The 55698-nt window shown below is 73.7% G+C and carries 54 protein-coding genes (1 of these 54 only partly in view); 28 read left to right on the plus strand and 26 right to left on the minus strand.

Annotation, left to right across the window (positions count from 1 at the left end; genetic code table 11):
• On the minus strand, positions 1-457 hold a 457-nt coding region (locus AC2TEW_RS28820), incomplete at its 3' end, for an IS5 family transposase (protein ID WP_484626290.1).
• Positions 458-711: 254 nt separating this feature from the next.
• Here AC2TEW_RS28820 and AC2TEW_RS28825 point away from each other — a divergent pair.
• From AC2TEW_RS28825 to AC2TEW_RS28850, 6 genes are all read left to right on the plus strand, one after another.
• Positions 712-915 (plus strand): hypothetical protein, encoded by a 204-nt coding sequence (locus tag AC2TEW_RS28825; protein WP_484626291.1) that lies wholly within the window; start codon positions 712-714, stop codon positions 913-915.
• Positions 912-1385 (plus strand): ATP-binding protein, encoded by a 474-nt coding sequence (locus tag AC2TEW_RS28830; protein ID WP_484626292.1) that lies wholly within the window; start codon positions 912-914, stop codon positions 1383-1385. The genes AC2TEW_RS28825 and AC2TEW_RS28830 overlap by 4 nt, the downstream gene beginning before the upstream one ends.
• A gap of 141 nt (positions 1386-1526) precedes the next feature.
• Positions 1527-2645: a radical SAM protein gene (locus AC2TEW_RS28835; protein WP_484626293.1), complete on the plus strand. Its 1119-nt coding sequence runs from the start codon at positions 1527-1529 to the stop codon at positions 2643-2645.
• Between the two features lie 5 nt (positions 2646-2650).
• The gene (locus AC2TEW_RS28840) at positions 2651-2848 is read left to right on the plus strand and encodes a hypothetical protein (protein WP_484626294.1); all 198 of its coding nucleotides are present in this window, start codon (positions 2651-2653) and stop codon (positions 2846-2848) included.
• Between the two features lie 84 nt (positions 2849-2932).
• Positions 2933-3778, plus strand: a complete 846-nt coding sequence (locus AC2TEW_RS28845) for a GNAT family N-acetyltransferase (protein WP_484626295.1) — start codon at positions 2933-2935, stop codon at positions 3776-3778.
• Positions 3775-4074, plus strand: coding sequence for a DUF6087 family protein (locus AC2TEW_RS28850; protein WP_484626296.1), 300 nt, complete (start codon positions 3775-3777; stop codon positions 4072-4074). Before AC2TEW_RS28845 ends, AC2TEW_RS28850 begins: the two co-directional genes overlap by 4 nt.
• A gap of 297 nt (positions 4075-4371) precedes the next feature.
• Here the strand turns inward: AC2TEW_RS28850 and AC2TEW_RS28855 are convergent, their stop codons facing one another.
• A complete protein-coding gene (locus AC2TEW_RS28855; RefSeq protein ID WP_484626297.1) occupies positions 4372-5610 on the minus strand; it encodes a helix-turn-helix domain-containing protein in 1239 nt (412 codons plus the stop codon).
• A gap of 365 nt (positions 5611-5975) precedes the next feature.
• Between AC2TEW_RS28855 and AC2TEW_RS28860 the strand changes: the two genes are divergently transcribed.
• From AC2TEW_RS28860 to AC2TEW_RS28875, 4 genes are all read left to right on the plus strand, one after another.
• A complete protein-coding gene (locus AC2TEW_RS28860; protein ID WP_484626298.1) occupies positions 5976-6410 on the plus strand; it encodes a helix-turn-helix domain-containing protein in 435 nt (144 codons plus the stop codon).
• A 122-nt stretch (positions 6411-6532) separates the two neighbouring features.
• Positions 6533-7009: a hypothetical protein gene (locus tag AC2TEW_RS28865; RefSeq protein WP_484626299.1), complete on the plus strand. Its 477-nt coding sequence runs from the start codon at positions 6533-6535 to the stop codon at positions 7007-7009.
• Positions 7002-8246, plus strand: coding sequence for an MAB_1171c family putative transporter (locus tag AC2TEW_RS28870; protein WP_484626300.1), 1245 nt, complete (start codon positions 7002-7004; stop codon positions 8244-8246). The genes AC2TEW_RS28865 and AC2TEW_RS28870 overlap by 8 nt, the downstream gene beginning before the upstream one ends.
• 14 nt (positions 8247-8260) lie before the next feature.
• Complete coding sequence (locus AC2TEW_RS28875) at positions 8261-8968, plus strand: oxygenase MpaB family protein (RefSeq protein WP_484626301.1); 708 nt, start codon at positions 8261-8263, stop codon at positions 8966-8968.
• A gap of 81 nt (positions 8969-9049) precedes the next feature.
• On the opposite strand, the gene AC2TEW_RS28880 is transcribed toward AC2TEW_RS28875, so the two are convergent.
• Together AC2TEW_RS28880 and AC2TEW_RS28885 are read right to left on the minus strand one after the other, a co-directional pair.
• Positions 9050-9679 carry a response regulator gene (locus AC2TEW_RS28880; protein WP_484626302.1) on the minus strand — a complete coding sequence of 210 codons (630 nt, stop codon included), beginning with the start codon at positions 9677-9679 and terminating at the stop codon, positions 9050-9052.
• Positions 9676-10881: a sensor histidine kinase gene (locus tag AC2TEW_RS28885; RefSeq protein WP_484626387.1), complete on the minus strand. Its 1206-nt coding sequence runs from the start codon at positions 10879-10881 to the stop codon at positions 9676-9678. Before AC2TEW_RS28885 ends, AC2TEW_RS28880 begins: the two co-directional genes overlap by 4 nt.
• Positions 10882-11168: 287 nt before the next feature.
• Here AC2TEW_RS28885 and AC2TEW_RS28890 point away from each other — a divergent pair, with 287 nt between their 5' ends.
• Positions 11169-11735, plus strand: coding sequence for a GlcG/HbpS family heme-binding protein (locus AC2TEW_RS28890; protein WP_484626303.1), 567 nt, complete (start codon positions 11169-11171; stop codon positions 11733-11735).
• A gap of 45 nt (positions 11736-11780) precedes the next feature.
• Here AC2TEW_RS28890 and AC2TEW_RS28895 read toward each other — a convergent pair whose 3' ends face one another.
• From AC2TEW_RS28895 to AC2TEW_RS28910, 4 genes are all read right to left on the minus strand, one after another.
• The gene (locus AC2TEW_RS28895; protein ID WP_484626304.1) at positions 11781-12797 is read right to left on the minus strand and encodes an ATP-grasp domain-containing protein; all 1017 of its coding nucleotides are present in this window, start codon (positions 12795-12797) and stop codon (positions 11781-11783) included.
• Entirely contained in the window at positions 12767-13222 is a 456-nt protein-coding gene (locus AC2TEW_RS28900) for a DUF7144 family membrane protein (protein WP_484626305.1), read from the minus strand. The genes AC2TEW_RS28895 and AC2TEW_RS28900 overlap by 31 nt, the downstream gene beginning before the upstream one ends.
• Positions 13223-13372: 150 nt before the next feature.
• On the minus strand, positions 13373-13771 hold the full coding sequence (locus AC2TEW_RS28905) for an ACT domain-containing protein (RefSeq protein WP_484626306.1): 399 nt from the start codon (positions 13769-13771) through the stop codon (positions 13373-13375).
• A gap of 92 nt (positions 13772-13863) precedes the next feature.
• Positions 13864-14484 (minus strand): TetR/AcrR family transcriptional regulator, encoded by a 621-nt coding sequence (locus AC2TEW_RS28910; protein ID WP_484626307.1) that lies wholly within the window; start codon positions 14482-14484, stop codon positions 13864-13866.
• A gap of 217 nt (positions 14485-14701) precedes the next feature.
• Here AC2TEW_RS28910 and AC2TEW_RS28915 point away from each other — a divergent pair, with 217 nt between their 5' ends.
• Positions 14702-16159 carry an amidase gene (locus AC2TEW_RS28915; RefSeq protein ID WP_484626308.1) on the plus strand — a complete coding sequence of 486 codons (1458 nt, stop codon included), beginning with the start codon at positions 14702-14704 and terminating at the stop codon, positions 16157-16159.
• Between the two features lie 123 nt (positions 16160-16282).
• Here the strand turns inward: AC2TEW_RS28915 and AC2TEW_RS28920 are convergent, their stop codons facing one another.
• Both AC2TEW_RS28920 and AC2TEW_RS28925 read right to left on the minus strand, forming a co-directional pair.
• The gene (locus tag AC2TEW_RS28920) at positions 16283-17206 is read right to left on the minus strand and encodes an NADP-dependent oxidoreductase (protein ID WP_484626309.1); all 924 of its coding nucleotides are present in this window, start codon (positions 17204-17206) and stop codon (positions 16283-16285) included.
• 106 nt (positions 17207-17312) lie between these two features.
• The gene (locus tag AC2TEW_RS28925) at positions 17313-17720 is read right to left on the minus strand and encodes a MerR family transcriptional regulator (protein ID WP_484626310.1); all 408 of its coding nucleotides are present in this window, start codon (positions 17718-17720) and stop codon (positions 17313-17315) included.
• Between the two features lie 223 nt (positions 17721-17943).
• On the opposite strand from AC2TEW_RS28925, the gene AC2TEW_RS28930 reads away from it, so the two are divergent.
• Positions 17944-18591, plus strand: a complete 648-nt coding sequence (locus AC2TEW_RS28930) for a PadR family transcriptional regulator (protein ID WP_484626311.1) — start codon at positions 17944-17946, stop codon at positions 18589-18591.
• A gap of 59 nt (positions 18592-18650) precedes the next feature.
• Here the strand turns inward: AC2TEW_RS28930 and AC2TEW_RS28935 are convergent, their stop codons facing one another.
• Positions 18651-18983 (minus strand): DUF8847 domain-containing protein, encoded by a 333-nt coding sequence (locus AC2TEW_RS28935; RefSeq protein WP_484626312.1) that lies wholly within the window; start codon positions 18981-18983, stop codon positions 18651-18653.
• Positions 18984-19378: 395 nt separating this feature from the next.
• On the opposite strand from AC2TEW_RS28935, the gene AC2TEW_RS28940 reads away from it, so the two are divergent.
• Positions 19379-20077 carry a bifunctional DNA primase/polymerase gene (locus AC2TEW_RS28940; RefSeq protein ID WP_484626313.1) on the plus strand — a complete coding sequence of 233 codons (699 nt, stop codon included), beginning with the start codon at positions 19379-19381 and terminating at the stop codon, positions 20075-20077.
• A 69-nt stretch (positions 20078-20146) separates the two neighbouring features.
• On the opposite strand, the gene map is transcribed toward AC2TEW_RS28940, so the two are convergent.
• A complete protein-coding gene (gene map, locus AC2TEW_RS28945) occupies positions 20147-20992 on the minus strand; it encodes a type I methionyl aminopeptidase (protein ID WP_484626314.1) in 846 nt (281 codons plus the stop codon).
• Positions 20993-21106: 114 nt separating this feature from the next.
• Between map and AC2TEW_RS28950 the strand changes: the two genes are divergently transcribed.
• Positions 21107-21337 carry a hypothetical protein gene (locus AC2TEW_RS28950; protein WP_484626315.1) on the plus strand — a complete coding sequence of 77 codons (231 nt, stop codon included), beginning with the start codon at positions 21107-21109 and terminating at the stop codon, positions 21335-21337.
• Positions 21338-21361: 24 nt separating this feature from the next.
• Here AC2TEW_RS28950 and AC2TEW_RS28955 read toward each other — a convergent pair whose 3' ends face one another.
• Both AC2TEW_RS28955 and AC2TEW_RS28960 read right to left on the minus strand, forming a co-directional pair.
• A complete protein-coding gene (locus AC2TEW_RS28955) occupies positions 21362-22708 on the minus strand; it encodes an MFS transporter (protein ID WP_484626316.1) in 1347 nt (448 codons plus the stop codon).
• A 59-nt stretch (positions 22709-22767) separates the two neighbouring features.
• Positions 22768-23349 (minus strand): hypothetical protein, encoded by a 582-nt coding sequence (locus tag AC2TEW_RS28960; RefSeq protein ID WP_484626317.1) that lies wholly within the window; start codon positions 23347-23349, stop codon positions 22768-22770.
• Between the two features lie 47 nt (positions 23350-23396).
• Between AC2TEW_RS28960 and npdG the strand changes: the two genes are divergently transcribed.
• Positions 23397-24104, plus strand: coding sequence for an NADPH-dependent F420 reductase (npdG, locus tag AC2TEW_RS28965; protein WP_484626318.1), 708 nt, complete (start codon positions 23397-23399; stop codon positions 24102-24104).
• Between the two features lie 119 nt (positions 24105-24223).
• Complete coding sequence (locus AC2TEW_RS28970; RefSeq protein WP_484626319.1) at positions 24224-24418, plus strand: hypothetical protein; 195 nt, start codon at positions 24224-24226, stop codon at positions 24416-24418.
• A gap of 28 nt (positions 24419-24446) precedes the next feature.
• Here the strand turns inward: AC2TEW_RS28970 and AC2TEW_RS28975 are convergent, their stop codons facing one another.
• The gene (locus AC2TEW_RS28975; protein ID WP_484626388.1) at positions 24447-25256 is read right to left on the minus strand and encodes a site-2 protease family protein; all 810 of its coding nucleotides are present in this window, start codon (positions 25254-25256) and stop codon (positions 24447-24449) included.
• Between the two features lie 198 nt (positions 25257-25454).
• Here AC2TEW_RS28975 and AC2TEW_RS28980 point away from each other — a divergent pair, with 198 nt between their 5' ends.
• Complete coding sequence (locus AC2TEW_RS28980; RefSeq protein ID WP_484626320.1) at positions 25455-28805, plus strand: ATP-binding protein; 3351 nt, start codon at positions 25455-25457, stop codon at positions 28803-28805.
• Between the two features lie 6 nt (positions 28806-28811).
• Here the strand turns inward: AC2TEW_RS28980 and AC2TEW_RS28985 are convergent, their stop codons facing one another.
• The 3 genes from AC2TEW_RS28985 to panB form a co-directional block, all read right to left on the minus strand.
• Positions 28812-29621: an ABC transporter permease gene (locus tag AC2TEW_RS28985; protein ID WP_484626321.1), complete on the minus strand. Its 810-nt coding sequence runs from the start codon at positions 29619-29621 to the stop codon at positions 28812-28814.
• Entirely contained in the window at positions 29618-30637 is a 1020-nt protein-coding gene (locus tag AC2TEW_RS28990; RefSeq protein ID WP_484626322.1) for an ATP-binding cassette domain-containing protein, read from the minus strand. Before AC2TEW_RS28990 ends, AC2TEW_RS28985 begins: the two co-directional genes overlap by 4 nt.
• 152 nt (positions 30638-30789) lie before the next feature.
• Positions 30790-31686 carry a 3-methyl-2-oxobutanoate hydroxymethyltransferase gene (gene panB, locus AC2TEW_RS28995; RefSeq protein WP_484626323.1) on the minus strand — a complete coding sequence of 299 codons (897 nt, stop codon included), beginning with the start codon at positions 31684-31686 and terminating at the stop codon, positions 30790-30792.
• 250 nt (positions 31687-31936) lie between these two features.
• On the opposite strand from panB, the gene AC2TEW_RS29000 reads away from it, so the two are divergent.
• From AC2TEW_RS29000 to AC2TEW_RS29010, 3 genes are all read left to right on the plus strand, one after another.
• Complete coding sequence (locus tag AC2TEW_RS29000) at positions 31937-33553, plus strand: MFS transporter (RefSeq protein ID WP_484626324.1); 1617 nt, start codon at positions 31937-31939, stop codon at positions 33551-33553.
• Between the two features lie 24 nt (positions 33554-33577).
• Positions 33578-34246 carry a TetR-like C-terminal domain-containing protein gene (locus AC2TEW_RS29005; RefSeq protein WP_484626325.1) on the plus strand — a complete coding sequence of 223 codons (669 nt, stop codon included), beginning with the start codon at positions 33578-33580 and terminating at the stop codon, positions 34244-34246.
• 119 nt (positions 34247-34365) lie between these two features.
• Entirely contained in the window at positions 34366-35391 is a 1026-nt protein-coding gene (locus tag AC2TEW_RS29010) for an endonuclease/exonuclease/phosphatase family protein (RefSeq protein WP_484626326.1), read from the plus strand.
• 296 nt (positions 35392-35687) lie between these two features.
• Here the strand turns inward: AC2TEW_RS29010 and AC2TEW_RS29015 are convergent, their stop codons facing one another.
• The 5 genes from AC2TEW_RS29015 to AC2TEW_RS29035 form a co-directional block, all read right to left on the minus strand.
• Positions 35688-36317: an SMI1/KNR4 family protein gene (locus AC2TEW_RS29015; protein WP_484626327.1), complete on the minus strand. Its 630-nt coding sequence runs from the start codon at positions 36315-36317 to the stop codon at positions 35688-35690.
• Positions 36314-37135, minus strand: a complete 822-nt coding sequence (locus AC2TEW_RS29020) for a hypothetical protein (RefSeq protein ID WP_484626328.1) — start codon at positions 37133-37135, stop codon at positions 36314-36316. The genes AC2TEW_RS29015 and AC2TEW_RS29020 overlap by 4 nt, the downstream gene beginning before the upstream one ends.
• 18 nt (positions 37136-37153) lie before the next feature.
• Positions 37154-37807, minus strand: coding sequence for a NucA/NucB deoxyribonuclease domain-containing protein (locus AC2TEW_RS29025; RefSeq protein WP_484626329.1), 654 nt, complete (start codon positions 37805-37807; stop codon positions 37154-37156).
• The gene (locus tag AC2TEW_RS29030) at positions 37804-38532 is read right to left on the minus strand and encodes a WXG100-like domain-containing protein (RefSeq protein ID WP_484626330.1); all 729 of its coding nucleotides are present in this window, start codon (positions 38530-38532) and stop codon (positions 37804-37806) included. Before AC2TEW_RS29030 ends, AC2TEW_RS29025 begins: the two co-directional genes overlap by 4 nt.
• Positions 38533-38678: 146 nt before the next feature.
• A complete protein-coding gene (locus AC2TEW_RS29035; protein WP_484626331.1) occupies positions 38679-40433 on the minus strand; it encodes an NAD+ synthase in 1755 nt (584 codons plus the stop codon).
• A 145-nt stretch (positions 40434-40578) separates the two neighbouring features.
• On the opposite strand from AC2TEW_RS29035, the gene glnA2 reads away from it, so the two are divergent.
• The 3 genes from glnA2 to AC2TEW_RS29050 all read left to right on the plus strand — a co-directional run bounded on the left by glnA2 (position 40579) and on the right by AC2TEW_RS29050 (position 44284).
• The gene (glnA2, locus tag AC2TEW_RS29040; RefSeq protein WP_033820272.1) at positions 40579-41940 is read left to right on the plus strand and encodes a gamma-glutamylpolyamine synthetase GlnA2; all 1362 of its coding nucleotides are present in this window, start codon (positions 40579-40581) and stop codon (positions 41938-41940) included.
• Between the two features lie 565 nt (positions 41941-42505).
• Entirely contained in the window at positions 42506-43396 is an 891-nt protein-coding gene (locus AC2TEW_RS29045) for a peptidoglycan-binding domain-containing protein (protein ID WP_484626332.1), read from the plus strand.
• 69 nt (positions 43397-43465) lie between these two features.
• Positions 43466-44284 carry a CHAP domain-containing protein gene (locus AC2TEW_RS29050; RefSeq protein ID WP_484626333.1) on the plus strand — a complete coding sequence of 273 codons (819 nt, stop codon included), beginning with the start codon at positions 43466-43468 and terminating at the stop codon, positions 44282-44284.
• Positions 44285-44393: 109 nt separating this feature from the next.
• Here AC2TEW_RS29050 and AC2TEW_RS29055 read toward each other — a convergent pair whose 3' ends face one another.
• A complete protein-coding gene (locus AC2TEW_RS29055; RefSeq protein WP_484626334.1) occupies positions 44394-45377 on the minus strand; it encodes a DUF4190 domain-containing protein in 984 nt (327 codons plus the stop codon).
• 290 nt (positions 45378-45667) lie between these two features.
• Between AC2TEW_RS29055 and AC2TEW_RS29060 the strand changes: the two genes are divergently transcribed.
• The gene (locus AC2TEW_RS29060; RefSeq protein WP_484626335.1) at positions 45668-46378 is read left to right on the plus strand and encodes a class E sortase; all 711 of its coding nucleotides are present in this window, start codon (positions 45668-45670) and stop codon (positions 46376-46378) included.
• Between the two features lie 48 nt (positions 46379-46426).
• On the opposite strand, the gene AC2TEW_RS29065 is transcribed toward AC2TEW_RS29060, so the two are convergent.
• On the minus strand, positions 46427-47236 hold the full coding sequence (locus tag AC2TEW_RS29065) for a LamG domain-containing protein (protein ID WP_484626336.1): 810 nt from the start codon (positions 47234-47236) through the stop codon (positions 46427-46429).
• Positions 47237-47585: 349 nt separating this feature from the next.
• Between AC2TEW_RS29065 and AC2TEW_RS29070 the strand changes: the two genes are divergently transcribed.
• Positions 47586-48875, plus strand: coding sequence for a glycosyltransferase family 2 protein (locus AC2TEW_RS29070; protein WP_484626337.1), 1290 nt, complete (start codon positions 47586-47588; stop codon positions 48873-48875).
• A gap of 66 nt (positions 48876-48941) precedes the next feature.
• Positions 48942-51995, plus strand: a complete 3054-nt coding sequence (locus AC2TEW_RS29075; protein ID WP_484626338.1) for a bifunctional [glutamine synthetase] adenylyltransferase/[glutamine synthetase]-adenylyl-L-tyrosine phosphorylase — start codon at positions 48942-48944, stop codon at positions 51993-51995.
• 99 nt (positions 51996-52094) lie between these two features.
• Here AC2TEW_RS29075 and AC2TEW_RS29080 read toward each other — a convergent pair whose 3' ends face one another.
• Positions 52095-53054 carry a phosphatase PAP2 family protein gene (locus AC2TEW_RS29080; RefSeq protein ID WP_484626339.1) on the minus strand — a complete coding sequence of 320 codons (960 nt, stop codon included), beginning with the start codon at positions 53052-53054 and terminating at the stop codon, positions 52095-52097.
• A gap of 375 nt (positions 53055-53429) precedes the next feature.
• Between AC2TEW_RS29080 and pulA the strand changes: the two genes are divergently transcribed.
• Positions 53430-55698, plus strand: partial view of a pullulanase-type alpha-1,6-glucosidase gene (gene pulA, locus AC2TEW_RS29085; protein WP_484626340.1) — the start only. Its footprint extends 3269 nt past the window's final position; 2269 of the gene's 5538 nt are visible here — the first part of the coding sequence; the start codon lies at positions 53430-53432; its stop codon lies beyond the right edge, outside the window.

Genomic DNA, 55698 nt, shown 5'->3' on the forward strand with positions numbered 1-55698 from the left:
AGGCCCTCGCCTCCCGCACCACCTCCACCAGCCGGCCGACGAGGCTCTGCCACGGAGTCTCGTCCTGGTGTTCCAGCGCCTCGTCCCCCTTTGAGTCGGTGAGGGCCGGCGGTGGGTCGGTGCGGGCGCCGGCCGCGTGCTGGTGGGCGCGCACGATGGTGGAGTCCACCGAGATGTCCCAGTCGATCTCGCCGGCCGCGTCGGCCGCGGCCTGGACCTGTTGCAGGAGCCGTTCCCAGGTGCCGTTGGCGGACCAGAGCCGATGGCGCTCGTAGACGGTCTTCCACGGCCCGAACCGCTCGGGCAGATCGCGCCAGTGCACCCCGGTCCGCACCCGGTGAAGGATCCCGTCGATCACCTGCCGGTGGTCCCGCCACCGGCCACAACGCCTGTTGCTGACAGGCAGGAACGGCCGCAGCCGTTCCCACTCGGCATCTGTCAGATCACCCCGCCCCATGCCCGAACCAACGACCAGGGCAAGCAAAAGTCACATGATCGGCCGGACAGCTCCTAGGTATCGCTGCAACTTCACTCTGGGAGACGGTAACTGATCGAAGTTCACTGGTCACATTGCTTCGCAGGGAACGAGCCCGAACCGGGCCCGGGGGCCATGCGAAGCAGCGCATTTGCCGCCCGGCGCGAGGAGACCCGATCCCCCTCGGCAACCGTGGAAGCGTGCCGGGCGGGCACCCTGACCCCGAGGAGGACGACGTGCAGCTCACTGCCAACGCCCGGCGCCGACGCCGACGCCGGCAGATCGTTCCGGTCACGGGCTGGCACTCCTGGGGTATCTGGGTATCGGACGCCAGCGGTAGCGATATCTACATCGAGAACAGGGACCGGGCCGCGCGCCGCCGCTCGGTGCTCTCCCAGATCGGCGAGGGACAGCGCCGCCGCGCACAGGGCCTGCGATGACCACAGTCCTCGTGCCCACCGCAGCCTCCACGGCCCGCTCGCCGGCTCCGGCGACAGCCCGACTGCCATACGCGCCGGAATCTGTGGGCGCTGCGCGGCGAATGGTCCGCGCGAAGCTGCTGGAGTGGGGCCTGGACGGCGTGGTGGACAACGCCGCGGTGGTCGTGTCCGAGCTGGCCACCAATGCGGTCACGAAGACGGGGTGCCACACCCACATGATCGTGGCTGTGCGACGGCCGACAGAGCAGTTCGTCCGGATCATCGTCGCGGATGGCTCGTGCACGCTGCCCGTCGTGATCCAAGCCAAGGACGACGACGAGTCCGGGCGCGGCCTCGCGATGGTCAACCGCCTCACCCGTGGACGCTGGGGCGTCACCCTCGGAGCACTCGGCAAGGCCGTCCACGCCGATCTTCCTGTCCCCGCCACCCCAGAAGCGCCGTCCGGCTCTCCAGGCACAGTCGGGCGGTAGAGCGGCTCCGGCCCGCCAGGCTCCCCCGAGCAGGTGGCCGGTGCCCACCAAGGTCTCTGCCGGGCCTGCCGACGACACCAGGCCCGGCAGGGCCATCACCACCTACACGCACCATCCGCAACCAACCGGAAGGCGCACGAGATGCATGATCTGATCGCCAGCCCGTTCCTGGACGAGTACCTACTGGTGCGCCCCGGGGGCCGGGGCGGCTTGCGCCTTCCCCAGGCCAGCTACGAAGAACTACGCGCCCACGACCCGGCCCACGCCGCTCCGTCGTGGCTCGCGGACGCCGCGCACGCCCAGTGGCCCGACCTGGACGTGGCCGGCCGACCAGCGGCTGATGTTCTAGTGGTCCGCCAGCCGTCCCCGTGGGGGTACTCGCGAGCGTCCTGGGAGATCAACCTGGGCTGCAACTACAAGTGCAAGCACTGCTATCTCGGACTCAAGGTCAATTCCGGTATGCCGCTTGCGGACAAGCTCACGTGTCTGCGGATCATGGCCGAGGCCGGTGTGCTGTGGCTCCAGATCACCGGTGGCGAGCCTACTGTGGACCGGGACTTCATGCCGTCCTACCGGGCCGCGTTCGAACTCGGCATGATGATCACGGTCTCCACGAACGCCTCCCTGCTGTGGCGGGAGAACCTCCTGGACATGTTCGAGGAGTGCCCGCCCTACCGCGTCACCGTCTCGATGTACGGTGCGAGCAAGTCGAGCTATGACGAGCTGACGCAGCGCCAGGGTGCATGGGACCTGTTCATCCAGGGCATGAACGCCGCTCGCCGTGCCCGCCTGCCCCTGCGGATGAGCGTCATCGTGACCGGGGACAACGCCCACGAGGAACAGGCGATGATCGACCTGTGCGAGGGCTGGGGCCTGGAGTACAACGTCTTCACCAACATGACGCCGACCATCTACGGCGGCGCCGAGGCGCTCACCGCGCAGTCCAAGGAGCACCTGCGCCTGCGCAGACCGTTCGGCGGCTGCAACGCCGGACACACCTTCTTCCACACCGACCCGCACGGGCTGGTGTCCATCTGCAAGATCGGCCGTGACGACCAGATCAGCCTCCCCGCCGAGGGGATCGACGGCCTCGCCCGGCTCGGCGACATCGCCGACCGCCTCATGCTTCGCACCGGTGGCTGCTCCGGCTGCCAGCTCTCCGGCACCTGCACCGTATGCCGGCCGCTGGCCAAGCACTACCAGGAAGCGAAGGCACCACTCGCAAGTTACTGCCAGCACGGGATCAAGAAAGCAGGGTGAAGCACATGACCGCGGTAGCCGTCGAACTCTCCCCGAGGCGTCCGCTCCCGGACGACGGGCCGGGCAGCCGCCTCCCGTACCTGACGCGGCCCCTCGCGACTCCCGCCGTCCCCGTCACCGAGATCATCGCCGTCGCCGACCTGGACGAGGTCATGGACAGCGTGAAGTGCTCGTGCAACGCGGGCGACGACAACCCCCACTGATCGCATCCGGTCAGAAACGCTCAGGCCCCGGCGCAATCCGCGTCGGGGCCTGAGCCCTGTGTGGTGGGCGAGTAGCGTTGGCGCATGGGATTCCGCTGGGACAGGATGCGCCCCCACGTCACCGTGCCGTACCTGCCGACACTGGGCCCGGTCCATCCTGACGCCATGACCCCGGACCTTTTGGCTGACATCTTCTCCGTCGCTGGGACCGGCGTATTCCTGCCTCATGACAAGGACCGGCGGTGGTCGGAGCGCAAGGACGAAATGGTTCTGGTCGGGGACGTCGAGCAGAACTCGGACCGCACCCTGATTCCCACCCTGACCGGCCGTGGTGTCCTCCGCGTCCACCTCTACGGGGCGCCGGACTGCCGCCTGGAGGCCGAAGAGCTGGCTGCCGAGCTCGTGGCTGCCCACGGTTGTCCGAAGGTCCAGGTGGTGTGGTTCCAGGACGTACCAGACCCCGTGGCCGCCTCCACCCGTGTCCAGCTCCGAACATTCGACAACCCCGCGCCGCCTGTGGACGGCATCACGGCCCTGTCCGAGCAGCCCGAGAGCATCCGTGAAACGTTTGGCGACTTCGCCGAGAAGCTGGCCGGCGAAGGCTTCGCGTTCCTTCACTCCCGGCTCGACACTGTCGGCCCGGTCCTTGCCGCCATCCAGGACGGTCGCGTGGTGGGTGCCATCGGCCCCATGGAGACGATGGCCGACCCGACTGGCCGCACCCGACTACTACCGCAGTATTTCGGAGTCCTCCCCGAATACCGCGGCCTCAGCCTCGGCCGTCTGCTGTGGCGCGCAGCCATGCACTGGGGCCGGGAGAACCGCGCCGACTATCAGCTCTTGCAGACTGCCGCCGGGGGAGCATCCGACCGGCTGTGTCAGCGCGAGGGGCTGACCGACCTCGGGTTCGTCTGTGTGACGACGCCGTGAGTGATCATGACGAACCGCTGGGGCGGTGGGCTGCTCGCAGAGAGGCCAGACTCCGGCCGGTCGGTGAACGCCGTTCGGTGATGGTGGACGGCCAAGAACGTGGTGGCCACGTTGCTCCTGATGAGCCTCGCTTGATCATCCGCTGGGACGGCTACCAGTGGGTGCCTGAGAGCATCGCCGATAGCTACGCTGCCGCCCAGCGCATCCTCCATGGCATCGAGGGCGACGGGGTCATGCGCGATGTGAGTCCCCCGGCAACGCCGAGCAAGGCGCGCGGCCGGCACCGGAGACCCTGACCACCGGCGAAGGCGGGTTGTAGCTTGACCGGCGACGGTCGAACTGCAACAAACCGATGACCACGATCTCCATGCTGCGAGTCATGCGGCGTAGGTTCCGCCTCGGATGAGCAGTCCAGCCGGTCCCGCCTCACGCTCGGTGCTCGCCCGGGCGGACCACTTGCGCACCCCGCGGGCCGCGCCGATCTCCTCGGGCGTCCGGTCCAGGCCGTACGGCCGACGCGGCAGCGGGAACCCGCTGCCGTGCCTCAGGAGGCGGGACGCCCGATTGCGCCGTGTGGGGTCGCCGCGGCGTGCTCAGAGGTCGAGGCCCAGGCGGCGGGCGGCTTCCGCCGCCGGGCCGCCGGTCCGGCCGCGGGGTGCCGCCGCGGCGACGGTCTCCCGGGCCAGCGGGTGGCTGCGGACGGTCAGGGGTGCGATCCGGTCCGCGGCGAGCAGTTCGCGCATCGCGCCTTCGTCGTCCCCCGCCCGGGCGCGGGCGCGGGCCCGGTCGATGCCGTGGCGGGCCCGGCGTTCCCTGGGCAGCCGGCTGAGGTCGACCCCGGCGATCCGGTCCAGGGCCTCCAGGTCCTCGCCGAGTTCGAGGGCGGCGTGGAGCAGGTGGATCGCGAGGTTCCCGGCCGAGAACTCGCTCTGGTAGCCGGCGGGTTCGGTGTCGCGCCCGCCGATGCGCTGCAGTGCTGTACGGGCCTCGGCCAGGTGTCCGGCGGACTCCGGCTGGCGGCCGCGCTGGGCCTCCACGACGGCGGCGACCAGGTGCAGGGTGCCCCAGATGCTCCAGGCGCCGGACCCGGCCCGGGCGTCGGCGTCCGCGGCGGCCCCGCCGAGCAGTCCGTCCGTCCGGTCCAGGGCGTCGGCGATCAGGTCCCCGGCCTGCGGCGCGAAGCCCGCCGCCAGACAGACCTCGGCCTGCAGCCACTGGGTGGCGAGGACGAGCAGCGGGTCCCCGGCGGCGGCGGCCGCCTCGCGGGCCTGCCCGGCCGCGAGGGCGGCCAGGTCGGTGTGGCCGAGCTTCTTGGCGAGCATGGCCGCGTTGTGCCGTGCCTCGGTGAGCAGCCGGTACCCGACGTCCCGCTCGACGCCGTTCAACAGGCTTGTCAGGCAGCTGAGTTCGGCGAGAAGGGCGGGCAGCCGGTCCCCGAGTTCGCCGTAGCGGGCGTCGCGCCGTAGCCGGTCGGTCTCGTCCACCCGCCGGCGCAGCTCGTCCACCGACGGCGGGGCCGCGGAGGCCGAGGTGCGGGGCTCGGCCTGCGGTCCGTACAGGGCGTGCCGCAGGGCCGGGAGGGTCCGGTGCGCGGCCAGGAGCTGCGGGTCACTGCCCGCCCTTGGCCGGCCGAGCAGGTCGGCGAGGTCGGCGTGGAGGGCTTCGGCGAGGGCCTGGATCATGGTGTAGCGGTCGAGCCGGCGGTTGCCGACTTCGACCGACCGCAGCCACTGGGCGCTGCGGCCGACCTGTTCGGCGAGCTGTTCCCGGGTGAGGCCGGCCGCCTCCCGGTGGGCCTTCACCCGCTGTCCGATGGTCGGCCGGGCCTCCACGGGGCACCTCCGCGGTCGTGGTGCCCCCATCTTCGGGCCTGCCCGCCGGGCGGCCGCGGACCTGCCGCCTGCCGCGCGGGTCGTGGGGTCGGGCGCCGTTGCCCACCCCCGTGGGGCAGCGGCGCCCGGGGCGCGGGGTCGAGCTGCGCCCGGGGCAGGCCTGGGCGCAGGAGATGCCCGGGCCCTCGATGTCGATCCTGCCCGTGGCGTGAAGGGGTGTCAACTATCGTTGATTGCCGCGCCGGGGATCAGGGTCGTCACGCCGGGAGATTCACAGGTTTATCCCGGATTGTCCACAACGATCGTGCAGTCCGGCAGCGGAGCCGGATTCTGGCGAACCGTCAGGACGTTCTATGATCCGCCCCATGTCCACGGATTCTCCACCCACTCGAACGCCGGAACCACCGGATTTCGCGGCCCGCCTCCGGCGCCTGATCGCGGTGATCTACCCGAAGGACCTGGGCCGCTCCTGGCGTGACTCGGAGATAGCCGAGGGGACCGGCCTGAGCGGCACCTACATCGGCAACCTCCGCAAGGGCACCCAGAAACCGAGCCTGGAGAACGCGGTGAAGATCGCCAAGTTCTTCGGCGTGCCGCTGGACTACTTCAGCGACTCCGCCACCGCCCAGGCGGTCGAGGCCGACCTGCGCACGATCGAGGCGCTGCGCGACTCCCGGGTCGAGCGGATCGCGATGCGGGCAGCCGGGCTTCCGCCCGAGATGCAGGACGCCGCCCTCACTGTTGTGGAACAGTTCCGCAGGGCGGTCGGCCTCCCCGACGACGGCAACCCCGCGGCGTGAGCGACCGGCACGCGGGCGACCATCACGCGGGTGACCGGCACGAGGTGCCGCTGGGCCGCTGGCGGCGGCCCGAGGGGGAGGAGGGGGAGCAGGTGCGAGGTGTAGGGCGTACCCGGCGCCGGATGCGGTCCGTGGCACGGCAGTTGGAGCTGCCGCCGCTGAGTACGGTGGAGGAGCTGTGTGCGGCGGTCGCCGACCGCTGCGGGCGCCCCGTGCGGCTGGAGCCGCGCCGGATGCGGGTGGGCGAGCCGTCCGGGTTCGTCGAGCGCCGGGCGGACGCGGACGTGATCCACTTCGAGCAGGAGACCTCCGGCCTGCACCAGGCGCACATCATCTGCCACGAACTGGCCCACCTGCTCTGCGGCCACCTCGCCGAGGTCCCGCCGCCGGAGGCCGACCCGGCCCGGGTGGAGCTGCCCACCATCGACCCGGACGTCCTGCGGCTGGTCCTCGGCCGCTCGCACTACGACGATGCCGCCGAGGAGGAGGCCGAGGTGCTCGGCGCCGAACTGATGCGGATCCTGGTCCTGGCCCCCGGCGCCGGGACCACCTCCCAGCTGGCGCCCGCGCTGGAGCACCGCAAGGGCCAGCATGTCTGAGCTGCCGTTCGACCTCGGCTACCTGGTGATCGGTTCGGCGGCCTGGCTGGTGGCGGCCCTCAAGTTCCGGGCCTGGCGCCGGGAACCGTCGCGCGGGCTGCTGGTGGTCGCGCTGGCCGTCGCCTCACCCGCGACCTCGTTCCTGCTGGCCTCCCCGCTGCTCTACCGCTCCCTCGACCGGCTCACCGGTGTCGGCAACCTCGCCACCCTGCTGGTCTACCTCGGCATCGCCGGCTTCTCCGCCGCCGCCGTCGTGCTGGCCCTGATCTGGACCCCGCCGGCCCTGCGAGCCGGCGCCGTGGTGTGGACGGCGGCCTCCCCGGGGACCTGGCGCCGGGCCCGCCGCCGGCTCACCGCCTTCGCCGTGCTCGGCCCGGTGCTGGCGGCGCTCTTCGCGCTCGGCGGCCCGTACCGGCCGGAGACCCCGCTCACCTTCGACACCGACTTCGCCGCCGCCCCGGCGACCGCCCTGTTCCTGGCGCTGTACCAGGGGCTGTTCGCGTGCGCGCTGATCGACATCGGCCGGGTCTGCCTCGGCCACGCCGCCCGGCTGCCCGCCGGTTCGCTGCGGCGCGGCATCCGGCGGATCGCCCACGGCTCCTTCACCGCCTGCGGCTACGTGCTGTGCAAGCTGCTCGCGATCGGCGCCGCCTGCGCGGGCGCGCGGGGCCTGGACTGGCTGAGCACCGGTCTCGGCCCGGTCTTCGCCGCGGCCGGCGCGGTCCTGATCACCGCGGGGTTCGCCGGACCGGCCGGCGCTGCCTGGCTGCGCCGCCGCCGCGACTACCGCGCGCTGCGCCCGCTCTGGGACCTGGTCTACCGGGCGGACCGCAGGCTCGCGCTGGAGGCGCCGGCCTCGCCCCGGACCGAGCGGCTGGCCCTGCGCGACCTGGAGTGGCGGACCGCCCGGCGCGGACTGGAGATCCGGGACGGGCAGCTGACGCTGCGTCCGTGGCTGGACCCGCAGGCGGTGGCCGCGGCCGGCCGGGTCGCCGAGCGGGCCGGGCTGGACGAGGCGCAGCGGGCCGCGCTGGTCGTCGCGGCCGCGCTGCGGTCGGCGGTCACCGCGCTGGCGGCCGGTGCGCCGCCCCGGCCGCGCGAGGAGCAGCCGGTGCTGCCCGGCCTGGACGCGGAGCCGGCCGAGGAGCGGGCGCACCTGGTCCGGGTCGCGCGGCTGCTGGACGGTCCGCTCACCGCCGAGGCACTGGCGGACGGCGTGGCGGGGGTGACGGGGTGAGCGGGGGTGGCCAGGTGAGCGGGACGCCGGCCGCCGACCCGTTCGCCCGGCTGGTGCTGGAGACCATGCCGCAGGAGTCCCGGGTGGGCCTGACCCTCGGGTTCGTCCGGACCTTCGCGGTGCCGGAGATCGCCGAGGTGCTGTACGGCACCGGGCGGATGACCGGCGCGCCCAAGGACCGGGCCAAGGCGACCGGCGCGGCGATGTTCGCGCTGATCGGCCACGGGACCGGCAGCCCGGAGGGCCGGCGGATCGTCGAGGACCTCCGCCGGGTCCACCAACGCCCGGGAATCACCCCCGAGTTGATGCGCTACGTGCTGGCCTGCTTCACGGTCTGCCCGCTGCGGTTCGTCGAGGAGCACGGACCGCGGCCGCTCACCGGGGCCGAGCGCGACGCGGCGTACCGCTTCCACCTGGACGTGGCGCAGGCGCTCGGTCTGCCCGCGCTCGGGGTCGACGGACTGCCCGGCCTGGAGCAGTGGATGGCCCGGTTCGAACGGGACCGGTTCGCCCCCGGCGCGCCGGCCCGCGCCCTGTGGCGGGCGACCGGCGGACTGCTCGCGGCCCGGCTGCCGCGCCCGCTGGCCCGGCTCGCCCCGCTGGTGGCGGCCTGCCTGCTGGACGAGCCGCTGCGGGCGGCGCTCGGCGTACGGCGTCCGCCCGCGTCGCTGCGGTTCCTGGTCGCCCGGGCCCTGCGGGCCCGCGCCCGGCGGGGGCACTGACCGGCGGGGGCACTGACCGGAGGGGGCACGGACCGACCGGGCCGCGGCACGGCTGCGCGGGAGCGAGGGGCGCGGGGCCGGTCAGCGCAGCAGCCGGCGCTCCTTGGCGGCGGCCACCGCGCCCGCCCGGGTGTCGACGCCCAGCTTGGCGTAGATCCGGCCGAGGTGGGTCTTGACCGTCGCCTCGCTGATGAACAGGGCCCGGGCGATCTCCCGGTTGCCGTGGCCCTGGGCGAGCTGGGCGAGGATGTCCTGCTCACGGTCGGTCAGCTGGGGTGCCGGGGCGCGCATCTGGGCCATCACCCGGGTGGCGACCGGCGGCGAGAGCGCGGTGCGGCCCTCGGCGGCGGCGTGGATGGCGGCGAACAGCTCCTCCGGGCGCTCCGCCTTGAGCAGGTAGCCGGTGGCGCCGGCGGCGATGGCCCGGGTGATGTCGGCGTCGGTGTCGTAGGTGGTGAGCACCAGCACCCGGGCGGCGGCGGGCCCGGTGGTGATCCGGCGGGTGGCCTCGATCCCGTCGATGCCCGGCCCGAGCTGCAGGTCCATCAGCACCACGTCCGGCCGCAGCCGCTCGGCCAGCGCGACCGCCTCCTCACCGCTGCCCGCCTCCCCGGCCACCTCGATGCCGGGGGCGCTGGCCAGCAGGGCCAGCAGGCCGGCCCGGACCACCGCGTGGTCGTCGCAGACCAGCAGCCGTACGCCCGTGGTCACCGTGCCTCCAGCGGGATCGAGGCGGAGACCACGGTGCCTTCACCGGGGGTGCTCTCGACGGTGAGGGTGCCGCCGAGCTGGCGCAGCCTGGCCCGCATCGCCGGCAGCCCGTGCCCGCGCCCGGCCGCCGGGGCCGGGGGGCCGCCCGCCGGGCCGTCGCCAACCGTTCCCGTAGCGCCGTCCGTTCCCGTACCGCCGGGTGGCCCGGCCAGGCCGCGGCCGTCGTCCGCGATGTCCAGGACGGCCTGGTCGCCGAGGTAGGACAGGCTGAGCGCGGCCGTCCGGGCGTGGGCGTGTTCCCGCACGTTGGCGAGCGCGCCCTGCGCGATCCGCAGCAGGGCGGCCTGCGCGGCGGCGGGCACCGGTACGGGCGCGCCGTCGATGCGGACGTGCACCGGGCGCCCGCTCTCGGCGGTCTCCCGTTCGGCGAGGGCCCGCAGCGCGGCGTCCAGCGTGCCGCCGTCGGCGAGTTCGGCGGGGGTGAGGTCGTGGACGAAGCGGCGGGCCTCGGCCAGGTTGCGGGCGGTGATGGCGGTGGCGGTCCGGACGTGGCCGCGAGCGGTGGCCGGGTCGCGGTCCCAGACCCGGTCGGCGGCCTGGAGCAGCATCTGCTGGCTGGACAGGCCCTGTGCCAGGGTGTCGTGGATCTCCATGGCGAGCCGTTCGCGTTCGGCGAGCGTGCCCTCGCGGCGCCCGGTGGCGGCCAGTTCGCGGCGGGTGCTGATCAGGTCGTCGATCAGGGCGCGCTGCCGGGCGCCCTGCCGTTCCATGTACCGGAAGACCGCCGTGGCGAGGACCGCGACGGTGGGCGGCAGCAGCGGCAGGGTGGGGTCGAAGCCGTCCGCCAGCCGCAGTTCGGCGGTCACCACCAGCGCGGTCATCGCGCCGATCACCGGGACGGCGGCCCGGGTGGGCAGCGCCCGCAGCACGGTGTAGATCAGCGGTACGGCGCACCAGGCGAAGCTGGGCGCCATCAGCACCCGGACCGCCCAGCTGCCGAGCACCGCGAGCAGGCCGGCCAGCTCGGCGGGGCGCCGCCCGGCGCCGGCGGTCCGGCCCGGGCTGCGGGCGGGCAGCAGCAGGTGCGCCGCGGCCAGCGCGGACGACAGTCCGATCACCCAGGGGGTGCGGGCGGAGTGCCAGTGGTGGTCCAGGTACCGGGTGAGCGAGGCGGCGAGCAGCAGCAGGAAGGCGATCCGCATCACCGTGGCCAGCCACCCCGCGTCGGGGTCGCCGGCCGGCGGCCGGTGGTCGTCCACGTGGTTCTCCTCGTCCGTCGGCGGGGGTCCGCTCCTGCCGGCTGTCCTCCTGGCATGGTGGCCCGCCCGGGGGCCGTGCGCATCGACCGATCGGCCGACCCCCGTGTCGTCCATGATGCCTGCCGGGCCGGGCCGGTCCGACGATCCGTACGGGGGGTGGCCGGCCGGAGGATCGAGGCAGAGCGGGAGCCGGTGCGGTTCCCGGAGCCGATCCGAGCAGGAGCCGAAGCATGACGAAGATGAGCCCGCGGGCCCGTGTACTGACCGGCGCCGTCGCGGTGGCCGCCCTGGCGGCGGGGACCCTCGGCGCGGTGTCGGCCAACGCCGAGACCGGCCGGGCACCGGAGGCCGCCAAGGCGGACGCGGTGAAGGCCGACGCCGCCAACCGCAACCTCACCGAGTCGACGGGCCTGAGCATCGAGGCCGCCACCAGGGCCGCGCAGGCCGCCCTGGACGCCGCCGAGAAGGGCGGCCAGCACGTCTCGGTGGCCGTGGTCGACCGCAACGGTGTGACCCGGGTGCTGCTGAAGGGCGACGGCGCGGGCCCGCAGTCCCCGGAGTCGGCGGAGCGCAAGGCCTTCACCGCGGTGTCCTGGAACGCGCCCACCTCCGAGCTGGTCAAGCGCCTGGCGACGACCCCGAACCTGAAGGACATCCCCGGCACGCTGTTCCTCGGCGGCGGCGCCCCGGTGCAGGCCAAGGGGGCCCCGATCGCGGCCGTCGGGGTGGCCGGCGCCCCGAGCGGCGACCTCGACGAGCAGTTCGCCCAGGCCGGCGTGGCGGCGCTGGGCAAGTAGCCGGGACGGCCGGAGCGATCAGGGCCCCGGCGGGCGGCGCGCTGCTCACCGCGGCGGCGCGCCGCCCGCCCGGGGCGGTGTGCGCAGCGCCGCCGCCACGGCCTCCGCGTACACCTGGCCGGCCAGCCGGGCGTGCTCCGCGCCGTGGCCGCTGAAGCGCTCCAGGCAGACGCTGCTGTTGACTTCGAGCACCGCGAGAGCGCCGCCGCCGGTGCCGCCGGTGCCGTCCCCGTCGCCCGCGTCGCCCTCGTCCGAGTCGCCCTCGCCCTCGCCCTCGTCGTCGCCGTTGCCCGTGTCGACGATGTCCACGGCGGCGAAGGCCAGGCCGGTCGCCCGGGCGGCCGCCGCCGCGAGGGCGGCCAGCCGGGTGCGGACCGCCGCCGGAACCTCCAGCCGCGGCACCGCCCCGTACGACAGGTTGTGCCGCCACTCACCGGAGCCGTCCGGCGGGCGGGCCTTGTCGAACACGATCCGGTCCCGGCCGGCCAGCACCACCACCCGGTACTCGTGCCGGATCGGCACCCACGGCGAGAGCGCCAGCGCGGGATGGACGGTGAACAGCCGCTCCAGCAGCGCGGTCAGCTCCGGCAGCGTGCCCGCCCTGCCGACGTCCCGCCCGCCGCGTCCGTCCAGCGGCTTGACCACCAGCGGCAGCGCCAGGTCCGCGACGAACGCCGCGGGATCCTCGCCGTCCGCCCGCCGCAGCAGCCGGTGGCCGACCGCCGGAACGCCCGCCGCGGCCAGTACCGCGCAGGTGGCCACCTTGTCGGCGGCGACGGCGGCCGCGGCGGCGTCGTTCAGCGGGAACTCGTAGCCGACGACGTGGGTGCGCCGCCCGCCCCGGCGCAGCTCCGCCACCCAGCCCCCGGAATGCCAGACGAGGTCCGCGCCCGCCAGGGCCGCCGCCCGGGTCAGCTGCGCGGTGAAGTACGGCCGTCGGCCGGCCTGCGCCGCGGGTCCGGGCAGCGCGAGGGCCCGCTCGGTGGGAGCGGGCCCGGCGGGCGGACGGGCCGCGGGGCCCGGGCGGCGCCTCAGAACGCCGGTTCCTTGTGGTACACGCACAGCGCCCAGATCACGAAGACGTCGATGGCCAGCAGCACCAGCGACCAGAGCGGGTAGTAGGGCAGCGACAGGAAGGCGGCGATCGCGCTCAGCGAGGCGAAGAAGATGCCGCCGATCCGGGCCCAGGTGGCGGCCCGCAGCAGGCCGAGTCCGGTGAGCGTGATCAGGACGCCCAGCACCAGGTGGATCCAGCCCCAGCTGGTGAGGTCCAGCCGGAAGACGTAGCGGGGAGTGGTGACGAACAGGTCGTCGTCGGCGATCGCCATGATCCCCTGGAAGATCTCCAGGATCCCGTTGACCAGCAGCATCACGGCGGCGAACAGCACCAGCCCGGTGACCCAGGCGCTGTTCTCGTCGCCGTCGTCGTAGGAGTCGTAGGAGCTGCCGGTCGGCGGCCGGCCGGTCGGACCGGAGGCAGTACTCATGGATCCTCCTCGGGTGGGGCACTGTCACCCGACCTTCGACCCGCCCGGGACGGGCCGGCAATCCGGCGGCGCCGTCCGGGTGATCGCCCCCGCGGGGCGGGGCGGGGGCCGGTCCGCGGGCCGGGCCCGCAGGCCAGCCCGGGGCGGAGGTCAGGGCCGCTGCGCCGCCAGCTCCTCCAGTGCGGCCACCGCCCGGTCCGCCTCCTCGGCGCCGACGAACAGGTGGTCGTGGTGGAAGCCCGCCACCACGTTGCAGCTGATGCCGTGTCCGGCCAGGTGGCCGGCGACGGCGGCGGTGAGTCCGACAGCGTCCAGCGCGGAGTGGATCTGCAGGGTGATCCAGGCGGCCACGTAGTCGTAGCGCAGCCCCAGCGCGTCGGCCTCCTCCTGCGTCACGACCACGGTCGGGCCTTCGGCCTCGGCGACCGTGACCACCGGCCGGAGCCCGGTGGGCACCTTGCCGGGGAGGGTGCAGTACACGTACCGGCCGGGGTTGAGCACCGGGCGCATGCCGCCGAGCAGCTTCTGGAGATCGCGTTCGCCTGCCATGCCGCCACCGTAGTGCGGGGGAGCCGGGGGCGGGGCGCGACGCACCTGTCCCGGCCCGGCGAAGTGGCACTGCCGGACCGGGGGCGTCCTGGTCAGACCGCGGGCCGCGCGCCGGTCCCGGGGGCGGGGTGGCGGTCCAGGACGCCCCCGACGATCCGCATCAGCCGCTCGCCCGCGTCCTGGACGCTGCCGTTCTGGGCGCTCACCTGGGCGCCTTCGAGGGCGAAGGTGATCTCCGCGGCGGCCTGGTCCGGATCGGACATCCCGGCCCCGGCGCACAGCTCGGTGAGCCGGCGCAGCTGGCCGGCCTTGTGGGCCTCGATCAGGCGGCGGGCCGGGTGGGTGCGGTCGGGCAGTTCCGCGATGGCGTTGATGAACGGGCACCCGCGGTGGGAGATCCCGGGAAGTCCGTCGGCGATGAACCGGGCCATCCCCAGGATCTGCGCCCGGGGCTCGTCGGGGTGCGCGTCCCGGCACCGGTCGAAGGCGGCGGTGTAGTCGGCCGCGACGATCCGCAGCCACTCCTCGACCAGCGCGTCCTTGGTCGCGAAGTGCCGGTACAGCGCCATCTTGGTGGTCGCGGCCCGGTCGGCGATGGCCTGCACCCCGACCGCCTTGATCCCCTCGCGGGAGAAGAGCTCCTCCGCCGCGTCGAGGATCCGCTCCCGGGGCGGCAGCTTGGCCACCCGGGTCTGCCTGCTGACTCTGTCCATGTCCGCCGTTCGGCCCCTCGTCCGCTGGGTGTCGTCTCCGCCGGGGTGTCGTCGCCGGGGTGTCGTGACCGCCCCGCCCGCAATGCTACGGTACCGACCAGTCCCAAGCGATACCGATCGGTATCGCTGGATACCGGTCGGTACTTCGCGTCGGTGTCGACCACCGGCGCCGGCCCTCCCGAACCCCTCCTGTGAACCCCCTACGGAACGGACGACCATGAAGCTCTCCGAGTACGTGACCCACGACGGCGTCGGCCTGGCCGGCCTGGTGGCGCGCGGCGAGGTGACCGCCGCGGAACTCGCCGCAGCCGCCCAGCGGGCCTTCGAAGCGGTGAATCCCCAGATCAACGCCGTGGTCGAGACCTGGCCCGCACAGGACACGCCGGATCCGGGCGCCACGCCGCTGGCGGGGGTGCCGTTCCTGATCAAGGACCTCGCCGTCGCGATGGCCGGCAAGCGGGTCGAACTGGGCAGCCGGATCGCCGCCGGGAACGTCGCCACGGCCGATTCGGCACTCATGACGCGCTTCCGCCGGGCCGGACTGGTGACGATCGGACGCACCGCCACCCCGGAGTTCGCCTACAGCACCACCACGGAGGGCGTCCTGTACGGCGCCACCCGCAACCCCTGGGATCCGGCCCGCAGCCCCGGCGGCTCCAGCGGCGGCGCGGGGGCCGCCGTCGCCGCGGGCATCGTCCCGATCGCCCACGCCACCGACGCGGCCGGCTCCATCCGGGTCCCCGCCGCCGCCAACGGCCTGTTCGGGCTGAAGCCGACCCGGGGCCGGATATCCATGGGCCCCGATGCGGACGAGGTCTTCAACGGGCTCGCCGTCCACGGCGCCCTCAGTCGCTCGGTACGCGACAGCGCCGCACTGCTGGACCTGGTCCACGGCCCCGAGGCCGGTGACCCCTACGCCGCCCGGCCGCCGCACCGGCCCTACGCGCAGGAGGTCACCCGCACCCCGGGCAGCCTGCGGATCGGCCTGCTCACCCGGCCCTGGGGCGGCCGGGCCGTCGAGGGCGCCGTGGTCGACGCCGCGCTGCGCACCGCCCGGCTCGCCGAGGGCCTCGGGCACCGGGTCGACGAGGTCGAGGTCGGCCTCGGCGTCGACTGGGACGAGTTCGTCCTCGCCAACGCCCGCCTGTGGAGCACCAATCTGGTGACCTGGATCGACGGCTTCGCCGCGGCCTTCGACCGGCCCGTCGACGCCACCACCCTCGAACCCGAGATGCTGGCCAGCTACGCCTACGGACAGCGGGTCAGCGGCACCGAGTTCGTCCGCGCGCTCGAGATGCGCAACAGCGTCGCGCGCGCGATCGGCCGGTACTTCGCCGGCTACGACCTGCTGCTCACCCCGACCCTGCCCGAACTGCCGGTCCTGCTGGGCACGTACGCCGAAGGGGCCGAGGGCGCCGACGGTCTCGGCTGGCTCGGGCAGCTCATGCACCGCTCGCCGTTCACCGCCGCGTTCAACGTCGCGGGCACCCCGGCGATGTCCGTCCCGCTGGAGAGCGACCCCGCGACCAGGCTCCCCATCGGCATCCAGTTCGCCGCGGGGTACGGGCGCGAGGACGTCCTCTTCCGCCTCGCCGGCCAGCTCGAACAGGCCGCCCCCTGGGCCGGGCGGACCCCTCCCGTCCGGGCGGGCGGCCACGACGAGGCCGTGCTCTGACGGGCGACCCGCACCGGCTGCCGCCGACGCAGCGGCACGGCGCCCCGGGGTCCCGGCCCTCGGGCTCCGGCCGGGCACCTCTCATGCCGCCCCTCTTGTGCCGCCCCTCTCGTGCCGCCGCTCTCATGCCACCTCGATGACGACCTTGCCCGAGGTGTGACCGTTCTCGACGGTGGCGAGAGCGGCCGGGGCGTCGGAGAGCGGACGGACCGCTGTGATCACGGGTACCAGGACTCCGTCGAGGGCCAGCCGGGCGGACCGCTCCAGGTTCGCGCGGTCGAGGCGACGCTCGACGAAACGTCCACCGAGCTCGGCCACGGACGCGTCACCCACGGCGATGACGGTGCGGGGATCCCGGGACAGTGGGGCGACCGTCCGCAGTGAGGCGCCTCCGACCAGGTCGACGATCCCGTCGAAGCCGTCCGGGACCAGCTGGCGAGCCGCGGTGACGACGTCCTCGGCGGCGTAGTCGATGAACCGCACCCCGGCGGCCTCGGCCTGCTCGCGCTTGCCGGTGCTCCCGGTGCCGACCACCCGCAGCCCGCGCCCGACGGCCAGTCGGGCGACGGCGAGGCCGACCCCGCCCCCGACCCCGTTGACCAGGACCGTGGCACCGGCCGGGAGGCCGAGCTGGTCGAGCACGTCCAGCGCGGTCGTCCCGGCCACCGGCAGCGTCGCCGCCACCGCCGCGGACAGGCCCTCCGGGATGCGCGCGGTGTGCGGCGCGGACAGCACCGTCGTCTCGGCGTAGGTGCCGCCACCGGTGAGTGCGAAGCCGAAGACCGCGTCACCCACCTCGAGCCCTTCCACCTCCTCGCCCCGGGCGAGCACGACTCCCGCTGCCTCCATGCCCAGCACCCGGGGGAACGGACGCCCGCCGTCGAGCCCGTCCACCAGGCCCGAGCGCAGCAGGTGGTCCAGGGGATTCACGCCGGCCACGGTGACCCGGATCAGCACCTCGCCGCGACCGGGGACGGGATCGGGACGATCGAAGAACTCCTGCACCTCGGGCCCGCCGTACCTGCCGAAACCCCACGCCTGCGCCATCTTCTGCTGCCTCTCGTGCGACCGGCCCCGGTGGTTCCGGGGCTGTCGCCATCCTCACCGCTGACATCGATGTCAGAGGCAAGCGGCCGAGACGCAGATCACACCGTCAGGCCGGCCGCGCCACCGGCCGTGCCACCGATTGCGGGGTCGCGGACAGCTCCGCCCGGTGCCGGCTGTTGGCCTCGATCAGCACGTCGAGTGCGTCCCGGGTCTCGATCAGCTGCGCGATGTCGGCGTCGATCCGGTCGCGCTCGCGCATCATCGCCGTGAACGTCTCCTCGGCGACGCCCGGATCACCGGGGATGTCCACGCACGGCAGCACCGTCGCGATCACCCGGCTGGACAGCCCCGCGTCGAACAGCTGCCGGATGAGCGCTACGCGCTGGACCGCGGCATCCGAATAGTGGCGTTGCCCGGCGCCGGAGCGTGCGCTGGTCAGCAGGCCCTGCTCCTCGTAGTACCGCAGTGAGCGCGGACTCACGTCCGTGCGCTTGGACAGCTCGCCGATCCGCATCGTGCGAGCCTACGCCCGCGTGCCCCGGGTCCGGACAGCCGGCCGGCAAGGCCTCGGCCCCGCGAAGCCCGCGGCGGCCGCGACGCCGAAGGCGCCGGTGCGCCGTTGCGGGCGTTGCCTTCCGACAGTCACCGATATATCGTTGAGCTATCGGGATGCTTCGTTGGGAGGTGTCCCCAACGGGAAGGGGTGCGTCATGCGCTCAGGAATGCGAAATCGGGGGATGGGCCGCCGTGGACGGCGGCCGGGGCCCGGGGAGCCGTTCGGCGAGGAGTTCGGGGTGCGGGAGGCGTTCGGGCCGTTCGGTGGGCCGGGCGGGCCGGGTGGCCCGTTCGGGGCCGGGCCCTACGGGCCGGGGCCGTTCGGGCCCGGGTTCGGCGGCCACGGCCGGGGCGGTCGCGGGCACGGCCACGGTGGCCGGCGCGGCGGCCGGGCGCGGCGCGGGGACGTCCGCGCGTCGCTGCTGGCGCTGCTGAAGGAGCGGCCGATGCACGGCTACGAGATGATCACCGAGATCGGTGAGCGGACCGGCGGCACCTGGCGGCCGAGCCCGGGATCGGTCTACCCGACCCTCCAGTTGCTGGAGGAGGAGGGCATGGTCACCGCGCAGGAGGTGTCCGGCAAGCGGCTGTTCGAGCTCACCGAGAGCGGCCGGGCGGAGGCGGACGCGGGCGGCGACAGCCCGTGGGCGGAGGCCGGCCGCGGCGTCGACTGGGAGGCCGTGCGCGAGGTGCGCGAGTCGCTGTCCGCGGTCGAGCACGCGGTGCGGCAGGTGATGGCGACCGGCACCGAGACCCAGCGCACGCAGGGTCTCGCGGTGCTGGCCGAGGCGAAGAAGAAGCTCTACCTGATCCTCGCCGAGGAGGCGTGAGCGCTCCGGGCGGCGGGCCGGGCCGGCCCTGACCCGGCCTACCGCTCGCCGCCCGCGGCCTACCGCTCGCCGCCCGCGGGTTGTCCGGCCTCGCCGTCCGCCAGGGTCGTGGCGGCGGGCGCGCCGGCGGGCGTGACCGGCGGCCGGCTCCAGGGCCAGCGCAGGCCGCCGGCGGTGTCGCCGTCCGGGTCGTACTCGTAGCGCCAGCGCCAGCGGCCCTTGGCGTCGACCTCCTTGGCCCGCCGGTAGACCAGCGTGGTGGCGGGGACGTCGTGGTACGCGGGCACCGGTACCCGGTAGACCTTGCCGACGTTGTGGAACACGGTCAGCGGGATGCGCAGCTCCCGGCCGTCCAGCGGTCCGCCGACGAATGCGGTGTCCTTGCTCTTCACGTCGTCCAGGGTACGTGCGGGTCGGGCGGCTCCCGTGCGGGTCCGGCGCGGGCCGTGTGCAGCAGATGTGACCGGCGCAGCACCCCGTTCGGTCATCCGGACCGTCCCGGCACCCTTATTCTGCTCTGTACGCCTCCGGGGTTCACCCGGGTCCGCGGGCCTCGTACGGGCCGGGTCGGGTGCCCTGTGCGCCTGCCCGCCGAGCCGCAACTCTCGTTCCTCCGTACCGTGCCCCGGCGTCGGCCGCCCGGTGATCCCGGCATCCGGCCGATGGCGGACGTGCCGCACGGATCCGCCCGGGAAGCCTCGGGCGCGTTTCGGTGTTGCGTCCAATGTTGCACCGGTCGCTGTGTCACACCAGGCACGGCAGGTCACGGCAGTGCGGAAGGGGCCCGATGGAAGCCAGCAGCAGGTGGACGACCTGGTGGCGGCGTGACCGGCAGCAGGAGCGGCCGGTCGCGGGTGGGGACGCGGCGACCCGGCTGGATCTGCTGCTGGGGGCGGTGCGTGCGGGCTTCCCGCTGGCGCCCGCCGCGCACCCGGCCGGCCACCGGTGTTCCTGCGACCGGATCGGCTGTCCGGCGCCCGCCCAGCACCCGGTCTCCTTCGCCTGGCAGTCCCAGGCGACCACCGACCCCGAGCAGCTGGCCCGCTGGCTGTCCCGCGACCCGCAGGCGAACTTCGTGACCGCCACCGGCCGCGCCCACGACGTCCTGGACGTCCCCGCGTCGGCCGGCGTGCTGGCCCTGGAGCGGCTGGACGAGCTCGGCATCGGCGGCCCGGTCGCGGTCGTCGGCGAGGACCGCTACCTGTTCTTCACCGCGACCCGCGGCACTCCGGCCGACGAGGACGAGTGGTGGACCAGCGCGCTGGACTCCACCCCGGACACCATGTCCGAGCACCCCGGGCTGCGCTGGCACTGCCGCGGCTCGTACACCCTGCTGCCGCCGGCCGCGCTCGCGGACGGCAGCGAGGTGCGCTGGCTGCGCGGTCCCGAGCAGCCGCTGCCGGACCCGCTGCGGGTGCTGGACGTGCTCACCGACGCGTGCACCGAGGTCGGCGCCGTCGCCGAGGAGCAGTGGCTGATCGGCTGAGCGGGCCGCCACCCGTACGTGAAAGGGGCCGCCCCCGGCCGGGGGCGGCCCCTCGCGCACGTCCGCGCGCTACGGCAGGGTGAGGATCTCCGCGCCGTCCGCGGTGACCACCAGGGTGTGCTCGAACTGGGCGGTGCGCTTGCGGTCCTTGGTGACCACGGTCCAGCCGTCGGCCCAGACCTCGTAGTCGTAGGTGCCCAGGGTGAGCATCGGCTCGATGGTGAAGGTCATCCCGGGCTTGATCACCTCGGTGGCCCGCTCGCTGTCGTAGTGCGGGATGATCAGGCCGGAGTGGAACGAGGTGTTGATCCCGTGACCGGTGAAGTCGCGGACCACGCCGTAGCCGAAGCGCTTGGCGTAGGACTCGATGACCCGGCCGATCACGTTGACCTGGCGGCCCGGCTTGACCGCCTTGATCGCCCGGGCGAGCGCCTCCCGGGTGCGCTCCACCAGCAGCTTCGACTCCTCGTCGACGTCGCCGCACAGGTAGGTGGCGTTGAGGTCGCCGTGCACCCCGTGGATGAAGGCGGTGGCGTCGATGTTGACGATGTCGCCGTCCTGGAGCACCGTCGTGTCCGGGATGCCGTGGCAGATCACCTCGTTGACGGAGGTGCAGATCGACTTCGGGAAGCCCCGGTAGCCGAGGTCCGAGGGGTAGGCGCCGTGGTCGCACATGTACGCGTGGGCCACCGCGTCGAGCGCGTCGGTGGTGACACCGGGCTCGATCAGCTTGGCGGCCTCCTCCATCGCCCGGGCGGCGATCCGGCCGGCGATCCGCATCTTCTCGACGGTCTCCGCGGTCTGCACCTCGGGCCCGGTGTACGGCGCCGGCGCCGGGCGCCCGACGTACTCGGGGCGCGCGATGTGCGCGGGAACCTTGCGGGTGGGGGACACGATGCCGGGTACCAGAGACATGCCGGTGAGTCTATCGGCCGGGCCGCGGCCCGCCCCGGCCGTGTGTGCGAGGGCGGCGCCGGGAATGATCCGTACGGCACAGATCCGGTACGCACGAGGAACGGGAGGCGCACGATGGCGCTGGGATTCGGCCGCAAGGGCACCGGGAACCCGGGGGAGTGGTTCTACTGCATCAAGCACGCCAAGGTCGAGGAGGGCCCGGACTGCCCGGCGAAGGACCGGCTCGGCCCGTACGCGAGCCGTGAGGAGGCGGCGCACGCGCTGGAGACCGCCGCCGAGCGCAACCGGGAGTGGAAGAACGACCCCCGCTGGCAGGACGACGCGCCCGCGGACGGCCGGGACTGACCCGCCGGCCGCCCGCCGCGGCCCTCAGGACGCGGTGGCGGCCTCCGGGGCGGTCCGGTCCCGGGCGGTCCGCTCCCGGGCCTCGTGCTCGGCGCGGACGGCGGCCGCGTGCGGGTCGGTGCGGTCGTCGTAGCCGAGCAGCCGGGGCAGCGCCGCGGTCAGCGCCACCACGCCGACCACGCAGGCCAGCCCGCCGGCCCAGATCGAACCGCGGACCCCGACCAGCGCAGCCATGGAGCCCGCCCGGACCTGGCCGAGCTGCGGGCCGACCGAGTAGCTGAGCAGCTCCACCCCGGCCATCCGGCCGCGGACCTCGTCCGGGATCGACTGGTTCCACATGGTGGAGCGGGCGGTGCCGGAGATCTGGTCGGCGCCGCCCGCCAGGGCCAGGCAGAGCAGCACCAGCCAGATGTTCGGCGCCACCCCGGCGAGTGCCACCGCCGCGCCCCAGCCGAGCGCGGCGAGCACCAGCATCCGGCCGTGCCGGTGGATGCGCGAGGTCCAGCCGCTGGTGGCGGAGACCACCAGGGCGCCGACCGCGGTCGCGCCGTACATCAGGCCGAGCGCCCAGTCGGCGTGCAGTTCCGCCGCGAAGAACGGGTAGATCGCCACCGGGAAGGCGAACAGCATCGCGCAGAGGTCGATCACGTAGGTGCCGAGCAGGTCCTTGCGGCTCCAGGCGTACCGCACACCGGTGGCGATCGCCCGTACGGACGGCTTCTGGGCACCGGTCGGCGGCGGCACCGCCCGCATCCGGGCGAGCAGCAGCAGCGACACGGCGAAGGTCACCACGTCCAGCGCGAACGCCGTCTGCACCCCCGCGGCCGCCACGATCAGACCGGCCAGCGCCGGGCCGGCCACCGAACCGACGTTGCGGTACAGCGAGTTGAGTGCGAACGCGGCGGTCAGCTGGTCGTGCGCGACGATCCGCGGGGTGAGCGAGTCCAGCGCCGGACGCTGCACCCCGTCGACCGCCGCGACCAGGGCCGCGACCAGGTAGACCGGCCACAGCAGCGGGTCCGGCAGCAGCGCGTTCACCAGCAGCAGGCCGGTCAGCAGCGCCAGGCCCGCCTCGGACGCCAGCACCAGCCGGCGCCGGTCCAGCGCGTCGGCGAGCGCCCCGCCCCACAGCCCGAACACGATCAGCGGCACCAGCTCGAACGCCCCGACCAGGCCCACCGCGAACGAGGAGCCGGTCAGCTCCTTGATCTGCAGTGGGACGGCGACATAGGTCAGGAAACTGCCGAACGAGGTGACGCACCCCGAGGTCCACAGCAGCCGGAAGTCCCGTGACGAGCGCCAGGGCGCGAGGTCGGGCAGCAGGCCGCGGGCGCGCGAGGGTGCCGGGAAGGCCGGATCGGGGGAGGTCACAACGGGCCATCATGGGCGCGCACCGGATCGGTGGCAAACGAATTACCGGCGGGCGCCGCTCACCAGCGCAGCGCCGCCGGCGCGGTCAGCAGCTCCGCCAGCCGGGCCAGCCGGCGGGTCCGCGCCGCCGGCGCCCCGGCCGCCGCACTGACCAGGTGCTGCACCAGGTCGAACGGCTCGCCCGCCAGGCCCGGCACCGCCAGCCGCTGGTGCGCCGACGCCGTCGGCCCGTCGGCGCCGCCGTCGAGGGCGAGCACCGTCGCGCCGCCGCGCCGGGCGTCCTCGACCCGCTCCAGCAGCACCTCGTCCGGCGCCGCGGGGGCCACCAGCAGCACGGTCGCCCCGCGCGGCCGCTCGGACAGCAGCCGCAGGCCCTGCGCGAGGTGGGCGGGCGCGCCCGCCGGCACGGTGTGCCGCAGCAGCGTCGGCGCCAGCAGCGCGGCCCCCGAGCGGGCCGCCTCCTCGTCCAGGTGCGCCGCCAGGTGCCACGGCTCGTACGCCTCGGTACCGACCAGCAGCAGCCCCCGGGAGGCGCGCCGGGTCACCGATCGGCGCAGCTCCCCGCCGAACTCCCGGGTCGACTCCAACCAGCCGCTGCCCGCCAGGCTCTCCCGGAGTGCCGAAACTCTCAGTGCGTCCATGGCGCACAGCGTGGAGCAGCCGCCCCGCCTTTGGCAGGATCTTCGGCATGACGCACCCCGATTCAGTGAACGCACCGGCCGCCGCCGCCGCCACCCCCGAGCGGCCCGAGGTATCCCAGTTGGTGGTCGGTGTCCTCGGCGGCACCGGGGACCAGGGCCGCGGCCTCGCCTACCGGCTGGCCGCCGCCGGACAGCAGGTGATCATCGGTTCCCGGACCGCCGACCGGGCCGAGGCCGCCGCCGCCGAGCTGGGCGCGGGGGTCCGCGGCGCGGACAACGCGACCTGCGCCCGGGAGAGCGACATCGTGATCGTCGCGGTGCCGTGGGACGGGCACGCCGACACCCTGCGCGCGCTGCGCACCGAGCTGGCCGGCAAGATCGTGGTGGACTGCGTCAACCCGCTCGGCTTCGACAAGCAGGGCGCCTACGCCCTCAAGCCCGAGGAGGGCAGCGCCGCCGAGCAGGCCGCCGCCCTGCTGCCGGACTCCCGGGTCACCGCCGCGTTCCACCACCTGTCGGCGGTGCTGCTGCAGGACCGGGAGATCGAGCGGATCGACACCGACGTGCTGGTGCTCGGCGACGAGCGGGCCGCCACCGACCTGGTGCAGGCGCTGGCCGAGAAGATCCCCGGGATGCGCGGGGTGTTCGCCGGCCGGCTCCGCAACGCCCACCAGGTCGAGGCGCTGGTGGCCAACCTGATCTCGGTCAACCGCCGCTACAAGGCCCACGCCGGCCTGCGGATCACCGACGTCTGAGCCGCGCACCCCGGCGCGCCGCACCGCCCGCACCACCCCGAAGGGGGCCCCTCGGCCGGTCGAGGGGCCCCCTTCGGGGACAATGGGCCCGACCGCGCATCCGACCCTGGAGCTCCGCCATGCCCCGCAACGCCCTGCTCGCCTCGCTCGTCCTCGTCCTCGCCGTGACGGCGGCGGTGATCTCCTTCGTGGAGGGCAACTGGTTCGGCGTGATCTGGGTGCTGATGGCCGGCGTCGCGAGCAACATGGCCTGGTTCTACGTCCGCAAGGAGCGCGCCGACCGGGCCCGCGCCGCCGAGGCCGGCCAGGGCTGAGCCACCGGGCCCGGGCCCGTCCGGCCGGTCAGGACCAGAAGCGGAACAGCGCGTCGCCGACCGCGACCAGGTAGTTCTCCACCCCGAACAGATCCATGATCCACAGCGCCAGGCGGCTCAGCCACTTGCCCGCCTCGGTCTGCCAGATCACCAGGAACAGCAGCAGCATCCCGTACGGCGCGAACGGCTCGACCGCGCGCCTGGTCCGGTAGGACAGCCACGGCTCGACGATCCCGTAGCCGTCCAGGCCCGGGACCGGCAGGAAGTTCAGGATCGCCGCAGTGATCTGCAGGTAGGCGAGGAAGGACAGCGCCGCCGGGAACGGCGCGACCGGCAGGTCGAAGCCGTTGACCGGGCTGGTCAGCCCCGGGTCGTCGAACAGGCCGCTGCCGACCAGCAGCAGCAGCCCGATGCCCAGCACCAGGTTGACCAGCGGCCCGGCCGCCGAGATCAGACTGTGCTTCAGCCGGCCGCGGATCCGGTGCCGCTCGATGAAGACCGCACCACCGGGCAGACCGATCCCGCCCATGATCACGAAGATCACCGGCAGCACGAAGCTCAGCACCGCGTGCGCGTACTTGAACGGGTTGAGGGTCAGGTAGCCCTTCGCCCCGATCGAGATGTCACCGCTGTGCAGGGCCGTCCTGGCGTGCGCGTACTCGTGCAGGCACAGCGACACCATCCAGCCCGCGACCACGAACAGGAAGACCCCGAAGCGGGAGTTGCCGTACCCCGCGGCCACCGCCCACGCGGACGTGCCCAGGATCGCGACCAGCACCAGGAAGACCGGGCTGATCCGGTTCTGACTGCTGTGGCGGTCGGTGGTGGCGAAGGTCATGTGGCGGGACTCCGGGACTGGCTCGGGCACGGGCGGGAAGCACGATCATGCCGGGTGCCGGCGGACCGGACAACCGTCCCCGGGTGAACGTACGGCACCCCGGACCCGTTCCGGCGCCGCGCACCACCCCGCCTGCCGCCCCGGACACCGGGCCGACAAAGGGCGTGCGGCACTCCGGCCGTCCACCAGAATGGTCCTGTGCACTACGGCATCCTCGGCACCACCACGGCCCACCACGACGACGGCACGCCCATCGCGCTCGGCGGGGCGAGGCTGCGCGCCCTGCTGGCCGCGCTGGTGCTGCGGCAGGGCCGGCCCGTCCCCGCCGAACTGCTGGTCGAGGAGGTCTGGGACGCCGACCCGCCGCAGGACTCCGCCGCCGCCCTGCAGACCCTGGTCGGCCGGCTGCGCCGCACCGTCGGCCGGGCCGAGATCGGCTCCGGCCCGGCCGGGTACTGGCTGACCGGCGCCGGCACCGACCTCGGCGACTTCCAGCGCCTCGCCGACCAGGGCCGCCGGGCCCTCGCCGACGGCGACCACGCCCGGGCCGCCGACGACCTGCACACCGCCCTCGCCCTGTGGCGCGGCCCCGCGCTGGCCGACCTGCCCGACCGCAGCGGCCCCGCCGCCCGGCTGGAGGCCCGCCGCGACGAGGCGCGCCGGCACCGGATCACCGCCGACCTCGCCCTCGGCCGGGCCGGCCGGGTCACCGGCGAACTCGCCGAACTCTGCGCCGGGCGCCCGCTCGACGAACAGCTCCAGGCCCTGCTGATCCGCGCCCTGCACCAGGACGGCCGCACCGCCGAGGCCCTGCAGCAGTACGAGAGCGCGCGGCGCGCCCTCGCCGACCAGCTCGGCGCCGACCCCGGCTCGGCCCTGCAGGCCCTGCACCGCGAACTGCTCGCCCCCGCCGCGCCCGCCGCCGCTGCCGCCCCCGCACCGGCCGCCCCCGCCGCCCCGGCGGCCCGCCCGGCCCGCCCCGGCGGCAACCTGCGCCCCCGGCTGACCAGCTTCGTCGGCCGCGACGGCGACCTCGCCGCCCTCGGCCGGGCCCTCGCCTCCGGCCGGCTCACCACCCTCACCGGGCCGGGCGGCTCCGGCAAGACCCGGCTCTCGGTCGAGGCCGGCCGCGCCGCCCAGGCCGACGGCGCCTGGCCGGACGGCGTCTGGCTGGCCGAACTCGCCCCGCTGGAGGACCCGGCCGCCGTCCCCGGCGCGGTGCTCTCCGCACTCGGCCTGCGCGAGACCGTGCTGCACGCCGGCAGCGCCGTCGCCGAGGCGATCGAGGGACGCGAGACGGACCCGCTGCGCCGGCTGGTCGACCACTGCGGCCGCCGCCGGATGCTGCTGGTCCTGGACAACTGCGAGCACCTGATCCAGGCCGCCGCCGACCTCGCCGACCGGCTGCTCGCCGAGTGCCCCGGCCTCACCGTGCTGGCCACCAGCCGGGAGCCGCTCGGCGTCCCCGGCGAACGGGTGCTGCCGGTCGAGCCGCTCCCCGACGCCGCCGCGCTGCGCCTGCTGGCCGAGCGCGGCGCCGCCGCCCGCCCCCGCTTCGACCCCGCCGAGGACCCGCAGGCCTGCGCCGAGATCTGCCGCCGCCTCGACGGACTCCCGCTCGCCATCGAACTCGCCGCCGCCCGCCTGCGCGGCCTGACCCCCCGCCAGATAGCCGACCGGCTGGACGGCCGGTTCGCCCTGCTCACCGCCGGCTCCCGGACCCTGCTGCCGCGCCAGCAGACCCTGCGCGCGGTGGTCGACTGGAGCTGGGACCTGCTCGGCAAACGCGAACGCGCGGTGCTGCGCCGGCTCTCGGTCTTCGCCGGCGGCTGCACCCTGGAGAGCGCCGAGCAGGTCCTCGCCGACGAGGCCGACGTCCCCGCCGAGGAGGTCGCCGACCTGCTGCTGTCCCTGGTCGACAAGTCGCTGGTGGTCGCCGGGCTCGGCGAGGAGCCCAGGTACTGGATGCTGGAGACCATCCACGAGTACGCCGCCGAGCGGCTCGCCGAGGCCGGCGAGGCCGGCCGGGTCGCGGACCGGCACACCGCCTGGCACCGGGACCTGGTCCGCACCGCCGACCGCAACCTGCGCGGCCCCGCCCAGGTGCACTGGCTGGCCGTGCTGGAGCGCGAACAGGACAACGTCCGGGCCGCGCTGCGCCGGGCGGTCGACACCGGCGACGAGCAGCAGGCGCTGGTCATCGCGCTGGCGGTGAGCTGGTTCTGGTCGCTGCGCAACTACCGCGAGGAGGCGTGCGTCTGGTACGAGCTGGTGTCCGGGCTCGGCCCCGACCCGTTCGCGGCGGACGCGCCGGCGCCGGTGCCGCTGGAGCTGGACCCGCTGGCGGTGCCGCTGCCGCTGCCGCGCGAGCAGCTGGAGGAGGCCCGCCGCCAGGTCCACCTGCACTGGCTGGTGGCCCGGTTCACCGCCAACATGACCACGCTCGGCGATCCGGAGACGGCCGCCCGGGCGCGGCGGGTGCTCGAGGTGTACACCCCCGATCTGCCGCAGTCGTACCGCGCCCCGGTGCTGATGCGGGTGTTCGCGGCCTTCCTGTCGGGCGAGATCGGCGAGCTGCGGGCCCTGCTGGACGACGCCGTGGCCGGGGCCCGCCGCCACGGCCGGCCGCACGACCTGGGGTTCGCGCTGGGCATCCGGGCCCGGCTGCTGAACGACTGGGTGGGCGGCCTGGACCAGGCGGTGCGCGACAGCGACGAGGCGCTCGCGCTGGCGGTGCGCACCGGCGACCCGTGGGCGATGTCCGAGGCGTACTCCTCGAAGGCCGAGCACGCGGCCAAGCGCGGCGACGCGGCCGGCGCCACCGAGGCGTACCGGCGGGCGATCGAACTGGCCGAGGAGATCGGCTCGCCCCAGGAGGTGCCGCTGCTGCAGGCCAGGCTCGGCGAGGCGCTGTACGAGCTGGACCCGGTGGAGGGCGAGCGGCTGATCAGGGCCGCGGTGGGCGCGGTCGACCGGCGCGATCAGGCGGCCGACGGCGCGATGCTGTACGGCCGGCTGCTGCTGTGCAACATCCACGTGGGGCGCGAGGAGTACCGGGAGGCGGCCGAGGAGCTGGACCGGCTGGAGGCCGATCAGCGCAGCTTCGGCCCGCTCTCGCCGGAGGTCTTCGAGGCGATCGTGCTCTGCCTGCGCGGCTGGGTGGCCGCCCGCTCCGGGGACCCGGAGCGCGGGCTCGCGCTGCTGGGCGACAGCCGGCGGGGGATCAGCGGGGTCAGCGGCCTGATCACGGTCTTCGCCGAGCACATGACCATGATGCTGCTGCTGCCCGCATCCGGGATCCTGCTGGAGTACGCCACCGCCACCGGCGACCGCGGCGTCGCCCGCCGCGCGGCCGTGATGCTCGGCGCGCACCTGACCCTGCACGGGGCGATGGGCTCGCTGATGGAACGGGCCGAGCGGGTCCGCACCGCGGAGCGGCTGACGGCGCTGCTCGGCGCAGAGGAGTTCCACGACGCACGCGAGGAGGGCGGCCGCCTCGGACTGACCGAGGCGACCACCCTGCTGGACGAGCACTGGCACGCGTCCTAGGGAGTACTAGGTGCGCTTGCGGAAGCGGGCGACCGCGAGCGGGGCGGTGACCGCGGTGATCACCGCGGAGCAGACCAGCACCACGGTCACCGAGTGGGCGAGCGGGCCGCCGTTGATCAGGCTGCGGCAGGCGTCGGCCAGGGCGGAGAGCGGGTTGTACTCGGTGAAGGCCTGCAGCCAGCCCGGCATGGTGGTGGTGGGCGCGAAGATCGAGCTGCCGAACTGCAGCGGCATGATCACCAGCATCCCGACGCCCTGGACGGCCTGGGCGCTGCGCAGCGACATCCCGAGCAGCATCGAGATCCACACGATCGACATGCCGAACACCAGGGACAGGCCGACCGCCGCGAGCAGTTCCAGGACGCCGGTCTTGATCTGCAGGCCGATCAGCATGGAGAAGCCGATCAGGATGGTGAAGGAGACCAGCGCCCGGCAGGTCTCCGCCGCGATCTTGGAGAGCAGGACCGCGGACCGCCCGATCGGCAGGGTCCGGAAGCGGTCCATCACCCCGCTCTGGAAGTCGCTGTTCAGCCCGGTGCCGACGGACATCGCCAGGTTGAGGCCGGTGGTGCCGAGCAGGCCCGGGATCATGTACTGGATGTAGTCCTGCTGGCTGCCGGAGACCGCGCCGCCGAAGACGTAGACGAACAGCACGGTGAAGATGATCGGGATCAGCAGGGCGTCCAGCATGGACTCCGGGTCGGCCTTGATCCGCATCAGGTTGCGCCGGGTCAGCGCGCCGACGTGGCGCAGGTTGGCCCGCAGGCCGATCCGGGAGTCGTCGAGGTGGCCGGGGGCCAGGGTCGCGGCGCTCATGCCACGGTCTCCTTCGGGAGGGTCGGGGCGGTGTCGGCCGCGGCGGCGGCGGGCTTGCCGGTGATGGCCAGGAAGACCTCGTCCAGGCTGGGCAGCAGGGTGTCGATGCCCGCGACGGCGAAGCCGCGGGTGCCCAGCACGCCGATCACGGTGGTGAGCTGGTCGTCGGCGGTGAGCGGTACCGAGAGCAGCCCGGTGTCGGCGGAGAAGGTGGCGCGCAGGCCGGTCTCGTGCAGGCAGCGGGCCATCTCCGGCAGTTCCGCCGGGTGGACCGGGCGGACCTGCAGGGTCTGCCCGCCGACCTGGGTCTTCAGCTCGGCGATGCCGCCGCCCGCGATCACCCGGCCGCGGTCGATGACGGTCAGCTCGTGGGCGAGCTGCTCCGCCTCCTCCATGTACTGGGTGGTGAGCAGGACGGTGGCGCCCTCGCCGACCATCCGCTGCACCTCGTCCCAGACCTCGTTGCGGGTGCGCGGGTCGAGGCCGGTGGTGGGCTCGTCCAGGTAGAGCACCTTGGGCCGGCCGATCATGGAGGCGGCCAGGTCGAGCCGGCGGCGCATGCCGCCGGAGTAGGTCTTGGCGGGGCGCTTGGCGGCCTCGGTGAGGGAGAAGCGTTCCAGCAGCTCGCCGGCCCGGGACTTGGACTCCTTGGCGGAGAGGTCCAGCAGGCGGCCGATCAGGTAGAGGTTCTCGTAGCCGGAGAGCAGCTCGTCCACGGAGGCGTACTGGCCGGTCAGGCCGATGGTGCGGCGCAGCTGCTTGGGCTGGCGCAGCACGTCGTAGCCGCCGACGAAGGCGCTGCCGGCGTCCGGCTTGATCAGCGTGGAGAGCACCCGGACCAGGGTGGTCTTGCCGGCGCCGTTGGGGCCGAGCAGGCCGAGCACGGTGCCTTCGCGGACGGTGAGGTCGACGCCGTCGAGCGCCTTCGTCGAGCCGTAGTGCTTGACGATGCCGCGGACCTCGACGGCGTTGGTGCGGTCTCCCCGGTCGTTCGGGGCGGTGGCGATTCCTGTCATGCCGTCAGACTGCCCGGCGCCGCTGTCAGCCCGCTGTCAGCGCTCTGTCGCCGCTGACAGCGGGCTGTCGCCCCGCGGCGGGACCCCGGCCGAGGCTGCCGGCGGGGCCGGTTCGAAGCGGTGCTCCGCCGCCGGGAAGGTGCCGGCGGGGCCTACTTGAAGCTGTGCTCCGCCGCCGGGAAGGTGCCGGCGGTGACCTCGGCGGCGAACTCGCGGGCGGCCTCGCCGAGGACGGCCCGCAGGTTGGCGTACTGCTTGACGAACTTCGGCACCCGGCCCGCGGTCATGCCGGCCATGTCGGTCCAGACCAGCACCTGGGCGTCGGTCCCGGCGCCGGCGCCGATGCCGACGGTCGGGATCATCAGCTGCTCGGTGACCTGGGCGGCCAGCTCGGCCGGGACGGCTTCCAGGACCACCGCGAAGGCGCCGGCCTGCTGGACCGCCTTGGCGTCGCGCAGCAGCTGGTGGGCCGCCTCGTCGCCGCGGCCCTGGACCGGGTAGCCGCCGAGCGCGTGCACCGACTGCGGGGTCAGGCCGATGTGGGCCATCACCGGGATGCCGGCCTCGACCAGCAGCTCGATCGAGCGGGCGCTGCGCTCGCCGCCCTCCAGCTTGACCGCGCCGACCCCGGCCTCCTTCATCAGCCGGGCGGCGTTGTGCATGGCCTGGGCGGCCGACTCCTGGTACGAGCCGAACGGCATGTCGCCGACCACCATGGCCCGCTTGGTGCCGCGGACCACGGCGGCCGAGAGCATCACCATCTGGTCCATGGTGACCGGGACGGTGGTCTCGTAGCCGAGGTGGCAGTTGCCGGCCGAGTCGCCGACCAGCAGCACCGGGATCCCGGCCTCGTCGAAGACCCCGGCGGTCAGCGCGTCGTAGGCGGTCAGCATCGACCACCGCTCGCCGCGCTGCTTGGCGGCGGCGAGGTCGCGGACGGTCACCCGGCGGTTGGTCACGCCGCCGTACAGGGTGGCCGGGCCCCGGTCCGCGGCGGGCTGCGGGGCGGGTGCCTGCGCGGGGGCAGGCGAAAGCGGAGAAGCGTTCATCGAACAGGCTCCTGAGGGGTTGTCGTCTCGTGGCGCCGTGCGGCGTCCCCGGATCTGCTCCCATGCTTGCACGGCCGGGCCCGGGCGCAAAGAGCGGTGCACGGTGGGTTCCGGCACGGTCCTTTTACCGGAAGTTTGCGATACGGGTCTGTCTCGTATCGAAATCAGGGCTACCCTGGACCCGAGGGGTTGCGAGACGAATCCGACTCGTAAGTCCGGACATCCTCGTACGGACAGGGAAGACAGACCCATGACCACCGCTGCCGCCACGCCGCGCGTGTCCGAAGCCATCCACCGCCGCCGCTGGGCCATCCTGAGCACCCTGGTGCTCGCCCTGCTGGTCGTGGTGCTCGACAACTCGATCCTCAACGTCGCGATGAAGACCATCGCCACCCCGGCCCCCACCGGCCTGGGCGCCAGCCAGAGCGACCTGGAATGGTCGATCAACTCCTACACGCTGGTCTTCGCCGGCCTGCTGTTCACCGCCGGCCTGCTCGGCGACCGGCTCGGCCGCAAGTGGACCCTGCTCGGCGGCATGCTCGTGTTCGGCCTCGGCTCGCTGCTCTCCGCCTTCGCCGACTCGCCCGGCCAGCTGATCACCTTCCGCGCCGTGATGGGACTCGGCGGTGCCTTCGTGATGCCCGCCACGCTGGCGATCATCATGAACGTCTTCGAGCGGCACGAGCAGCCCAAGGCGATCGGCATCTGGGCCGGCGCGGTCGGCCTCGCCATCGCCATCGGCCCGATCACCGGCGGCCTGCTCATCGAGCACTTCTGGTGGGGCTCGGTCTTCCTGGTCAACGTGCCGATCGTGGCCCTCGCCCTGGTCGTGATGGCACTGCTGGTGCCCAACTCCAAGGACCCCAACCCGGGCCGGCTCGACCCGGTCGGCGTGCTGCTGTCGATCATCGGCCTGGTCGCGCTGATCTACGGCATCATCAAGGGCGGCGAACTGGCCGACTTCACCGACGCCGCCGCCTGGGTGCCGATCCTGATCGGCCTGCTGGCGCTGGCCGCCTTCGTCGTCTTCGAGAAGCGCACCTCGCACCCGGCGCTGGACATCACCTGGTTCCGCAACAAGGTCTTCTCGGCCTCGGTCGTGGTGATCGGCGTGATCTTCTTCGCGCTGATGGGCGTCTCCTTCTTCGGCGTCTTCTACACCCAGAGCGTGCGCGGCTACAGCGCGCTGCAGGCCGGCCTGCTGATGCTGCCGCTGGCCGGCGCCCAGATGGTGTTCGCCCCGCGGGCCCGCCTGGTGGTCGACCGCTTCGGCGTCCGCGCCACCTGCGCCGCCGGTATGGCGCTGGTCGCGGCCGGGTTCTTCGGCTACCTCACGCTGGGCGTCTCCACCCCGATCTGGGTGCTGATCGTGCTCGGCTTCGTGATGGGCGCCGGCATGGCCCACGTGATGCCCCCGGTCACCGTCGCGATCATGGGCTCGCTCCCCCGGGAGAAGGCCGGCGCCGGCTCCGCCCTGAACAACACCTTCCGCCAGGTCGGCGGCTCGCTCGGGGTCGCCATCCTCGGCGCGGTGCTCTCCACCGTCTACCGGGACGGCATGGCCGACCGGCTCGCCGCCCTGCCGCCCGCCCTGCGCGACAAGGCCGGCGAGTCGCTGGAGGCCACCGTCGCCATCGCCAACGGCACCCACAACCCCGGCCTGATCGGGCCCGCCCAGGACTCCTTCGTGCACGCCATGCACGTGGTGGCGGGCCTGTCCGGCGGCATCACCGCCGTCGGCGCCCTGATCGCCCTCCTGCTGCTGCCGGGCCGCAGCACCCCCGGCACCCCCGCCGGACCGGGCCGCCCGGCCGCCGCCGAGGACGGCCGCCCGGCCGCCGCCGGGCAGCGTCCCGCACAGGTCTGACCTCGGGCCATGGACAATAGCGGCATGCAGACCGACACCCCGGCCGCCCGCCGCGCCCCCGAGGCCGGCCCCGCCAAGGAGCCCTGCGCTCCCCGGCGGGGCCGGCCCCGCAGCGAGGCCGCGGAGCAGGCCATCTTCGCCGCCGTCGAGCAGCTCATGGAGGACGGCGTCGGCCTCGCCGAGCTCTCCATCGAGCGGGTCGCCGCCGCGGCCGGGGTCGGCAAGGCCACCATCTACCGCCGCTGGCCGAACATGGAGGCCCTGCTGGTCGACGTGGTCGCCCGGCTGGAGGCGCCGCCGCCGCAGCTCACCGGCGGCTCGGTCCACGACGACCTGGTCGGCATGGTCGACTACATGCGCAAGCGCGGCCTGGCCAAGCGCTCCCGCTGGGTCCTCAAGTCCGCCCTCGGCCAGATGAACGACTGGCCCGAGCTGCGCGCCATCTACCAGGAGCGGGTGGTGAAACCGCGCCGCGAACTGGTCCGCACCATCGTCCGCCGCGGCGTCGACGAAGGGGTGCTGCGCGCCGACCTCGACCAGGAACTGGTCTGCGAGGTGCTGATCGGCCCGATCCTGCTGCGGACCATCCTGTGGGACGACGCCCCGCTGGACGACCCCGGCCTGGCCCGCCAGATGATCGACGCGGTGCTGAACGGCGTCGGCGCCCACCCGCCGCGTGGCGAATCCCACTGATCCGGTGCGTGCCGGAACCTTGTCGGAGGGGAGCGACGTCTGTCCCGTCATAGGCTGAGCCGAGAATCAGACTAAATCGGCATCAGCCGGGCGGAACGGGTTTGTGCGGAGGAGTGGCGATGGTGCAGGCGGACAGTCCGGCGGCGGCCGCGGGGAGCGGGCCGCCGGAGTCCGAACCCGGCGGACGGCTGCGGGCCCTGCGCCGCCGCCTCGACCCGTGGCTGGAACCGCGCCGCGGCTGGATCATCGCCACCCTGGCCGTCCTGCTCGCCCTGGTCCTCGGCTTCCACGCCGAGATCCCCAACACCGTCGGCAACCTCGGCAGCCTGCTGGAGACCTTCCTGCCCTGGCTCGGCCTCGCCCTGCCCGTCCTGCTGGCCCTGGCCCTGTGGCGGCGCTCCGCGGTTGCGGTGACCGCCGTCCTGCTCCCGGCCGTGGTCTGGGTCAACCTGTTCGGCGGGCTGCTCACCGACAAGAGCTCCGGCAAGGGCGACTTCACCGTCCTGACCCACAACGTGGCCGCCGCCAACGCGGACCCGGCCGGCACCCTGCGGCTGCTCAACGGCTCCGGCGCGCAGATCATCGCCCTGGAGGAGCTGGCCTCCGGGGCCGCCCAGACGTACGGCAAGGGCCTGGCCGCCAAGTACCCGTACCACGTGGTCGAGGGCACCGTCGGACTGTGGTCCAGCTACCCGATCCAGGGCACCTCGGTGGTGGACATCAAGATCGGCTGGACCCGGGCCTTCCGGGCCGAGGTGACCACCCCCAAGGGTCCGCTGGCCGTGTACGTGGCCCACCTGCCCTCCGTCCGGGTGAACTTCGACGGCGGCTTCACCGCCGGACAGCGGGACGTCAGCGCCCAGGCCCTCGGCAACGCCATCGAGGCCGAGCCGATCAAGAAGGTGCTGCTGATGGGCGACCTCAACGGCACCATGAACGACCGCAGCCTCGCCCCGATCAGCGCCCAGATGCGCTCCGCCCACGGCGCGGCCGGCGACGGCTTCGGCTTCTCCTGGCCGGCCTCCTTCCCGATGGCCCGGATCGACCAGATCCTCAGCAAGGGCGGCCTACAGCCCACCGACTCCCGGGTGCTGCCCGCCGACGGCAGCGACCACCGCGCGGTCGCCGCCGACTACCGGTACTGACGCCCGCGGCCCCGCACCCGGCCCGCGGCCCAACACGGCACACTGCCCCGCACGGCACGCTGCCCGGCGGGTCCGGGGCGGGACCGGCCGGGCAGCGGACCGTCATCGGCGGGCCCCCGCCGGGCCGACGACCGGGGGATGGCTCCACGGGTTCGGGTCCCAAGACTGGCAGGGGACCCAGGAATTCGCCAGGGTGAATTTGAGTCGTCCACGGCGCAGCTGGGGTGAATGACCGAAAGACGGCGAAACCCCCGGCCGGCCGTGGACGGGCCGGACCGGGGGCCCAGGGTCGTGGATCAGCCCGCGCTGAGGTTGATGGTCGCGCCGTCCGGCAGGTTGTGGACCTGCTGCGCGACCGGCCCGCGGATCCGCATCGCGGTCACCGCGTCCCGCACCGCGAAGTTGTCGAACTCGTAGCCGCCGCCCGCCACGAAGAACTGCAGCGGGACCAGCCGCTGGCCGGGCTCCAGCGGACCGTTCTGCTGCTGGAAGGCGTACGCGAAGTTGGACGCCGCGTTGACCTCCGGGTCCGCCAGCAGCCACTGCGCCCACGACTCCAGGCTGGTGCCCAGCACCTCCACCTCGGCGGTCTCCGGGTCGAACACCACCACCTCGGCGCCGTCCATCACCGCGAACTGGTTGCCGAAGATGTCCTGGCCGAAGCAGAACAGCCCGTCGGCCAGGCCGTCGTAGGTGTCCTTCCAGGTGTTCTCCTCGTTCCAGCTCAGCAGGTCGGGGCCGAGCCCCTCCTCGCCGACCCGGAAGACCTGCACCCCGGCGTTGAACGCGAAGAAGCCGTTCAGCCGGGAGACCAGGGCGCCCAGCTCGGCCAGCGGGCCGCCCTCCACCCCGAAGTCCAGCTCGGTGGACGGCCCCATCGGCCCCCGGGCGCGGCCGAGCAGCTGCTCCAGCGCACTCTGGGTCATTTCGGGTCACTCCTCGCTTCGGGGCCGATCGGCCGGGTCAGATAGTGCTCACGCACCCGGTCGGTGACGACCGGGCGCAGGGCGGGTTGCAGGACCATCGAGTCGGGGATGGCGTCCCAGCGCATGTAGGGCCACCAGCGCCCGTGAGCGGCCAGCAGCATTCTCTCACCGGCCTCCACCGCCCCCTCGACGGCGTACCAGCCCGCCAGCCACAGCAGGGCGTCGTACTCCTCGGGCAGCTCGCCGGCGTCCTCGACCAGCGCGCGGGCCCGCGGGAAGTCATTGGTGTTCTTCAACGCCGTCCAGGCGAGCTTCCGGTCCCGCTCGCCCAGCGAGCCGAACTCCCGCTCCAGGAGCTGCCCGCCGATGACGCCGTCGGCGGACCTGACCGGGCCGCCCCAGCCGTGCGCGCTCGGCAGCAGCTGCCCCACCGGGCGGAGCGCCAGCTCGTCGGCCCGCCACAGCAGCGACTCGCCGAGCACCCGGTCCTGCGGCACCAGTGCGGCGGCGGCCCGCATCCGCGGTCCGGCGGGCACCCCGGCGTGCAGTTCGGCGGCCAGGAAGGAGTCGTCGAACGGCACGTCCTGGTCGCACAGCTCACCGCCGAGCGGCGCCTGGCGGGTGATCAGCGTCTCGGCCAGCTCGGCCGCCTCGGCGAACCGGTCGTGCCAGAACAGGATCTGGATGGCGGCCGCCCCGGCCTCCCAGGCCGGATCCGGTTCGCCCGCGGGGTCGGTCGCCAGGGCGAGCAACTGCGGCAGCAGCTCCCGGAACCTCCCGTGCCGTGCCTGCGAGATCAGCTGCTCAGCCGCGTTCACGTACATCACCCCTCGCCGTCACCGTACCCGTATTCGCACCCTGGCATTGTGGGGCAGGCCGTGCAGGGCACTGCCCATCGCCGATCCCGAGCCGCGGTTGTCGGAGTCGGAGATGTACTTCACGCTGGCGCCCTTGCCGCCCTCCCGGAACATCGCCGGGGGGTACTCGTCCCGGTCCTGCGGCGGCGCGGTGGGGATGCCGCGCAGCGATTCGGCCCGGTTGGCGTCCGCGTTCGGCCGGTCGATGGTCAGGACCGACGGCTTGGCCGGACCGGTCCGGGACCGTCCGCCGCGCCAGATCGTGCCGTTCTGCGCCTCGCGGATGTGCTGCGCCGACTCCGGGTACTTCGAGGAGTCGATCACCATCTCGGCGTCGTAGTCGCCGCGGACCCCGAGGTGCCCCGCGATCCGGGTGCGGGCGTCGTGCTGGCGGACCATCCGCTTGCGGGCGCCCTTGCCGGTCATCCCGTCGTTCTTGGCGATCTTCTCGGCCAGCGCGATGATCTGCTTGGCGTGGGCGTCGTCCGCGTCCTTCAGGTTCTTCACGACCTGCTTCGCGCCGTGTCCGGCCTGCTCGTACATCTCCGAGACCGCCCTGGCGGCGTCCTTGCTGATGGTCCGGCCGACCCGCTGGGCGGCGTCCTCCAGGGCCTTGGCGATGGGGTGCGTCAACTGAACGACACCCCCGAGGTCGCCGTGGCGAAGGCACTCGCGTGGCCGGCCACCTGGTCGGAGTGGCGCTGGAGTTCGGCGGCGTGCGCGAGCATCCGGTCGGGGTCGACCCGGAAGCCCTGGCCGACCGCCCCGCCGCCTGCCGCCGCGCCGACCGCCGACTGCACGCCCTTGAACACCAGCCCGGTCAGCGCCCGGGTGACGGCCTCCTCCAGCGGGGCGACCGCCCGCTCCACCAGCATGCCGACCACCTGGTCCTCGGCCTCCTGGATGATCTCCTTGACGATCCGGCGCTGGACCTCGGCGAGCGCGGCCTCGGCCGCGGCGGAGGCGCCGAGGGTCACCACGGCGGTGGCTGCCGCGGCCGCCAGTTCGGCGGCCATGATGCCGAGTTGGGTGATGACCGCGAGTTTGGCCGCCACGATCACGTCGGCGGCGATGTCCAGCGCCGTGGCGGAGGCGTTGCAGACCTGGACGAGGTCGTCCATGTGGTCCTCGGACATCCGGGCCCAGCGCTCGGCCAGCTGCTCGTACGAACTGGCCTGGTAGGCGTCGGCCATGGCGCGGATGGTGGCGGTGGCCGCCTGGTGGGTGCCGTCGATGTTGACGGCGAACTGCCGTACGTGGTCGGCGAACTCGCGGACGCCGTCCTCGTTGACCTGCGGCCAGTTCAGGCCGAGCAGGTCCATCACGAAGACCAGTTCACCGGGTAGTTCGATGGCCATGAATGATGACCCCCCGTCATCGCTCCCGTGACACCTCGTCACTGATGAAGTGATGGTAGTACCAATCGCCGGGCCCCGACCCCGGACGTGGTGGGCTTCGGGGACGGGGCTCGTGACGGTTCGGTGGGCGCGGCGTGGCAGACGGGTCAGCCGCGGCGCCAGCGGTTGGTGATCGGGAGCCGGCGGTCGCGGCCGAAGCCCTTGGCGGAGATCTTCGGGCCCGGCGGGTACTGGCGGCGCTTGTACTCGGCGGTGTCGACCAGCCGGACGATCCGGTCGACCACCGCCGCGTCGAACCCGGCCGCCACGATCGCGTCCCGGCCCCGGTCGCCCTCCACGTACAGGTCGAGGACGGTGTCCAGCAGGTCGTAGTCGGGCAGCGAGTCGCTGTCCTGCTGGTCCGGGCGCAGCTCGGCCGACGGCGGCTTGACGATGGTGTTCTCCGGGATCGGCGGCACCTCGCCGCGGCGGACGGCCTCCTCGTTGCGCCAGCGGGCCAGCCGGAACACCAGCGACTTGTAGACGTCCTTGATCGGCCCGTACGCGCCCACCGAGTCGCCGTACAGCGTGGAGTAGCCGACCGCCAGCTCGCTCTTGTTGCCCGGCGCGAGCACGAGGTGGCCCTCCTGGTTGGAGATCGCCATCAGCAGGGTGCCGCGCAGCCGGGACTGCAGGTTCTCCTCGGCCAGGCCGGTCAGGCCGAGCGACGCCATGTACGCGTCGAACATGGGGGCGATCGGCACCGTCCGGAGGGCGAGGCCGGTGCGCGCCGCGAGGTCGGCGGCGTCGTCCCGGGAGTGCTGCGAGGAGTACCGGCTGGGCATCGAGACGCCGTGCACGTTCCCGGCGCCGACCGCGTCCACGGCGATCGCCGCGACCAGCGCCGAGTCGATGCCGCCGGAGAGGCCGATCAGCACCGAGCCGAAGCCGTTCTTGCGGACGTACGCCCGGGTGCCGGTGACCAGTGCGGCGTAGATCTCGGCCTCGTCCTCGAGCCGTGGTGCGACCCCGCCGGCCACCGGGACGGCGGGCGCGGGCAGCGGCTCGCCGCCGAGGTCGGTGCGGGCCAGGCGCAGGCCCGCGCCCAGCAGCTGCCCGTCGGGGTGCGCGGCGGTGGCGGCCGGCAGGTCGAGGTCGATCAGCAGCAGCCGCTCCTCGAACTGCGGGGCCCGGGCCAGCACCTCGCCGCCGGGGGTGACCACCAGCGAGTCGCCGTCGAAGACCAGCTCGTCCTGGGCGCCGACCATGTTGACGTAGGCCAGCGTGCAGCCCGCCTCGGCGGCGCGGCGGCGGACCAGCTCCAGCCGGACGTCGTCCTTGTCGCGCTCGTACGGCGAACCGTTGACCACCAGCAGCAGCCCGGCGCCGGCCTCGCGGGCGGCGGTCACCCGGCCGCCGTCCTGCCAGATGTCCTCGCAGATCGCCAGGGCGACGTCGACGCCGTGCAGGCGCAGCACCGGCAGCCGGTCGCCGGGGACGAAGTGGCGCCGCTCGTCGAAGACGCCGTAGTTGGGCAGGTGGTGCTTGGCGAACCGGGTGGCCACCCGGCCGCGGTGGAGGACCGCGGCGCAGTTCTGCGGTGCGCCGGCCGGGCGGCCGAGTGCGGGGGAGGGGTGCCCGGAGCGGCCCAGGTACCCGACCAGGACGGGCAGCTCGCCGAGCCCCTCGGCGGCGAGCCGCGCGGCCAGCGCGACCAGGGCAGACCGGGAGGCCTCCACGAACGAGTCGCGCAGCGCCAGGTCCTCGACGGGGTAACCCGTCAGGGCCATCTCGGGGAAGGCGGCGAGCCGGGCGCCGGCCTCGGCGGCCTGCCGGGCCAGGCGCACCACCTCCTCGCCGTTGCGGGCGAGGTCACCGACCCAGGGGTCGATCTGGCACAGGGCGAGACGGAGATTCGGCATGCCCGGGAGTGTAATCGTCAACCTGACGCTATGTCCCGGCCGGGGGGTACGTTCCGAGCGGGGATCCGCCATGATGGGACCAGTCGCCACGGTGGCCGGTTCCGGACGTAACACGGGCGTAAAGAGCAGAGGTGAGACTGTCCCCATGGGCAAGCAGCAGGAGTTCGTGCTTCGTACGCTCGAAGAGCGTGACATCCGTTTTGTCCGGCTGTGGTTCACCGACGTGCTCGGGTTCCTGAAGTCGGTCGCGGTCGCTCCGGCCGAGCTGGAACAGGCCTTCGAGGAAGGCATCGGGTTCGACGGCTCGGCGATCGAGGGCTTCGCCCGGGTCTACGAGTCCGACATGATCGCCAAGCCGGACCCGACCACCTTCCAGATACTGCCGTGGCGCTCGGAGACCCCGGGCACCGCCCGGATGTTCTGCGACATCATGATGCCGGACGGGTCGCCCTCCTACGCCGACCCGCGGTTCGTGCTCAAGCGCACGCTGGAGAAGGCCTCGGCGCAGGGCTTCACCTTCTACACCCACCCGGAGATCGAGTTCTTCCTGCTGAAGAACCTCCCGGGCGACGGCACCCCGCCCATCCCGGCCGACCAGTCCGGCTACTTCGACCACACCCCGCGAGGCGTCGGCCACGACTTCCGCCGCCAGGCCATCACCATGCTGGAGTCGATGGGCATCTCGGTGGAGTTCTCCCACCACGAGGGCGCCCCCGGCCAGCAGGAGATCGACCTGCGGTACGCGGACGCGCTCTCCACCGCCGACAACATCATGACCTTCCGCCTGGTCATGAAGGAGGTCGCGCTGGAGCAGGGCGTGCACGCCAGTTTCATGCCCAAGCCGTTCTCCAACTTCCCCGGCTCGGGCATGCACACCCACCTCTCGCTGTTCGAGGGCGACCGCAACGCCTTCCACGAGTCGGGCGCCGAGTACCAGCTCTCCAAGGTCGGCCGCTCCTTCATCGCCGGCCTGCTCAAGTACGCCGCGGAGACGGCCGCGGTCACCAACCAGTGGGTCAACTCCTACAAGCGGATCTGGGGCGGCTCGCAGCGCACCGCGGGCGCCGGCGGCGAGGCGCCCTCGTACGTCTGCTGGGGGCACAACAACCGCTCGGCGCTGATCCGGGTCCCGATGTACAAGCCCGGCAAGCAGGGCTCCACCCGGGTCGAGGTCCGCTCGCTGGACACCGGCTGCAACCCCTACCTCGCCTACGCGGTGGTGCTGGCCTCCGGCCTCAAGGGCATCGAGGACGGCCTCGAACTCCCGCCGGGCGCCGACGACGACGTCTGGGCGCTCAGCGACGCCGAACGGCGGGCGCTCGGCATCCAGCCGATGCCGCAGAACCTGGGCGAGGCGATCGACCTGATGCAGCGCAGCGAACTGGTCGCCGAGACGCTCGGTGAGCACGTCTTCGACTTCTTCCTGCGCAACAAGCGCCAGGAGTGGGAGGAGTACCGCTCCGAGGTCACCCCCTTCGAGCTGCGCAAGAACCTCCAGGTGCTGTAACCGCAGGTCAGGGCAGTACAGAACGCACGAAGCCCCGCGGGCCGACGGATCACATCCGTCGCCCCGCGGGGCTTTTCCACGGCGTACGGGCACGCGGGCACCCGCTCCGCTCCGGCGCGACGGCCCGGTGCCGCTCCGCGCCGGGCAACCGCACCTGCCGGACGGTCCGCACAGCCCGTACGGCCGCACCAACCGCCGGCCCTGCACCGGGCCAGGCGCCCTCCGCGGGCGGCCGTCCGGGTCCGCCCCGTGAGGCCGGCCGCCGTGATGGTCACGGCGGCCGGTGGCGCACCCGTGCCGGCGCGGGGCGGTATCGCGGCCGTAGCCGCCCGATGAAGCGGCTCGTCCGGGCCCCGACTCCCTTGCGCGGGGCCGCCGTTGCGGCCCCGCTGCCTGCCCGGCGCGCGCCGACGCGATACGCGCGCGCTATCGACGCCTCCTAACGTCTCGAACGGATCTCGGGCCCCGGCGCGGGCCCGACGGCGCAACCCCCTTGCCCGGTACCGGCACCGGCACCGGGATGGGGGCGGCGCCGGTCCTCCACCGAACCGGAAGGAGCCATCGCATGGCATCCGTCGTCAAGACCCGGAACACCGCCACCCGCCTGCTCACGGCCGCCGCCGTGCTGAGCGGCCTGGTGCTGGGCGCCGCACAGGCCCACGCGGCAACCCCGCCGCCCCCCAACGAGGCGCCGGCGGCCACCGCTGCCGCGCTGCCCGTGGTGGACATGGAGGCCACCGTGCTGGCCGCCCAGATCGACCCCCGACGCGCAGACAGCACGCTGACCCCGGGGGCCAAGGACTCGGTCCTCGCCGTCGAGCGGGCCCTGCAGGCCCGCAACCTCCTGGACGCCCGCTGGGTGGACGGGTACTTCGGCACCACCACCATCGCGGCCTACGCCGCCTTCCAGCGCTCCCTCGGCTACACCGGCCTGGACGCCAACGGACTGCCCGGCGCCTCCTCCCTCGCCGCCCTGGGCCAGGGCCGTTTCACCGTCACCCACCAGATCGGGCCGGGCGCGAAGCTGCAGCGCGACGGATACACCGTCGACACCCGCACCCAGAACATGCTCACGGAGGCCGAACGCCTGCTGGGCTTCCACCTGACCCTGGCCCAGGGCTCCTACAACCCCGGCGGCGATCCCACCTCGGCGGGCACCCATGACGGCGGTGGCGTCGTGGACATCAACATCGACGGCATGTCGACTGCCACCCGCACTTCTGTGGCGAAGGCACTGCGCCAGGTCGGGTTCGCCGCCTGGGTCCGCAACCCCAGCCAGGGCGACTGGCCGTGGCACATCCACGCCGCCGCGATCAGCGACACCGATCTGTCCACCCAGGCCCAGAACCAGACCGGTGACTACTACCTCGGCCTCAACGGCCTGGCGAACCACGCCGCCGACGACGGCCCGCGCATCCCCATCCAGACCTGGGAGGAGTACCAGCGCACCCACTGACCGCGCACCCGGCACCACCCGAGCACGACCGGCCCACCCGTCGGTGACACGTCACGAACAGAGAAAACCATGAAGAACATACGCACCATGCTCACCGTCGCCGGCACCTCCCTGGCCATGGCCGTTCCCCTCGTCGCCGCCACCTCCGCCCCCGCGTTCGCCGCGTCCCGCGACGGGGTCTGCGACGCCGGCGAGTTCTGCTACTACTACAACAGCGACGAGGCCGGCTCGGTCTCCGACTTCACCGGCTCCGTCAGCGACCTCGGGGACACCCAGCCGACCTGCTACGAGTTCAAGGGCGCCGGCTCCGGCCAGGGCGTCTGCGTCAAGAACAACGCCGCATCGGTGTGGAACCGCACCGGGCAGACCGTCCGCGTCCACTTCAACAGCGGCTACGGCGGCGCCGGCCAGGACTTCGCCCCCGGCGCCAAGGGCAACCTCAACTCCACCCTGAAGAACAACGAGGCCTCCCACCAGTTCCTCGGCGACAACGGCGGCAGCCAGCGCCCCGCCGACGACTTCGACCACGCCACCCGCGGCTTCGCCGCCGACAACTGCACCGCCTTCGCGGCGTACCGCATCGCCACCCGCCTCGGCGTCCCGAACTTCAGCAACTCCTACGGCGGCACCACCTGGGGCAACGCCCGGACCTGGGACGACGCCGCCCGCCGCGCCGGCGTCACCGTCAACACCACCCCCGCCGTCGGCGCCATCGCGGTCAACGACGTCCACGACCTCGGCCACGTCGCCTACGTCAACGCCGTCTACTCCGACGGCTCATTCGACGTCGAGGAGTACAACTGGAACAAGCGCCTCGCCTACGGCACCCGCAGCCACGTCCACATCAGCAACGCACAGTCCGACTTCCAGTGGATGCTCCACTTCTGAGCAACCACGCGGCGGGCCCCGGGAGTCCGGGCAGCGGCAGGCCCCCGCGGGCGACGGGACGTTCCGTCACCCGCGGGGGCCGCCCGGGTCCCGGGCGGCCGGCCGGGGGTCAGCCGGCGGAGCCGGACCAGATGACGTCCTTGCGCTGCATCCCCGCGCCGTAGGTGAACTGGACGGTGAACGGGTCGGCCGCGTCGTTCGGCAGGGCGTACGCCTCCAGGCTGGTGGTCTCCTGGCCGGGGGCGAGGGAGTCGGCGAGGAACTTCGCCCGGCCGCTGCCGTCGTGGAAGGGGAAGGCGAGGCGGCCCGCGGAGTCGTGGACGAAGGGCGACCCCGACCCGTAGAGCGAGACCTGCGCCGGACCGGTGTTGACGACGGTGATCCGCACCTGCACGATCCTGGTGCCGGCGGGGACCTTGAACACGGTCTCGTTCGGGACGAACGGCTCCGGCGCGGCCGTGGTGACCTTCAGCCCGTCCTCGTAGGTGTAGGACTGACCGAACGGCAGGCGACGGGCCCGCTCGTCCGCGGCCTTCTTCTCCTGCTCGGCCGCCAGCTTCTGCCGGGCGGCCTCGAGCCGTTCGCGGTCCTTCGCCGCCTGCTCGTCGGCGCGGGCGCTCGCTTCGGCCGCCTCGACCCGCAGCTCCTCGTTGACCGAGTGCAGGCGCACCGCGATGAACACCCCGGTGCCCACCGAGATCAGCAGCCCGGTGACGCCCAGGACGACGCCCGCCAGCGCCGCGCCCCGGTTGGTCGCCCGGCCCTTGCGTACCAGCCCCAGCCCGATGGCGCCGAAGACCACGGCGAGCAGGGCCGGCAGCCAGGACAGCCAGAACAGGATGAGGAGCAGGCTGAGGACGGTCCCGGTGATCCCGAGCACCATGGCCGCGACGCCGAGGCCGTTGCGCGGCTCCGCCGCCGGCACCGGGTACGGCGGCCAGTACGGCACACCCGGCCCCGGTCCGGCGGCGGCCGGGTCCCGGTCCGGCGCCGTGCCCTCGCCCTGCCACGGGGCCGGCGGCGCCCACGGGTCGGCGGCGGCTGCCGGTTCCCCGGCGGGCTGCGGGCTGTCGGGCGGGGCGGGAGTGGTCATGCGAACCCTTCGGGCAGGCGGGGACGGTGAGCGGTCGGGCGGGGGTCCCGACGCCGAAGTCTGTCCGGATCCCGCGGTGGCGGCGACCCGATTTTCCGGCCGGCGGGTTCGTCGACGATCTTCGGCGGGTGATCAACGTACCGGTGTCCGGTCGCGGCCCGGACACCGCGCCCGCGCCGCGGGCGGTCCGGGCCGCGGGGCGTTGCAGCGCGTGTCGGCTTGTGAACCGTCCGTGCGCGGGGTGGGGTGGGGGCTCAGGGTGGATCGGGCGCGGCGGGAGGCCGGTCGGCATGGCTCAGGTGGCGCGGGAGCAGCGGTGGCGTGGACGGGTGCGGGTGGCGGCCGGTGCCGGTGGTGACCTGCTGATCGCGTTCGGGGTGCTGCTGGCGCTGTTCGCCTGCTACTCGCTGTGGTGGACGGACGTGGTGGCGGACCGGCGGGCCGAGCGGGCCGGCGACCTGCTGCGGCGGACCTGGTCGGCCGCCGCGCCCGCGGGCCGGGCGGTCCCGCCCGCGCGCGGTGCCGGGATCGGCTTCCTGCACGTGCCCGCGATGGGGCGGGACTACCAGGTGCTGATCAGGCTGGGCACCGACGAGGACACCCTCGCCGAGGGGGTGGCGGGGGTCTATACCGAGCCGTACCCCGCGGCGATGCCGTGGGACGCGCAGGGCAATGTCGCACTGGCCGCGCACCGGGACGGCCACGGCGCCAAGTTCCACGACCTGGACGCGGTGGAACCGGGTGACGCGGTGGTGGTGGAGACCCGCGACAGCTGGTACGTCTACCGGGTGGACGGGGTGCTGCCGCAGACCTCGGAGTACGACACGGGGGTGATCGCGCCGGTGCCGGTGGGCTCCCCGTACCACGCGCCGGGCCGCTACATCACGCTGACGACCTGTACGCCGGTGTACACCTCCGACTACCGGATGGCGGTCTGGGGCAGCCTGGTGCGGGTCGACCCGGTGGACGCGGCGCGCACGCCGCCGGCCGAGCTGCGCTGATCCGAGGGCCGCGGAGGCCCTGGGGGCCTGAGCGGGGCCCAGGAGGCCTCAGGGGGAGGGGTGTTCGATGGTGAGCAGGTCGGCCTCCAGCCTGACCGGGTCGCGGCCGACCGGCGGGGAGTGGAAGGAGCCGTCGCTGATCGACAGGTTGAGGATCAGGTAGGCGGCGAAGTCCTCGCCCACGCCGGTGCCGTCGGAGAACGCCTCGGTGAGCCGGTCGGGTTCGGCCCCGATGTACCAGGTGGTGTTGTCGGCGCCGAACCGCGCCCCCACGTATATCCAGCGGCCCGCACCGACGTTGGCGTCGCGGTAGACGGTGCTGCCGGAGCGTACGTGGTTGACGAACTCGATCTGGTCGGGCCGGTCCGCGTACCACTCGAAGACGTCCATCTCGTTGCCGCCGTCGCGCCAGGTCCACAGGCACGGCCAGGCGCCGGTGTCGGCGGCGGGCAGCCGGACGTGGACCATCACCAGGTCGCCGGTGCGGACCATGGCCCCGCTGCCGCCTGAGTCGCAGGAGTCGCCGGTGGTCACCAGGCCGGTGTTCCAGTGGCCGTCGGGCTGCGGGGTGGCCGTGATGACCAGGTGGCCGGAGGCGGTGCTGAGGGAGTCGGTGGTGAGCCGGTCGTACTTCCAGCTGTTGGGGTTCTCGGTGCAGCCGGCGTACGCGCCGGTCTGCCAGCCCCAGGCGTGGCCGGGGCCGAGGTCCAGGGTCCGGAAGTCCTCGGCCAGGACCGAGCGGGTCGCGAGCTGCCGGGCGGCGGCGAGGGCCGCGGAGGGGGCGGCGGCCTGGGCGGGCGCGGTGGCGAGGGAGGCGGAGACGGTGATCGCGGCCGCCAGGAGAAGTCGGGTAGCCATGGCGCTCACGATCCTCGGGGGTGGGCGGTTCTGCGCTGAGGCAGAGCTGTCCGGATGAATCTGGCGGGACGGGCGCGCGGGTGCTCCGTCCACGGTGTGGTTATTGGCTGATCGCCAGTTCGCCCGTGGTACATGTTATTCCGACCTGCACCGGGCGTAATCCTCGAACAAGGGGTGAATTCCGTTCGAGTGCAGGGCGTGAAATCCCGGAAGCTGCCCATTCGGAACGGCCTGAAAAGGATTGACCTATGTATGCTCTCGCTCACACCGGCGTCGCCTCTCTGGCCCTGCTGGCGGTCGGCGGTGCCAGCTCCGCGATCGGTGCGGCCGTGAAGTGGTTCGCGCGCCGGTGACCGAATCGCTCACGGTGCTGATCCCGGCACACAACGAGGCGGACTTCATCGCTGACGCGGTGAGGTCCGCCTTGGGTCAGACCGCCCGTCCCGAGACCGTCCTGGTGATCGCGGACTCCTGCACCGACGACACCGCCGGGATCGCCCGGGGGCTCGGCGCGGCCGTCCGGGAGGTGTCCCGGCAGAGCAAGCCCGAGTCGCTGAACATCGCGCTGGCCGAGGTGACCACCGAGTACGTGGCGCTGCTGGACGCCGACGGCTACTTCGCCTCCGACGACGTGCTGGCGACCTGCCTCGCGCAGATGCGCGAGAACGGCCACGGCGGCGTCTGCATGTCCGTCACCCCGCACAGCGTCAAGGGCCTGTTCCAGCGGTCGCGGACGATCGAGTGGGCGGCCGCGCACCGGATGTCGCGGACCGTGGAGTCCTGGCACGGGTGGGTGGCGGTGCTGTCGGGCTGCGCCGGGGTGTACCGCACCGACGCGGTCCGGGAGGTCGGCGGCTGGTCCACCGACAGCCTCTGCGAGGACGTCGAGCTGGCGCTCAGGATGAACCGCTCGGGACACGCGGCCGGCTTCGTGCCGGGTGCGTACGTGTGCGTCCGGGACCCGGGCAGCTGGGGCGTGTACTGGCGCCAGACGCACCGCTGGGCGGCCGGCTGGGCGCAGGCCCTGCACAAGCACCGCGGCCTGTTCTTCCGCAGCTGGGGATTTACCAAGGTGTTCGGCGCGATGCTGGTGGACAGTGCGCTGATGGCGTTCGGATATCTCTCGCTCCTTTATCATCTGATCACCGGATTCACCCATTTCGATACCGTCCGGTGGCTCGGCTGGTGGTTCCTGATGATGCTCGCGCTGACCCTCGGGACGGCCACCGTGCAGATCGGGTTCCGCAAGGCGGTCACCTGTTATCCGGCTTATCTGGTGGTCGGCACGATGGGCACCCTGCTCTCGCTGTGGGTGATGTTCCGGGAATGGGTGCTCGGCCGGCACCTGACGTCCTGGACCGGCCGGCAGGCCCGCCGGACGGTGATCACCCGGATGTCCGGGGACCGCAGACGGTGCCTCACCTCCGCCGGACTGCTCGGGGGCGCCGTCGCGGCGGCCGCCGGGTCCGTGCTGCGCCGCGAGGACCTGCTGCTGGCGGGTGCCGGGGTGGCGGCCGTGGTGCTGCTGGCGCCGGTGTTCCACCGGCTGCTGGTGGGCGCCGTACAGGCGGGCCGGCCGGTCGCCGGGGCGCTGCCCGCCGCCGGGCCGGGGGAGCGCGCGGGAGCGACGGGATCGTAGGCTCATAACTCGTAGGCTCATAGGCCCGCGCACCGCGCGCGGGTCTACCGCCGTACCGGAGGGGCCATGGCACTGGAGGATCGGTCCGGCAGCCGGACCAGCCGCCCGGAGATCCGCCTGGTCCGACGCGGGTTCACCGACCCCGAACACGCCCTGCGGCTGCTCGCCGAACCGGCGCTGCACGGACTGGCCGCCGACCCGGTCCTGATCGACGCCCTCGGCTCCACCGCCGACCCCGACCTCGCCCTGCGCGGCCTCGCCCACCTGCTGGAGGCCCTCGACGAGCCCGAACGGGCCGCCCTGCGCGACACCCTGACCGGCTCCAAACCCCTGCGCGACCGGCTGCTCGGCACCCTCGGCGCCTCCGCCGCGCTCGCCGACCACCTGGCCCGCCACCCCCGCGACTGGCACGCCCTGGTCACCTTCGAACAGCGCGACATGCACCCCGGCCAGGCCGAGTTCCGGCGCGAACTCGCCGAACGGGTCCGCGCCGCCGCGCCGCCCGCCCGCCCCGACGCCCTGCGCGCCGCGTACCGGCGCTGCCTGCTCACCATCGCCGCCCGCGACCTGAGCGGCACCACCGACCTGCCGCAGACCTCCGCCGAACTCGCCGACCTGGCCGGCGCCACCCTGCAGACCGCCCTCGACCTCGCCGCCGACGAGGACCAGGAGGCCGCCGCGGACTGCCGGCTCGCCGTGATCGGCATGGGCAAGTGCGGCGGCCGCGAACTCAACTACGTCTCCGACGTCGACGTGATCTTCGTGGCCGAGCCCGCCGACGGCGTCGAGGAGCAGCGCGCCACCCGGGCCGCCACCCGGCTCGCCGCCCGCACCATGCGGCTGTGCTCCGACACCACCGGCGAAGGCACCATCTGGCCCGTCGACGCCAACCTGCGCCCCGAGGGCCGCAACGGGCCGCTGGTGCGCACCCTCGCCAGCCACCTCGCCTACTACCAGCGCTGGGCCAAGACCTGGGAGTTCCAGGCCCTGCTCAAGGCCCGCCCGGTGGCCGGGGACGCCGACCTCGGCGCCGCCTACGCCGAGGCCATCGCCCCGCTGGTGTGGCAGGCCGCCGCCCGGGAGAACTTCGTCACCGACGTCCAGCAGATGCGCCGCCGGGTCGTCGACGCGATCCCCGCCACCGAGGTCGGCCGGCAGCTCAAGCTCGGACCCGGCGGCCTGCGCGACGTCGAGTTCGCCGTCCAGCTGCTCCAGCTGGTGCACGGCCGCACCGACCCCACGCTGCGCAGCGGCAACACCCTCCAGGCGCTGGCCGCCCTGAGCGACGGCGGCTACGTCGGCCGGGCCGACGCCGCCTCGCTCGACGCCGCCTACCGCTTCCTGCGCGCCCTGGAGCACCGGATCCAGCTCCACCGGCTGCGCCGCACCCACCTGGTCCCCACCGACCCGGACGACCTGCGCCGGCTCGCCCGGTCGCTCTCCCCGCTGATCAACGACGACACCCGGGCCGACCCGGTCGCCGCGCTGGACCGGGAGTGGAAGCGGCACGCCGTCGAGGTCAGGCGGCTGCACGAGCGCTTGTTCTACCGGCCGCTGCTGGACGCGGTCGCGGAGCTCCCGGCCGGCGCCGCCGCCCTGGACCACGCGGCGCTCGGGCCCGCCGGACTGACCCCGGCCGCCGCCAGGGCCAGGCTGGAGGCGCTCGGCTACGCCGACCCCGCCGCCGCCCTGCGCCACCTCACCGCGCTGGCCTCCGGCGTCAGCCGCAAGGCGGCCATCCAGCGCACCCTGCTGCCGGTCCTGCTCGGCTGGTTCGCCGACTCCGCCGACCCCGACGCCGGCCTGCTCAACTTCCGGCAGGTCTCCGACGCCCTCGGCCGCACCCCCTGGTACCTGCGGCTGCTGCGGGACGAGGGCGCCGCCGCCGAGCGGCTGGCCCGGGTCCTGTCGGCCGGCCGGCTCGCCCCCGACCTGCTGCTGCGCGCCCCCGAGGCGGTCGCCATGCTGGGCGACCCGCAGGGCCTGGTGCCGCGCGGCCGGCCCGCCCTGGAGCAGGAGATCCTGGCGGCCGTCGGCCGAGCCCCCACCGCCGCCGCCGGGGTGGCCGCCGCCCGCGCGGTGCGCCGCCGGGAGCTGTTCCGCACCAGCGCCGCCGACCTGCTCGGCCGTCTCGACCCGGACCCGGCGCGCGCCCTGGACGCCGCCGGCGAGGCGCTCACCGCGCTCAACGCCGCCACCCTGCAGGGCGCGCTGCGGGCCTGCATCGCGGGGTGGGAGGCGGCCAACGGCGAACTGCCGACCCGGCTCGCGGTGATCGCGATGGGCCGGTTCGGCGGCCACGAGCTCGGCTACGGCTCCGACGCCGACGTCCTGCTGGTCCACGAGCCGCTGCTCGGCATGCTCGACGAGGACGCCGCCCGGGCCGCCCACGCCGTCTGCAACGAACTGCGGACCCTGCTCGCCGCCCCCGCCACCGAACCCCCGCTGCTGGTCGACGCCGACCTGCGCCCGGAGGGCCGGCAGGGCCCGCTGGTGCGCACCCTGGCCTCCTACGAGGCGTACTACCGGCGCTGGTCGCACGTCTGGGAGAGCCAGGCCCTGCTGCGGGCCGAGCCGGTGGCGGGCGACCCGGAGCTCGGGGAGCGGTTCCGGGCGCTGATCGACCCGCTGCGCTACCCGGGCGGCGGGGTGCCCGAGCGGGACCTGCTGGAGATCCGCCGGATCAAGGCCCGGATCGAGTCCGAACGGCTGCCGCGCGGGGCCGACCCCACCACCCACACCAAGATCGGGCGCGGCGGGCTGGCCGACGTCGAGTGGACGGTCCAGCTGCTCCAGCTCCGGCACGGCCACGCGCTGCCGGAACTGCGCACCACCCGGACCAGGGCGGCGCTGGCGGCCGCCGCCGGGGCGGGCCTGGTCGACGCCGAGGACGCCGGGGTGCTGGACGCCGCCTGGGTGCTCGCCTCCCGGGTGCGCAGCGCGGTGATGCTGGTCCGCGGCCGGGCCGGGGACTCCTTCCCCGGCGACCCGCGCGAGCTGTCCGGGGTGGCCCGCTACCTGGGCTACGGGGCGGGTCACAGCGGGGAGCTGGTCGACGACTACCGGCGCACCACCCGGCGGGCCCGCGCGGTGGTGGAGCGGCTGTTCTACGGGCCGTAGCGGCGCCGCCGCCCGGCCGGCGCCCGGTGTCCCGGGAACGGCGGAGCCCCACCGGAGCGGGTCCGGTGGGGCTCGGTGCTGCGGGCGGGCGGCCGGGGCTCAGCGGCGGGCGGCGCCGACCTGATCGCTCACCCACTGCTCGGGGACGGTGACCTCCTTGTCCGCGGCGGCGCCGGGGACCCTGGGCAGCTGGTAGGCCCAGACGTGGTAGATCAGCCGGGCGGCGGTGAAGCCGACGGCCAGGCACAGCGCGCCGCCGACGGCGTCCATCCAGAAGTGGTTGGCGGTGGAGATGATCACGACCAGGGTGGCCGCCGGGTACAGCAGGCCGAGCAGCCGCACCCAGAGCGGGCGGGCCAGGAAGAAGATGGTCAGACCGCACCAGAGCGACCACCCGATGTGCATCGAGGGCATCGCCGCGTACTGGTTGGAGACGTGCGCGCCGGCGCCGGAGGCCATCGAGCCCCAGGTGTGGTGGGCGGTCACGGTGTCGATGAAGCCGCCGCCGGTCATCAGCCTGGGCGGGGCCAGCGGGAAGAAGTAGAAGCCGACCAGGGCGATCCCGGTGGTCACGAAGAGCACCGTGCGGGCCGCCGCGTAGCGGCCGGGGTGCGAGCGGTACAGCCAGACCAGCACGCCGATGGTGACGATGAAGTGCAGCGTGGCGTAGTAGTAGTTCATCCCCACGATCAGCCAGCCGACCGAGTCGACCGCGTGGTTCACCGAGCGCTCGACGGCGACGCCGAGGGTGCGCTCGAAGTCCCATATCCAGGTCGCGTGGTGCTGGGCGATCGAGGCCTGCTCGGGGACGGCGTTGCGGACCAGGGAGTACAGCCAGTAGCTGATCCCGATCAGGGCGAGTTCGAACCAGAGCCGGGGCCGGGCGGGCCGTCTGCGCTGCTCCCGCACCCGGCCGCGCAGGGCCGCGCTCGGTGACTGGGCTGCGCGGGTGGCTCCGTCCGGCTGCCCGCCCACGTGGGCGCAGCCAGGGACGGAACCGCCGGTGCGCGCCGTGGCGCGCTCGGCGCCCGGTGCGTGGATCTCGGTCGGTTCCCCCATGGACGAGAAGTCTGCCAGACGTCCCGTGGCCGCCTGCTCATCCTCTGGTCGGGGATTCTTCACCGACCGTCCCCCTGCGGGGGTACGGGTAGAAGAGGTATGGGGACGCATATCGACCATTGTTGCTCGGGGGTAACCGGCGGTCGAACGCGGGTGGCCAAACTTGACCTGGACTTTGGCCGAGAGGTGTCGCGGGGCCCAACGATCGAGGCCCGCCGGGGGTCAGGTGTCCGGCGGGCCGGGTACGACTCTGCTGCCTTCGCAACGGTTCGGTCAAGACCCTGCTTGCAACATTTTCAGCATCTTGCTGAAACATATTTCAGCGCGCTACGGTCCGGCCACTCACAGACGAGCCGCATCGAGGGAGAGCCAGCCGTGGCCGAAGTCCCGCCCCGCCCGCCCCGGAGCACGACACCCCACCGCAGACCCGGCCGAGCCGCCGTCCTGCTCGCCGCGGCCCTGACCGCCGCCACGCTCGGCGCCGCCCCCGCGTTCGCCGCCGCACCCCCCGCGCCGCCGTCCGACGCCGCACTCGCGGCGACGGCGGGCCGGCACGACCTCACCAGGGAGCAGTTCTACTTCGTCCTGCCGGATCGTTTCGCCAACGGTTCGACCGCCAACGACACCGGCGGCATCACCGGAGGCCGCCTGGACAACGGCTTCGACCCCGCCGACAAGGGCTTCTACCACGGCGGCGACCTCAAGGGCCTGATCGACCGCCTCGACTACATCCAGGACCTCGGCACCACCGCGATCTGGCTCGCCCCGATCTTCAAGAACAAGCCGGTCCAGGGCACCGGCGACCAGGCCTCGGCCGGCTACCACGGCTACTGGATCACCGACTTCACCCAGGTCGACCCGCACTTCGGCACCAACGCCCAGCTCAAGGAGCTGATCGCGAAGGCGCACGGCAAGGGCATCAAGGTCTTCTTCGACGTCATCACCAACCACACCGCCGACGTCATCGACCACCAGGAGACGTCCAGCGCCTACCGCTCCACCGGCGCCTACCCGACCCTGGACACCGACGGCCACCCCGTCGACGAGACCGCCCTCGCCGGCAGCGGCGCCCGGTGGCCCGCGGTCACCGCCGACTCCTTCCCGTACCGCCCGGTGCTGCGCAGCAAGGCCGACGCCACCGCCAAGACCCCGTCCTGGCTGAACGACCCCGCGCTCTACCACAACCGCGGCGACTCGACCTTCGCCGGCGAGTCCGCCACCGAGGGCGACTTCTCCGGCCTCGACGACCTCGACACCCAGAACCCCAAGGTGGTCGAGGGCTTCAAGAAGGTCTACCAGCAGTGGGTCGCGGAGACCGGCGTCGACGGTTTCCGGATCGACACCGTCAAGCACGTGGACATGGCCTTCTGGCAGAACTGGGCGCCCGCGCTCAAGAAGTACGCCGCCGACCAGGGCGACAAGCGGTTCTTCATGTTCGGCGAGGTCTACTCCGGCGACCCGGCCGTCACCTCGCCGTACGTCACCCAGGGCAAGCTGCAGGCCACCCTGGACTTCCCGTTCCAGCAGGCCGCCCGCTCGTACGTCTCGCAGAACGGCTCCGCCGCGGCGCTGGCGGAGCTCTACCGGCAGGACTACCGGTACACCACCGCCGACACCGACGCCTACGAGCTGCCGACCTTCCTCGGCAACCACGACATGGGCCGGATCGGCTCCTTCCTGCGCGCCGACGACCCCGCCGCCACCCCCCAGCAGCTGCTGGACCGCGACCGCTTCGCCAACGAGCTGCAGTTCCTCACCCGCGGCCAGCCCGTCGTCTACTACGGCGACGAGCAGGGCTTCACCGGCGCGGGCGGCGACAAGGACGCCCGGCAGGACCTGTTCGCCTCGAAGACCCCCTCGTACAACACCGACCCGGTGATCGGCGGCACCCCCGGCTCCGCCGACCGCTACGGCCGCACCGGCCCGCTCTACCAGGACATAGCCGCCCTCGCGAAGCTCCGCAAGGACCACCCGGCGCTCGCCGACGGCGCCCAGCGGGAGCGGTACGCCGCCGACGGGCCCGGCGTGTACGCCTTCTCCCGGACCGACGCCGCCCAGCAGGTCGAGTACCTGGTCGCCGTCAACAACGCGGCCGAGCCGAAGACCGTCACCCTGGACACCTACTCGGCCGGCATGGCCTTCGACCGGCTCTACCCCTCGGCCGGGCAGCGGCTCACCACCGGCGCCGACAAGCGGCTCACCGTGACCGTGCCGCCGCTGTCGTCGGTGGTGCTGCGCGCCGCCGGGCGGATCGCCGCCCCGGCCGCCGCCCCCGCGGTCACCCTGACCCCGCCCGCCGACGGCGCCACCGGGACCGTCACCCTCGCCGCCCAGGTCCCCGGCGGCGGCCTCGACCGGGTGAGCTTCGCCGCCCAGGTCGGCAACGGGCCCTGGCGCACCCTCGGCACCGCCGACAACGGCGACTACCGGGTCACCCAGGACCTCGGCGCCACCGCACCCGGCACGGTGGTCCGCTACAAGGCCGTGGTCCGCGACTCCGCCGGCCACCTGCGCTCCGCCACCGCGAGCTTCACCACCGGCACCCCGGCGCCCAAGCCGGTGCCCACCGCCACCAGCCGCCCCTACGCGGTCGTCCACTACCAGCGCAAGGACGGCGACTACACCGGCTGGAACCTCTACGCCT

It is taken from the genome of Kitasatospora sp. NEAU-CNBT7, from assembly GCF_057220535.1.

Coding starts and splice junctions, on each gene's coding strand:
- AC2TEW_RS28830 (WP_484626292.1), top strand. CDS start 912: ATGACCACAGTCCTCGTGCCCACCGCAGCCTCCACGGCCCGCTCGCCG.
- AC2TEW_RS28835 (WP_484626293.1), top strand. CDS start 1,527: ATGCATGATCTGATCGCCAGCCCGTTCCTGGACGAGTACCTACTGGTG.
- AC2TEW_RS28840 (WP_484626294.1), top strand. CDS start 2,651: ATGACCGCGGTAGCCGTCGAACTCTCCCCGAGGCGTCCGCTCCCGGAC.
- AC2TEW_RS28845 (WP_484626295.1), top strand. CDS start 2,933: ATGGGATTCCGCTGGGACAGGATGCGCCCCCACGTCACCGTGCCGTAC.
- AC2TEW_RS28860 (WP_484626298.1), top strand. CDS start 5,976: ATGTCCACGGATTCTCCACCCACTCGAACGCCGGAACCACCGGATTTC.
- AC2TEW_RS28865 (WP_484626299.1), top strand. CDS start 6,533: ATGCGGTCCGTGGCACGGCAGTTGGAGCTGCCGCCGCTGAGTACGGTG.
- AC2TEW_RS28870 (WP_484626300.1), top strand. CDS start 7,002: ATGTCTGAGCTGCCGTTCGACCTCGGCTACCTGGTGATCGGTTCGGCG.
- AC2TEW_RS28885 (WP_484626387.1), bottom strand. CDS start 10,881: ATGCGGATCGCCTTCCTGCTGCTGCTCGCCGCCTCGCTCACCCGGTAC.
- AC2TEW_RS28890 (WP_484626303.1), top strand. CDS start 11,169: ATGACGAAGATGAGCCCGCGGGCCCGTGTACTGACCGGCGCCGTCGCG.
- AC2TEW_RS28900 (WP_484626305.1), bottom strand. CDS start 13,222: ATGAGTACTGCCTCCGGTCCGACCGGCCGGCCGCCGACCGGCAGCTCC.
- AC2TEW_RS28905 (WP_484626306.1), bottom strand. CDS start 13,771: ATGGCAGGCGAACGCGATCTCCAGAAGCTGCTCGGCGGCATGCGCCCG.
- AC2TEW_RS28910 (WP_484626307.1), bottom strand. CDS start 14,484: ATGGACAGAGTCAGCAGGCAGACCCGGGTGGCCAAGCTGCCGCCCCGG.
- AC2TEW_RS28915 (WP_484626308.1), top strand. CDS start 14,702: ATGAAGCTCTCCGAGTACGTGACCCACGACGGCGTCGGCCTGGCCGGC.
- AC2TEW_RS28920 (WP_484626309.1), bottom strand. CDS start 17,206: ATGGCGCAGGCGTGGGGTTTCGGCAGGTACGGCGGGCCCGAGGTGCAG.
- AC2TEW_RS28925 (WP_484626310.1), bottom strand. CDS start 17,720: ATGCGGATCGGCGAGCTGTCCAAGCGCACGGACGTGAGTCCGCGCTCA.
- AC2TEW_RS28930 (WP_484626311.1), top strand. CDS start 17,944: ATGGGCCGCCGTGGACGGCGGCCGGGGCCCGGGGAGCCGTTCGGCGAG.
- AC2TEW_RS28940 (WP_484626313.1), top strand. CDS start 19,379: ATGGAAGCCAGCAGCAGGTGGACGACCTGGTGGCGGCGTGACCGGCAG.
- map (WP_484626314.1), bottom strand. CDS start 20,992: ATGTCTCTGGTACCCGGCATCGTGTCCCCCACCCGCAAGGTTCCCGCG.
- AC2TEW_RS28950 (WP_484626315.1), top strand. CDS start 21,107: ATGGCGCTGGGATTCGGCCGCAAGGGCACCGGGAACCCGGGGGAGTGG.
- AC2TEW_RS28960 (WP_484626317.1), bottom strand. CDS start 23,349: ATGGACGCACTGAGAGTTTCGGCACTCCGGGAGAGCCTGGCGGGCAGC.
- npdG (WP_484626318.1), top strand. CDS start 23,397: ATGACGCACCCCGATTCAGTGAACGCACCGGCCGCCGCCGCCGCCACC.
- AC2TEW_RS28970 (WP_484626319.1), top strand. CDS start 24,224: ATGCCCCGCAACGCCCTGCTCGCCTCGCTCGTCCTCGTCCTCGCCGTG.
- AC2TEW_RS28975 (WP_484626388.1), bottom strand. CDS start 25,256: ATGACCTTCGCCACCACCGACCGCCACAGCAGTCAGAACCGGATCAGC.
- AC2TEW_RS28985 (WP_484626321.1), bottom strand. CDS start 29,621: ATGAGCGCCGCGACCCTGGCCCCCGGCCACCTCGACGACTCCCGGATC.
- AC2TEW_RS28990 (WP_484626322.1), bottom strand. CDS start 30,637: ATGACAGGAATCGCCACCGCCCCGAACGACCGGGGAGACCGCACCAAC.
- panB (WP_484626323.1), bottom strand. CDS start 31,686: ATGAACGCTTCTCCGCTTTCGCCTGCCCCCGCGCAGGCACCCGCCCCG.
- AC2TEW_RS29000 (WP_484626324.1), top strand. CDS start 31,937: ATGACCACCGCTGCCGCCACGCCGCGCGTGTCCGAAGCCATCCACCGC.
- AC2TEW_RS29005 (WP_484626325.1), top strand. CDS start 33,578: ATGCAGACCGACACCCCGGCCGCCCGCCGCGCCCCCGAGGCCGGCCCC.
- AC2TEW_RS29010 (WP_484626326.1), top strand. CDS start 34,366: ATGGTGCAGGCGGACAGTCCGGCGGCGGCCGCGGGGAGCGGGCCGCCG.
- AC2TEW_RS29015 (WP_484626327.1), bottom strand. CDS start 36,317: ATGACCCAGAGTGCGCTGGAGCAGCTGCTCGGCCGCGCCCGGGGGCCG.
- AC2TEW_RS29030 (WP_484626330.1), bottom strand. CDS start 38,532: ATGGCCATCGAACTACCCGGTGAACTGGTCTTCGTGATGGACCTGCTC.
- AC2TEW_RS29035 (WP_484626331.1), bottom strand. CDS start 40,433: ATGCCGAATCTCCGTCTCGCCCTGTGCCAGATCGACCCCTGGGTCGGT.
- glnA2 (WP_033820272.1), top strand. CDS start 40,579: ATGGGCAAGCAGCAGGAGTTCGTGCTTCGTACGCTCGAAGAGCGTGAC.
- AC2TEW_RS29045 (WP_484626332.1), top strand. CDS start 42,506: ATGGCATCCGTCGTCAAGACCCGGAACACCGCCACCCGCCTGCTCACG.
- AC2TEW_RS29050 (WP_484626333.1), top strand. CDS start 43,466: ATGAAGAACATACGCACCATGCTCACCGTCGCCGGCACCTCCCTGGCC.
- AC2TEW_RS29055 (WP_484626334.1), bottom strand. CDS start 45,377: ATGACCACTCCCGCCCCGCCCGACAGCCCGCAGCCCGCCGGGGAACCG.
- AC2TEW_RS29060 (WP_484626335.1), top strand. CDS start 45,668: ATGGCTCAGGTGGCGCGGGAGCAGCGGTGGCGTGGACGGGTGCGGGTG.
- AC2TEW_RS29065 (WP_484626336.1), bottom strand. CDS start 47,236: ATGGCTACCCGACTTCTCCTGGCGGCCGCGATCACCGTCTCCGCCTCC.
- AC2TEW_RS29075 (WP_484626338.1), top strand. CDS start 48,942: ATGGCACTGGAGGATCGGTCCGGCAGCCGGACCAGCCGCCCGGAGATC.
- AC2TEW_RS29080 (WP_484626339.1), bottom strand. CDS start 53,054: ATGGGGGAACCGACCGAGATCCACGCACCGGGCGCCGAGCGCGCCACG.